53 protein-coding genes (1 of these 53 only partly in view) are annotated in these 57,671 nt (G+C 41.5%); 48 read left to right on the top strand and 5 right to left on the bottom strand.

Annotated features, from left to right (window positions below; all coding sequences use genetic code 11):
• Positions 1-338: 338 nt before the first annotated feature.
• Entirely contained in the window at positions 339-1,367 is a 1,029-nt protein-coding gene (gene queA, locus OC530_RS05315; RefSeq protein WP_173214177.1) for a tRNA preQ1(34) S-adenosylmethionine ribosyltransferase-isomerase QueA, read from the bottom strand.
• 150 nt (positions 1,368-1,517) lie between these two features.
• On the opposite strand from queA, the gene OC530_RS05310 reads away from it, so the two are divergent.
• Positions 1,518-2,225 carry a glucosamine-6-phosphate deaminase gene (locus OC530_RS05310; protein ID WP_000864588.1) on the top strand — a complete coding sequence of 236 codons (708 nt, stop codon included), beginning with the start codon at positions 1,518-1,520 and terminating at the stop codon, positions 2,223-2,225.
• A gap of 138 nt (positions 2,226-2,363) precedes the next feature.
• Positions 2,364-2,540 (top strand): 30S ribosomal protein S21, encoded by a 177-nt coding sequence (gene rpsU / locus OC530_RS05305; RefSeq protein WP_000048054.1) that lies wholly within the window; start codon positions 2,364-2,366, stop codon positions 2,538-2,540.
• A 70-nt stretch (positions 2,541-2,610) separates the two neighbouring features.
• Here rpsU and OC530_RS05300 read toward each other — a convergent pair whose 3' ends face one another.
• Positions 2,611-2,769 carry a hypothetical protein gene (locus OC530_RS05300; protein WP_240149591.1) on the bottom strand — a complete coding sequence of 53 codons (159 nt, stop codon included), beginning with the start codon at positions 2,767-2,769 and terminating at the stop codon, positions 2,611-2,613.
• Between the two features lie 96 nt (positions 2,770-2,865).
• Between OC530_RS05300 and hprK the strand changes: the two genes are divergently transcribed.
• The 20 genes from hprK to OC530_RS05200 all read left to right on the top strand — a co-directional run bounded on the left by hprK (position 2,866) and on the right by OC530_RS05200 (position 28,153).
• The gene (hprK, locus tag OC530_RS05295; protein WP_173214053.1) at positions 2,866-3,801 is read left to right on the top strand and encodes an HPr(Ser) kinase/phosphatase; all 936 of its coding nucleotides are present in this window, start codon (positions 2,866-2,868) and stop codon (positions 3,799-3,801) included.
• On the top strand, positions 3,794-4,582 hold the full coding sequence (gene lgt, locus OC530_RS05290) for a prolipoprotein diacylglyceryl transferase (protein WP_173214056.1): 789 nt from the start codon (positions 3,794-3,796) through the stop codon (positions 4,580-4,582). The genes hprK and lgt overlap by 8 nt, the downstream gene beginning before the upstream one ends.
• Positions 4,583-4,966: a DUF948 domain-containing protein gene (locus OC530_RS05285; protein WP_173214058.1), complete on the top strand. Its 384-nt coding sequence runs from the start codon at positions 4,583-4,585 to the stop codon at positions 4,964-4,966.
• A 14-nt stretch (positions 4,967-4,980) separates the two neighbouring features.
• Positions 4,981-5,370 carry a YtxH domain-containing protein gene (locus OC530_RS05280; protein ID WP_173214060.1) on the top strand — a complete coding sequence of 130 codons (390 nt, stop codon included), beginning with the start codon at positions 4,981-4,983 and terminating at the stop codon, positions 5,368-5,370.
• Between the two features lie 470 nt (positions 5,371-5,840).
• Positions 5,841-15,539, top strand: a complete 9,699-nt coding sequence (locus tag OC530_RS05275) for a Rib/alpha-like domain-containing protein (RefSeq protein ID WP_173228977.1) — start codon at positions 5,841-5,843, stop codon at positions 15,537-15,539.
• Between the two features lie 175 nt (positions 15,540-15,714).
• Entirely contained in the window at positions 15,715-16,845 is a 1,131-nt protein-coding gene (gene hemW, locus OC530_RS05270) for a radical SAM family heme chaperone HemW (RefSeq protein ID WP_112444131.1), read from the top strand.
• 4 nt (positions 16,846-16,849) lie between these two features.
• On the top strand, positions 16,850-17,587 hold the full coding sequence (locus OC530_RS05265) for an acyl-[acyl-carrier-protein] thioesterase (RefSeq protein WP_112444284.1): 738 nt from the start codon (positions 16,850-16,852) through the stop codon (positions 17,585-17,587).
• A 10-nt stretch (positions 17,588-17,597) separates the two neighbouring features.
• Positions 17,598-18,371: a TIGR01457 family HAD-type hydrolase gene (locus OC530_RS05260; protein ID WP_173228979.1), complete on the top strand. Its 774-nt coding sequence runs from the start codon at positions 17,598-17,600 to the stop codon at positions 18,369-18,371.
• Positions 18,361-18,978, top strand: a complete 618-nt coding sequence (locus OC530_RS05255) for a TIGR01906 family membrane protein (protein ID WP_173228981.1) — start codon at positions 18,361-18,363, stop codon at positions 18,976-18,978. Before OC530_RS05260 ends, OC530_RS05255 begins: the two co-directional genes overlap by 11 nt.
• 209 nt (positions 18,979-19,187) lie before the next feature.
• Positions 19,188-19,589, top strand: a complete 402-nt coding sequence (locus tag OC530_RS05250; RefSeq protein WP_000631259.1) for a Spx/MgsR family RNA polymerase-binding regulatory protein — start codon at positions 19,188-19,190, stop codon at positions 19,587-19,589.
• Complete coding sequence (locus OC530_RS05245) at positions 19,589-19,867, top strand: UPF0223 family protein (RefSeq protein ID WP_001041974.1); 279 nt, start codon at positions 19,589-19,591, stop codon at positions 19,865-19,867. Before OC530_RS05250 ends, OC530_RS05245 begins: the two co-directional genes overlap by 1 nt.
• Positions 19,857-20,630: an inositol monophosphatase family protein gene (locus OC530_RS05240; protein WP_173228983.1), complete on the top strand. Its 774-nt coding sequence runs from the start codon at positions 19,857-19,859 to the stop codon at positions 20,628-20,630. The genes OC530_RS05245 and OC530_RS05240 overlap by 11 nt, the downstream gene beginning before the upstream one ends.
• Positions 20,631-21,935 carry an RsmF rRNA methyltransferase first C-terminal domain-containing protein gene (locus OC530_RS05235; protein ID WP_173228985.1) on the top strand — a complete coding sequence of 435 codons (1,305 nt, stop codon included), beginning with the start codon at positions 20,631-20,633 and terminating at the stop codon, positions 21,933-21,935.
• A gap of 325 nt (positions 21,936-22,260) precedes the next feature.
• On the top strand, positions 22,261-23,139 hold the full coding sequence (locus tag OC530_RS05230; protein WP_173228987.1) for a phosphate ABC transporter substrate-binding protein PstS: 879 nt from the start codon (positions 22,261-22,263) through the stop codon (positions 23,137-23,139).
• On the top strand, positions 23,139-24,056 hold the full coding sequence (gene pstC, locus OC530_RS05225; protein WP_001070903.1) for a phosphate ABC transporter permease subunit PstC: 918 nt from the start codon (positions 23,139-23,141) through the stop codon (positions 24,054-24,056). The genes OC530_RS05230 and pstC overlap by 1 nt, the downstream gene beginning before the upstream one ends.
• Positions 24,046-24,930 (top strand): phosphate ABC transporter permease PstA, encoded by an 885-nt coding sequence (gene pstA / locus OC530_RS05220; protein WP_000543046.1) that lies wholly within the window; start codon positions 24,046-24,048, stop codon positions 24,928-24,930. The genes pstC and pstA overlap by 11 nt, the downstream gene beginning before the upstream one ends.
• 10 nt (positions 24,931-24,940) lie before the next feature.
• On the top strand, positions 24,941-25,744 hold the full coding sequence (pstB, locus tag OC530_RS05215; protein ID WP_173228990.1) for a phosphate ABC transporter ATP-binding protein PstB: 804 nt from the start codon (positions 24,941-24,943) through the stop codon (positions 25,742-25,744).
• Between the two features lie 12 nt (positions 25,745-25,756).
• Entirely contained in the window at positions 25,757-26,515 is a 759-nt protein-coding gene (gene pstB / locus OC530_RS05210) for a phosphate ABC transporter ATP-binding protein PstB (RefSeq protein ID WP_173214083.1), read from the top strand.
• A gap of 11 nt (positions 26,516-26,526) precedes the next feature.
• Entirely contained in the window at positions 26,527-27,180 is a 654-nt protein-coding gene (phoU, locus tag OC530_RS05205) for a phosphate signaling complex protein PhoU (RefSeq protein ID WP_000946458.1), read from the top strand.
• Between the two features lie 157 nt (positions 27,181-27,337).
• A complete protein-coding gene (locus tag OC530_RS05200; RefSeq protein ID WP_173214085.1) occupies positions 27,338-28,153 on the top strand; it encodes an ABC transporter substrate-binding protein in 816 nt (271 codons plus the stop codon).
• 172 nt (positions 28,154-28,325) lie between these two features.
• Here the strand turns inward: OC530_RS05200 and OC530_RS05195 are convergent, their stop codons facing one another.
• Entirely contained in the window at positions 28,326-29,597 is a 1,272-nt protein-coding gene (locus OC530_RS05195; protein WP_173214087.1) for a PLP-dependent aminotransferase family protein, read from the bottom strand.
• A 141-nt stretch (positions 29,598-29,738) separates the two neighbouring features.
• On the opposite strand from OC530_RS05195, the gene budA reads away from it, so the two are divergent.
• The 10 genes from budA to alaS all read left to right on the top strand — a co-directional run bounded on the left by budA (position 29,739) and on the right by alaS (position 40,096).
• Positions 29,739-30,470 (top strand): acetolactate decarboxylase, encoded by a 732-nt coding sequence (gene budA / locus OC530_RS05190; protein WP_000360311.1) that lies wholly within the window; start codon positions 29,739-29,741, stop codon positions 30,468-30,470.
• A gap of 9 nt (positions 30,471-30,479) precedes the next feature.
• The gene (locus OC530_RS05185) at positions 30,480-31,232 is read left to right on the top strand and encodes a YhfC family glutamic-type intramembrane protease (protein ID WP_262080186.1); all 753 of its coding nucleotides are present in this window, start codon (positions 30,480-30,482) and stop codon (positions 31,230-31,232) included.
• Between the two features lie 113 nt (positions 31,233-31,345).
• Positions 31,346-32,251 (top strand): UDP-N-acetylmuramate dehydrogenase, encoded by a 906-nt coding sequence (murB, locus tag OC530_RS05180; protein WP_050240975.1) that lies wholly within the window; start codon positions 31,346-31,348, stop codon positions 32,249-32,251.
• 159 nt (positions 32,252-32,410) lie between these two features.
• Positions 32,411-33,568: an ABC transporter ATP-binding protein gene (locus tag OC530_RS05175; protein ID WP_262080183.1), complete on the top strand. Its 1,158-nt coding sequence runs from the start codon at positions 32,411-32,413 to the stop codon at positions 33,566-33,568.
• Positions 33,549-34,355 (top strand): ABC transporter permease, encoded by an 807-nt coding sequence (locus OC530_RS05170; RefSeq protein WP_262080182.1) that lies wholly within the window; start codon positions 33,549-33,551, stop codon positions 34,353-34,355. Before OC530_RS05175 ends, OC530_RS05170 begins: the two co-directional genes overlap by 20 nt.
• Positions 34,352-35,125, top strand: coding sequence for an ABC transporter permease (locus OC530_RS05165; protein ID WP_084929727.1), 774 nt, complete (start codon positions 34,352-34,354; stop codon positions 35,123-35,125). The genes OC530_RS05170 and OC530_RS05165 overlap by 4 nt, the downstream gene beginning before the upstream one ends.
• Positions 35,122-36,192 (top strand): ABC transporter substrate-binding protein, encoded by a 1,071-nt coding sequence (locus tag OC530_RS05160; protein WP_262080179.1) that lies wholly within the window; start codon positions 35,122-35,124, stop codon positions 36,190-36,192. Before OC530_RS05165 ends, OC530_RS05160 begins: the two co-directional genes overlap by 4 nt.
• A 252-nt stretch (positions 36,193-36,444) precedes the next feature.
• Complete coding sequence (locus OC530_RS05155) at positions 36,445-36,696, top strand: hypothetical protein (protein ID WP_054385332.1); 252 nt, start codon at positions 36,445-36,447, stop codon at positions 36,694-36,696.
• Between the two features lie 274 nt (positions 36,697-36,970).
• Positions 36,971-37,456 carry an LURP-one-related/scramblase family protein gene (locus OC530_RS05150; RefSeq protein ID WP_033688504.1) on the top strand — a complete coding sequence of 162 codons (486 nt, stop codon included), beginning with the start codon at positions 36,971-36,973 and terminating at the stop codon, positions 37,454-37,456.
• Positions 37,457-37,477: 21 nt separating this feature from the next.
• Positions 37,478-40,096 carry an alanine--tRNA ligase gene (alaS, locus tag OC530_RS05145; RefSeq protein WP_262080173.1) on the top strand — a complete coding sequence of 873 codons (2,619 nt, stop codon included), beginning with the start codon at positions 37,478-37,480 and terminating at the stop codon, positions 40,094-40,096.
• A gap of 89 nt (positions 40,097-40,185) precedes the next feature.
• Here the strand turns inward: alaS and OC530_RS05140 are convergent, their stop codons facing one another.
• Positions 40,186-41,640: an alpha-amylase gene (locus tag OC530_RS05140; RefSeq protein ID WP_262080171.1), complete on the bottom strand. Its 1,455-nt coding sequence runs from the start codon at positions 41,638-41,640 to the stop codon at positions 40,186-40,188.
• A gap of 179 nt (positions 41,641-41,819) precedes the next feature.
• On the opposite strand from OC530_RS05140, the gene OC530_RS05135 reads away from it, so the two are divergent.
• The 3 genes from OC530_RS05135 (at position 41,820) to OC530_RS10210 (ending at position 44,516) form a co-directional block, all read left to right on the top strand.
• The gene (locus tag OC530_RS05135; protein ID WP_173214098.1) at positions 41,820-42,569 is read left to right on the top strand and encodes an ABC transporter ATP-binding protein; all 750 of its coding nucleotides are present in this window, start codon (positions 41,820-41,822) and stop codon (positions 42,567-42,569) included.
• Entirely contained in the window at positions 42,550-44,184 is a 1,635-nt protein-coding gene (locus OC530_RS05130) for a hypothetical protein (protein ID WP_112444099.1), read from the top strand. Before OC530_RS05135 ends, OC530_RS05130 begins: the two co-directional genes overlap by 20 nt.
• A 71-nt stretch (positions 44,185-44,255) precedes the next feature.
• Positions 44,256-44,516 carry a hypothetical protein gene (locus OC530_RS10210; protein ID WP_316043869.1) on the top strand — a complete coding sequence of 87 codons (261 nt, stop codon included), beginning with the start codon at positions 44,256-44,258 and terminating at the stop codon, positions 44,514-44,516.
• Positions 44,517-44,739: 223 nt separating this feature from the next.
• On the opposite strand, the gene OC530_RS05125 is transcribed toward OC530_RS10210, so the two are convergent.
• Entirely contained in the window at positions 44,740-46,857 is a 2,118-nt protein-coding gene (locus OC530_RS05125) for an LTA synthase family protein (RefSeq protein ID WP_173233425.1), read from the bottom strand.
• Positions 46,858-47,006: 149 nt separating this feature from the next.
• Between OC530_RS05125 and OC530_RS05120 the strand changes: the two genes are divergently transcribed.
• The 13 genes from OC530_RS05120 to psr all read left to right on the top strand — a co-directional run.
• Positions 47,007-48,170 carry a class I SAM-dependent rRNA methyltransferase gene (locus OC530_RS05120; protein ID WP_262080168.1) on the top strand — a complete coding sequence of 388 codons (1,164 nt, stop codon included), beginning with the start codon at positions 47,007-47,009 and terminating at the stop codon, positions 48,168-48,170.
• Positions 48,167-48,844, top strand: coding sequence for a type I 3-dehydroquinate dehydratase (gene aroD, locus OC530_RS05115; protein ID WP_262080166.1), 678 nt, complete (start codon positions 48,167-48,169; stop codon positions 48,842-48,844). Before OC530_RS05120 ends, aroD begins: the two co-directional genes overlap by 4 nt.
• Positions 48,834-49,688, top strand: coding sequence for a shikimate dehydrogenase (locus OC530_RS05110; protein WP_173233366.1), 855 nt, complete (start codon positions 48,834-48,836; stop codon positions 49,686-49,688). Before aroD ends, OC530_RS05110 begins: the two co-directional genes overlap by 11 nt.
• A gap of 18 nt (positions 49,689-49,706) precedes the next feature.
• The gene (gene aroB / locus OC530_RS05105) at positions 49,707-50,774 is read left to right on the top strand and encodes a 3-dehydroquinate synthase (RefSeq protein WP_173233369.1); all 1,068 of its coding nucleotides are present in this window, start codon (positions 49,707-49,709) and stop codon (positions 50,772-50,774) included.
• Positions 50,775-50,783: 9 nt separating this feature from the next.
• Positions 50,784-51,950 carry a chorismate synthase gene (aroC, locus tag OC530_RS05100; protein ID WP_173233371.1) on the top strand — a complete coding sequence of 389 codons (1,167 nt, stop codon included), beginning with the start codon at positions 50,784-50,786 and terminating at the stop codon, positions 51,948-51,950.
• A gap of 9 nt (positions 51,951-51,959) precedes the next feature.
• Complete coding sequence (locus OC530_RS05095) at positions 51,960-53,063, top strand: prephenate dehydrogenase (RefSeq protein WP_112444086.1); 1,104 nt, start codon at positions 51,960-51,962, stop codon at positions 53,061-53,063.
• A gap of 10 nt (positions 53,064-53,073) precedes the next feature.
• Positions 53,074-53,223, top strand: a complete 150-nt coding sequence (locus OC530_RS05090) for a hypothetical protein (RefSeq protein WP_173214114.1) — start codon at positions 53,074-53,076, stop codon at positions 53,221-53,223.
• Positions 53,224-53,367: 144 nt separating this feature from the next.
• A complete protein-coding gene (locus OC530_RS05085; RefSeq protein WP_173214116.1) occupies positions 53,368-53,655 on the top strand; it encodes a hypothetical protein in 288 nt (95 codons plus the stop codon).
• Between the two features lie 53 nt (positions 53,656-53,708).
• Positions 53,709-54,047: a YlbF/YmcA family competence regulator gene (locus OC530_RS05080; protein WP_000065980.1), complete on the top strand. Its 339-nt coding sequence runs from the start codon at positions 53,709-53,711 to the stop codon at positions 54,045-54,047.
• Positions 54,048-54,138: 91 nt separating this feature from the next.
• Positions 54,139-55,422, top strand: coding sequence for a 3-phosphoshikimate 1-carboxyvinyltransferase (gene aroA, locus OC530_RS05075; protein WP_173214118.1), 1,284 nt, complete (start codon positions 54,139-54,141; stop codon positions 55,420-55,422).
• Positions 55,415-55,891: a shikimate kinase gene (locus tag OC530_RS05070; RefSeq protein ID WP_173214120.1), complete on the top strand. Its 477-nt coding sequence runs from the start codon at positions 55,415-55,417 to the stop codon at positions 55,889-55,891. The genes aroA and OC530_RS05070 overlap by 8 nt, the downstream gene beginning before the upstream one ends.
• On the top strand, positions 55,888-56,736 hold the full coding sequence (gene pheA, locus OC530_RS05065; protein ID WP_173214122.1) for a prephenate dehydratase: 849 nt from the start codon (positions 55,888-55,890) through the stop codon (positions 56,734-56,736). Before OC530_RS05070 ends, pheA begins: the two co-directional genes overlap by 4 nt.
• On the top strand, positions 56,733-57,671 hold the 5' portion of the coding sequence (gene psr / locus OC530_RS05060; RefSeq protein ID WP_164226467.1) for a polyisoprenyl-teichoic acid--peptidoglycan teichoic acid transferase Psr. 336 nt of this gene lie beyond the right edge of the window; 939 of the gene's 1,275 nt are visible here — the first part of the coding sequence; it begins with the start codon at positions 56,733-56,735; its stop codon lies beyond the right edge, outside the window. Before pheA ends, psr begins: the two co-directional genes overlap by 4 nt.

Here is a 57,671-nt window from a genome sequence, read left to right as displayed (position 1 = left end):
ACTAAGGAGAGTCAGGGTCAAAGTAGTGAATGATTCTGAAACAACTCATAATAGTCTCTTGAGAGGACAGATAAGAGTAACAAATATGGTGCTACTCATGTGTCTTGCTTTTTGATTTACAAACAGCGAAGAAAATATAGGAAGCTGAAATAAAATATAGATGAAACAATTTGGAGAGTCAATGTAATATATGGCAATATTTTCGAAGCTAGGGGGAAGCATTTTAATTTCAATGTACTAGGCGTCCTCTACAGCTAGCTAGAGTTTCAATTGTAGATGTTCTTTGAAATAATGTCTTAGCGATTTATTGGTATTAGAAGATTTAGAGAAATTCTTGCTCAATAAATAAACATGGCATCGCCAAAACTAAAGAAGCGGTAGTGTTCTTGGATGGCATGATGGTAAGCATCTAAGACTAATTCACGGCCTGCAAAGGCAGAAACTAACATGACCAGAGTTGATTTTGGCAGGTGGAAATTGGTTGAAAAGGCATCTACAACCTTCCATTCGTAGCCAGGTTTGATAAAGATATTGGTCCAGCCAGAATCTGCTTGGATTTGCCAATCAAACTTGGAACCAATAGTCTCCAAGGTGCGGATAGAAGTGGTTCCGACAGCGATGACGCGACCACCATTTTCCTTAACAGAGCGAAGGGTTGCAGCTGCTTCCTCAGAAAGTTGGTAAAATTCTGAGTGCATTTCGTGTTCGTCCAGATTGTCAACTGAAACGGGTCTAAAGGTTCCGAGTCCGACATGAAGAGTCAGATAGACTAGATGAACACCCTTAGCTTGGATTTCTGCCAGCAGCTCTTTGGTGAAGTGAAGACCAGCAGTTGGTGCTGCAGCAGAGCCACTTTCCTTGGCGTAAACAGTTTGATAGCGTTCGCGGTCATCCAGTTTTTCGTGGATATAAGGTGGCAGAGGCATTTCTCCCAGACTTTCCAAAACTTCTAGGAAAATTCCTTGGTATTCGAAGCGGACAATACGGCCCCCATGGGTCAATTCTTCTGTAACGACAGCGCTGAGGCGACCATCACCAAAGCTGACGCGAGTGCCAACCTTGAGGCGCTTGGCAGGTTTAGCCAGAACCTCCCACTCATCTCCAGTAGTATTTTTGAGTAGGAGAAGTTCCACATGACCTCCTGTCTCCTCTTTTTGACCATAGAGGCGAGCGGGGAGAACTCGGGTGTCGTTCATGACAAGGGCATCACCAGGTTCCAGCATATCAATAATAGAGTGGAAGTGTTTATCCTGCATTTCTCCTGTCTCACGGTTGACGATGAGAAGTTTAGAAGCATCCCGTTTTTCAAGGGGTGTTTGGGCAATCAATTCCTCGGGTAAGTGGAAATCAAAATCAGCTGTATTCATATATCTGTTCATTCTTTCTAAGTTCTAATCTTATCCATTATAACATGTTTCAAGTTTGGACGCTCTTTTTTTAGAAATTAAACCGTTTTCACTTGACAAAAATTGGTCTATACCATATAATAAATATAGATAGAAATGGAGGATGAAAAGATGAAAGTTATTAAAGTTGAAAACCAAATCGAAGGTGGAAAAGTTGCTTTTGAGATTTTGAAAGAAAAGTTGGCAAATGGCGCTCAAACTCTAGGACTTGCGACAGGAAGTAGCCCACTTGAATTTTACAAGGAAATTGTTGAAAGTGACCTTGATTTTTCAAATCTAACCAGTGTCAACCTTGATGAGTATGTAGGTCTTGATGGCGACAATCCTCAGTCTTACCGTCACTTCATGCAAGAAAACTTGTTCAACCAAAAACCATTTAAAGAAAGTTTCTTGCCTCGTGGTGTTAAGGATCATGCTGAAGCTGAAGTTGAACGCTACAACCAAATTTTGGCTGACCATCCAGTTGACCTCCAAATCTTGGGAATCGGTCGCAATGGACATATCGGATTTAATGAACCTGGTACTCCATTTGACAGTCAAACGCATCTAGTCGAACTGGACCAGTCTACTATCGAAGCAAACGCACGTTTCTTTGACAAGATTGAAGACGTCCCAACCCAAGCCATTTCAATGGGGATTAAGAATATCTTGGATGCCAAGTCTATCCTTCTCTTTGCTTACGGTGAGTCAAAAGCAGAAGCCATCGCTGGAACAGTATCAGGACCGGTGACTGAGAATCTACCAGCAAGTAGCCTCCAAAATCACCCTGATGTGACCATTATTGCGGATGCTGAAGCGCTCAGCTTACTTGAAAAATAAAAAGCAATGTTCTATTGAACGCTTTCAACTCTTGTATAAATGTAAGAAAAAATCAAAATTAAACCGCATTTTTGCTTGACAATTATTCCTTTTACGTGTAGAATAAAATAGATATTGAACTTGAAGGGAGTGAAAAAAATGTCTAAAACAGTAGTACGTAAGAATGAATCTCTTGACGACGCACTTCGTCGTTTCAAACGTGCGGTTACTAAAGCTGGTACTCTTCAAGAAACACGCAAACGTGAATTCTATGAAAAACCTTCTGTAAAACGTAAACGTAAATCAGAAGCAGCTCGTAAACGTAAAAAATTCTAATTGAAATGAAAGGCTAGAGAAATCTAGTCCTTTTTCTTTTAATACTCTTCGAAAATCTCTTCAAACCACGTCAACGTCGCCTTGCCGTATGTATGTGACTGACTTCGTCAGTTCTATCCACAACCTCAAAGCAGTGCTTTGAGCTGACTTCGTCAGTCTTATCTACAACCTCAAAACAGTGTTTTGAGCAGCCTACGGCTAGTTTCCTAGTTTGCTCTTTGATTTTCATTGAGTATAAATAAATACTCCAAATCCTGCAAAAATCTCAAATATCCTCTTACAATTTGATATAATAGTAAAAAGAACTCGATTGAAGGAGGAAATGATGTCGGTTTTAGTAAAAGAAGTGATTGAAAAGCTTAGACTAGACATTGTCTATGGCGAACCAGAATTGCTTGAAAAGGAAATCAATACAGCGGATATTACGCGACCTGGTCTTGAAATGACAGGCTACTTTGACTACTACACGCCAGAGCGGATTCAGCTCTTGGGGATGAAGGAGTGGTCTTATCTGATTAGCATGCCTTCCAACAGCCGTTATGAAGTTTTGAAAAAAATGTTTCTACCTGAGACACCTGCGGTCATTGTTGCCCGTGGTTTGGTGGTTCCAGAGGAGATGTTAAAGGCAGCCAGAGAATGTAAGATTGCCATTTTAACCAGCCGTACGGCTACTAGTCGTTTGTCTGGAGAGTTATCTAGCTATCTGGATTCTCGTTTGGCAGAACGGACCAGTGTGCATGGAGTCTTGATGGATATCTATGGGATGGGTGTCTTGATTCAGGGAGATAGTGGAATCGGTAAGAGTGAGACAGGTTTAGAGCTTGTCAAACGTGGTCACCGCTTGGTAGCTGATGACCGGGTCGATATCTTTGCCAAGGATGAGATTACTCTTTGGGGTGAACCGGCTGAAATCTTGAGACACCTGATTGAAATTCGTGGGGTTGGGATTATCGATGTTATGAGTCTCTACGGTGCCAGTGCTGTCAAGGATTCTTCACAGGTTCAGCTTGCTGTCTATTTGGAAAATTACGATACGCATAAAACTTTTGATCGTCTTGGCAATAATCCAGAGGAACTCGAAATTTCTGGCGTAGCCATTCCTCGTATCCGTATTCCAGTTAAAACAGGTCGTAATATTTCTGTCGTGATTGAGGCTGCTGCCATGAATTATCGTGCAAAGGAAATGGGCTTTGATACGACTCGTTTGTTCGAAGAACGCTTGACAAATCTCATCGCTCGAAATGAGGTGCAAAATGCTTGATCCAATTGCTATTCAACTAGGACCCCTAGCCATTCGTTGGTATGCCTTGTGTATTGTGACAGGCTTGATTCTTGCGGTTTATTTGACCATGAAAGAAGCGCCTAGAAAGAAGATTATACCAGACGATATTTTAGATTTTATCTTGATAGCCTTTCCTTTGGCTATTTTAGGAGCTCGTCTCTACTATGTCATTTTCCGTTTTGATTATTATAGTCAGAATGTCGGAGAGATTTTTGCCATTTGGAATGGTGGTTTGGCCATTTATGGCGGTTTGATTACAGGGGCTCTTGTCCTCTATATCTTTGCTGATCGTAAACTCATTAACACTTGGGATTTCCTAGATATCGCGGCGCCTAGCGTCATGATTGCCCAAAGTTTGGGTCGCTGGGGTAATTTCTTTAACCAAGAAGCCTATGGTGTAGCAGTAGATAATTTGGATTATCTACCTGGCTTTATCCGTGACCAGATGTATATTGAGGGGAGCTACCGTCAACCGACTTTCCTTTATGAGTCTCTATGGAATCTGCTTGGCTTTGCCTTGATTCTGATATTGAGACGAAAATGGAAGAGCCTCAGACGAGGTCATATCACTGCTTTCTACTTGATTTGGTATGGTTTCGGTCGTATGGTCATCGAAGGCATGCGGACAGATAGTCTCATGTTCTTTGGCCTTCGGGTATCGCAATGGCTATCAGTTGTCCTTATCGGACTGGGTATTTTTATCATTCTATATCAAAATCGAAAGAAGGCCCCTTACTATATTTCAGAGGAGGAAAACTAAATGTTAGAAGTTGCATATATTCTTGTAGCCCTTGCTTTGATTGTATTTTTAGTGTATCTAATCATTACTGTGCAAAAGCTTGGACGTGTTATCGATGAAACAGAAAAGACGATTAAAACATTAACTTCAGATGTAGATGTGACCTTGCATTATACCAATGAGTTGCTGGCTAAGGTCAATGTCTTGGCAGATGATATCAATGTCAAGATGGCAACGATTGATCCACTCTTTAGTGCTGTTGCAGATTTGTCTCTATCTGTTTCAGACCTCAATGACCATGCGCGTGTCTTGAGCAAGAAAGCTTCATCAGCTGGTTCAAAAACACTCAAGACTGGGGCAAGTTTGTCAGCTCTTCGTCTTGCAAGTAAATTTTTCAAAAAATAAAAAGGAGAATCCTTATGGGTAAACTATCCTCAATCCTTTTAGGAACCGTTTCAGGTGCAGCTCTTGCCTTGTTTTTAACAAGTGACAAGGGCAAACAAGTTTGCAGTCAGGCTCAAGATTTTCTGGATGATTTGAGAGAAGATCCAGAGTATGCCAAGGAGCAGGTCTGTGAAAAACTGACAGAAGTTAAGGAGCAAGCTACAGATTTTGTTCTGAAAACCAAAGAACAGGTTGAGTCAGGTGAAATCACTGTGGACAGCATCCTTGCTCAAGCCAAATCATGTGCTCGCCAAGCGACAGAAGCATCAAAAGATCGATTCAATAATCTCAAAGAGCAATGGCAAGAAAAGGCCGAAACTCTTGATGAATCAGAAGAGATTGTGATTGACATAACAGAAGAATAAAAGAAATAGTAACTATTCTAGGTCCTATAAACTCTCTAGTGGATTATACCTCTATAGAGCTTATAGGTTTTTTTATGTGGATAAAACCTTAAATAAAAAGAAATTTAATGATTTTTGAAAATAGATAAGTATAATCTACTTTTTTGTGAACAGAGTTGTTTTTAAAAAAATATCAATATATTCACAATGTTATACTTAAATATACAATATTTTCGAATGTTAAAGAATATAAGGCCAAATATTTGATTAAGTATGTAGAAAATAGTATAATTGAGCTGTGATAGCTGTGATAGCTGTGATAGCTGTGATAGCTGTGATAGCTGTGATAGCTGTGATAGCTGTGATAGCTGTGATAGCTGTGATGTTATTTGCCTATAGCAATCATCATAGTGATTTTTGTAGCTTAACTCTTTTTAAGGAGTTGAAGTTATAAAGATTGCTTTTTTATTATATTTTCCTTAGGAGGAGAAATGGAACACAAATCGAATTCATATAAAGTAAATCGACAGCAAGGTGAAAAGGTACTGCGCTTTTCGATTCGTAAATATAGCTTTGGTGCAGCTTCAGTAGCTGTTGCGGCATTGATGTTTTTGTCTGGGCATCAGGCTGTTCGAGTTGAGGCTGCTCAAGTTTCAGATACTACTGAAGCACCGGTTATCCCAGATAAAGAAGAGGCTCATACTGCTACAATAGTAGATTTGCCTAAAACAGAAGATTCTCTAACTACAGGTAAAGAAGAAAAATCACTAACCACTGCTGAGAATCCGGCTGAGACTTTATCTGAGAAACTACCTGAAACTTCAACTGAGAATGCATCTGAAAACGAGACTACTGCCCTTGATAAAGAGGTAGTTGAAAAACAAACATTAGATAAGACTAAATTACAAGCTAATATTACAAAAGTTCAAGAACTCTTGGATAAGGTCAACAAGGAAAAAGCTCCAGCTTCGACCCTTGCCGCAATCCAGGCAGATTTAGAAGCAGCTAATAGTGTGCTTAATAACAATAGTCTTGAATTGACACAAGCTGAAATTGATGCAATCGCTAAAAAACTTAATGAGAAGATTTTTGTCTTATCTTCGATGCCTAAGATAAATGCGCCTAAGAAGGTTTTAAAAGAAGGTGAAAATACGATTGCCAATACTGGGTCTCGTGATTCACGTAATGGCGAAACCATGGAAGAAGGATCTGATCTTCGCTCAGCACCTATTGATAAAAATACCAAACGTGGTGAGTTAGGAATCGTTGTAGCCAACTCTGGATTTATTACAGGATATGCAACGCCATCTTCAACAATTGAGATTAAAAGAAATGGCACAACTGTATTGACTTCTACACTAGACGATACTGGAGCTTTTAAATTAAATGCCCCAGGTATTGAAGTTGGAGATGTTGTTGAATTAGTGGTTAATGGACAGACTGTTACTACTACTACAGTAAAACAAACAGATACAGTAGCTTTTAATGATAGTTTAGCAGGAATTGCACAAGTTGATGGATATACAGCGGCAGAAGCTGATGTAGAAGTATCAATCGGCGGAAGAAAATACACAACTAGATCACAATCAAATGGATACTTCACAGTCAATGTTGATACGAACTTAATGGTAAACGATGCGGTTGTTACAACTGTTATCAAAAAGAATGGTCAAGAAGTTGGTCGTGGAACAAGTACAGTACGTAACACGAAAGTAACAGACTTCGGGGTTGGTTGGATTAAAAACCCTATGATTAACTATTCACATCGTGACGTGTTCTCTCCAGATACAAAACAATATGCCTTCGTAAGTAAGGGAACTGCTGATCAAGCCTATGACAATATTCGTGTTTACCGTGAAATGCGTATTGAAAATAATGGGGATAAATATTATTACTGGATATTAGATTCAGGGCCAAGACCAAATGGATTGGCTGGTGTTTCTAAAAAAATTTCACTTGCGATTCCACGTACGGTTGGAGATCCTTATGAATTTACGTATACAAAATACCAAGATGGAAAACAGACCTTCCATAAGGATTATGTTAGTGCATCAGCATGGGAGTATGAACACTCTGCTTTTCGTGCTTATGTAAAAGATGGCGTCCGACGTTCAGGGGCGGCTTATACTGAAAATGTAGACGGATGGCTTAAATATATAAACCCAGAGGCTGGTACTAGACTGAATAATTGGAGGTTTAATATTTATCGTAAAAATAGCGGAGATGGTACAGAACCTAACAACGATGCCTTTTCTCGTGTTAGTGATATATTGGGGATTCGTAAAGATGGTCTTGAATACAATCTTGTTCGAGGTGTTATAGAAGACAGAATGAACGTAGTTGCAGGGCAACGTTCAATTATTACTTTCAAGACGAAAATTCTTGAAGGAAAAGAGCTAAATGATAGTATTATGTCGGATTGGGGAGATAAAAACACTAATAACCCTATGCTTGACGAAATAAAAAAACGTCTAGCCAATGACCCATTCCTTGCTTATGGAGGATATACAGAGGGTGGATATAGACGCTATAGAACTGGTGAAAATGCAATTATCGGTGTATTACCGTTGAAACCAGACGAAGCAGCTAAATATAATCTTAAACCAGTATCTAAAGAGCAAACAACTAATAAAGGTGTCGTTCCAGATGCAATTAATAGTATTGCTAATACAAAAGAGTTACCTGCTGGTACAACATACCGTTGGTTTAAAGATCCAGATGTATCAAAAGCTACAGCACCAAATGCACCTGTGTATGGTAAAGTGGAAGTCATTATTCCAGAACGTGGAACATTTATTGTAGATGCACCTATTCATGTTACAGAGGATAAGGCAAAAACACCAGAAGCTCCATCAGCAACAGCAAAAGAAGATGGATCTGTAACAGCTAAACCGCAAGATTCAACGAAAGTAGATAAAATTAAAGTTAGCTACACAGGAGAAGATGGTTCTAATAAGACGGCTGAAGGAAATAAAGGTGGAAATGGAACGTGGACTGTTACGGGTAATCCAGACGTTCAAATCGATGCAAGTACTGGTGCAATCACAATTCCAGCTGATAAAGTCAAAGATAATACAGAAGTAACAGCAGTTACAACAAATGGAAACAGTGATGAATCAGCTCCAGCCAAAGCAACTGCAAAAGCACCAAAACCAGAAAAACCAATCTTAACTGCACCAAATAACGGTAATGTAACAGCAAAACCACAAGATCCAGCCAAAGCAGATAAAATTACGGTTACTTATAAAGACGAAGATGGAACAAATGTAACGGTAGTAGGTAATAAAGGAAATGATGGTACATGGACTGTTGTGAACAATCCAGGTGTAACTATTGATTCTAATACAGGTGAAATTACAATTCCAGCTGATAAGGTAAGAGATAATACCGTAGTAACAGCTATCACAAAAAATGGAAATAGTGTTGACTCAGACCCAGCAACAGAAACAGCAAGAGCACCAAAACCAGAAAAACCAACAGTAACGGCAAATGAGGATGGGTCTGTAACAGCAAAACCACAAGATCCAACCAAAGCAGATAAAATTACGGTTACTTACACAGGAGAAGATGATTCACCAAAAACAGTAGTAGGAACAAAAAATCCATTTAATCAATGGATTTCAGATGATCCAGAAATCAACATCAATGAAGACACAGGTGAAATTACAATCCCTGCTGAAAAAGTAAAAAATGAAACAGTTGTAACAGCTATCACCAAAAATGGAACGAGTGATGATTCAGAACCAGCAAAAGCAACTGCAATAAAACCGGATAATGAACCACCTATTTTAACACTATCTGCTAACAACCTAAAAGTAGTAGAAGGCGAAACTATAACATTTAGAGTAAAAGCAAAAGATGATAAAAATGTTACTTTTGAAGCGACTGAATTTTTAGCTAAATATTTTAAGAGGTACAATGTTGGAACAACAGGAGTAGTGTCGTCTAGATATGTGAAAAATACAGAAAAAGAAAAAGAAATAGAGATTACAATTAATACTATAGCTGAAGATGTTGGTAAACAAAATACAATTATATTTAACGCAACAGATGATGCAGGAAATAAAGCTACACCAGTGATTTTCTCATTTGATGTAACACCACGTGATAGAACAGCACCAACGATTTCAGCTAATGGAGCTACAGTTACAAATCGTGAGGAAATTATACCAATTCCAGTAACAGCTAAAGATAACGATGGTGGAGTTGGAATGCGTGAAGATACTCCAATCGAAGTAAAAGACTTACCAGATGGATTGAAATTTGAAAATAATCAAATCGTAGGAACTCCAACTGGAGCCTCAGGAGTAACAAAAGTAACGATTACAGCTTATGATAAGAATGATAATAAGGCTGAAAAAACAATTGAAATTGTAGTTAAAGGACAAAATGACAAGTATAACCCAGTAGGAATCAATCGAACAGTTCCTAAAAACTCAACACCTAACGCAGAAGATAGTATTGGAAACAAACAAGATTTGCCACAAGGAACAAAATATCATTGGTTAACGCCACCAGATACGAGCCAAGGTGGACAAACTGTCTCGGCAGTTGTTGTGGTAGAGTATCCAGATAAAACAACAGATAACGTTAGTGTAAATATTAGTGTACCTACGAATTTGACAGCAGAAGTTACGAAACCAAATGAAGTTTTGGAGAAACGTGCAGTTGACTCTAAAAAAGTTGTCACACCAAATAAAGAGGGTTCAACGATTGCAACGCCAGATGAAGTGAATGGATTAACAGTTAATGGAGAAGGTAAATTAACAGGAACGCCAAAAGTAGAAAATTGGGGCAAAGACGAAGAAAAACGTGCTATCACAATTCCAGTTAAAGTTACGAATGGAAACGAAGAAATCACAGTAAGCGTACCAGTTACAATTTTACGTGATACGGATGGAGATGGAGAACCAGACACTACAGATCCAGATGATGACGGTGACAAAATTACGGATGAGGAAGAAAAGGCAAAGGGAACAGATCCAAAGATTTTTGATAAACCAGACAAGCCAACCTCATATGGTCTAACAGGAGCAGTAAAACCATCTACTGTTACTGAGAATAAACAAGTGACTGAACCAGGAGTTGTTACACCAAATAAGACAGGATCAACGATTGAAACACCAGCTTCTGTAAATGGATTAACCGTTGATAATAATGGAAGTTTAACAGGAACTCCAAAAGTAGACTCTTGGGGTGAAGGTGAAGAAGAACGTGATATTACTATCCCAGTAAAAGTTAAGAAGGATTCGGAAGAAGCTAATGTAAGTGTACCGGTTAAAATCCAACGCGATACAGACGGAGATGGCAATCCAGATGTGACAGATACAGATGATGATAACGATGGAATTTCAGATGACGATGAAAAGAGAAATGGAACAGATCCAAAAGTAGCAAATGGTCTGACAGGAATCGTTACAGCTCCAGCTAAAGTGAAAGAAAAAACTCCAGTACCGACGACTTTACCAAAAGTTGTAACGCCAAATAAAGAAGGTTCAACAATTACAACAGAAAATCCAGTAAATGAATTGAAAGTGAATGGAGAAGGTAAATTAGAAGGAACACCAACCGTAAATGATTGGGTTGGCGGAGAAGAAGAACGTAATATCACAATTCCTGTTAAAATTACGAGAGAAAAAGAAGGAACTCCAAAAGAGGAAGTTACGGTACATGTTCCAGTGACAATCCAACGTGATACAGATAACGATGGAACTCCGGACGTTGACGATTTAGATGATGATAACGATGGAATTTCAGATGAAGATGAAAAGAATAATGGAACAGATTCAAAAACTGCAGACGGACTAAGTGTGAAAGTTACAAAACCGAATGTAGTGCTGGAGAAAAAAGAAGTTACTCCAAAAGAAGTTGTCACTCCAAATAAAAAAGATGCAACAATTACTACAACTACGCCAGAAGTGAACGGTCTGACAGTTAATGGAGAAGGTAAATTAACAGGAACTCCAACAGTGGACAATTGGGGCGATGATGAAGAAAAAACTATCAACATTCCGGTTACAGTAACGAGAAAGAAAGATGGTAAAGAAAATGTTATAGAAACTGTTGCCGTTAAAGTTCCAGTAACAATCCAACGTGATACAGATGGAGATGGAACACCAGACGTTTTAGATACAGATGATGATAATGATGGAATTCCAGATGAAGTAGAGAAAAGTAATGGAACAAATCCAAAAGTTCCTGATAATCTAACAGCAATAGTTGCTTCACCAACTAAAGTTAAAGAGAAAAAACCAGTAACTCCAACAAAAGTTGTCACACCGAATATGCCAAATTCAGCAATTACGACAGAAAATCCAATGAATGGCTTGAAAGTCAATAATGAAGGTAACTTAGAAGGAACACCGTCAGTAGATAATTGGAAAAAAGACGAAGAAGAACGTCATATCTTAATTCCGGTTAAAGTAAAAAATGGTGATAAAGAAATCATAGTAAAAGTTCCAGTCACAATCCAACGTGATACAGATAATGATGGAATCCCAGATTCAGAAGACACAGATGATGATAACGATGGAATCCCAGACACTGTAGAGGATACAAACGGAACAGATCCAAAAGCTGCAAATGATTTAGAAGTAGCAGTTACAAATCCAGACAAAGTGAAGGAGAAACAACCAGTTACTCCAATAAAAGTTGTAACTCCAAATAAAGAAGGTTCAACGATTGTAACAAACGCCCCAAATGGAACAGTGAACGGACTAAAAGTCAATGATAAAGGCGAACTGGAAGGAATCCCAACAGTAAATGATTGGGATAAAGAGGAAGAAGAACGCCCTATCGACATTCCGGTTAAAGTTACTAAAGTTGTAGAAAAATTCACAGAAAATGGTAAAGAAGAAGTAACGGAAGAAAAAGACGTAACAGTTCGAGTAACAATCCAACGTGACACAGATGGAGACGGAGATCCAGATGTTACAGATACAGATGATGATAACGATGGAATTCCAGATGAAGTTGAAAAAGCAAATGGAACAGATCCGAAAAATGCAAACAACCTAACTGCAAAAGTTTCAGATCCAACTAAAGTTACAGAGAAGAAACCAGTTCCTTCAACATTAGCGAAAGTTGTCACACCGAATAAAGACGGTTCAACAATTACAACAGAAAACCCAGTAAATGGATTAAGTGTTGATAAAGATGGTAAATTAACAGGAACACCGAGCGTAACTAATTGGGGTAGTGATGAAGAACGTAAAATCAACATTCCAGTTAAAGTTAAGAATGGTGATGAGGAAATTCGAGTAGAAGTTCCAGTTATTATTCAACGTGATACAGATGGAGATGGAGATCCAGATGTGACAGATAAAGATGATGATAATGATGGAATTTCAGATGAGGAAGAAAAGAAAAACGGAACAGATCCAAAAGTTGCTACAACACAAACTCCTGTGGAAATAACTATTACACGTGAGAAAAATGGAGACGCAATTGTTACACCGAAAAAACCAGACGGAAAACCGTACCCTAAAGATACGAAGGTAGAAATTCCAGGTGAAAATGGAACAACAATAGTAGTAACGATAGGTGACAAAGGTTTTGGAACAGTACCAAATGATCAACTTCCAAAAGGTGAAGTACCAGGACAAGGTGTCGTAACAGAACCAAACAAACAACCATCAAAACCAGTAGATGTAACAACGCCAGTTCGTAAGACACCAACGGTAGAGTTGACTCAAAACCCAAGCACAGGAGATGTTACAGTAACACCGAAGAAAATAGATGGCTCAAACTATCCTACAGGAACTACTGTAACAATCCCAGGCAAAGATGGAAAAACGATTGATGTAGTAATCGGTGAAAATGGTTCAGGTACAGTTGCAAATGGTGATTTACCAGAAAGAGATGTACCAGGAACAGCTATCATTACAGAACCAAATCAAAAACCATCACAACCAGTGAATATTACAACACCAGCTAAAAAGGTTCCAACACTACAATTAGATCAAGATCCAAAAACTGGAGATGTCACAGTAACACCGAAAAAACCAGATGGAACACCATATCAAGCAGGAACGACTGTGAAAATTCCAGGAGAAAATGGAACACCTATTGTTGTGACAATCGGAAAAGATGGTTTTGGATTAGTTCCGAATGACAAACTTCCAAAAGATGAAGTGCCAGGAAAAGGAATAGTAACAGAGCCAGGAGCTAGACCGTCACAACCAGTGGATGTGATAACGCCTGCTCGTAAGCCGTCAACTATACGTTTGGATCAAGATCCAAAAACTGGAGATGTAACAGTGATTCCTATGAAGCCAGGTGGAGGAACATATCCACCAGGAACTAAGGTCGAAATACCAGGTAAAAATGGTAATCCAATTGTAGTAGAAATCGGACAAGGTGGAACAGGAACAGTTCCAAATAACGACTTACCAGATGGAAATGCACCTGGAACAGGTAAGATTACAGAACCAGGAAAACCAACTACGGAAGCTCAGGTGCTAACGCCAGGTAAAATCAATCCAATCGCTCCTCAAACAGACCAATCAGGTAAGATTGAAATTACAAGAAATCCAAATGGAGATGCAGTAGTTACACCTAAGAAACCAGATGGCTCAACATATCCATCAGGAACTAAGGTTGTGATTCCAGGAGAAAATGGAACATCTATTATTGTAACGATTGGAGATAACGGCTCAGGAACAGTTCCAAATGATAAACTTCCAAAAGAAGCTGTCACAGGAAAAGGAATTGTAACAGAGCCGAATAAGAAACCGTCACAACCAGTAGCTGTAACGACACCTGCTCGTAAGACTCCAACAGTAGAGCTGACACAAGATCCAGCTACAGGAAATGTCACCGTCACACCGAAAAAACCAGATGGAACAACATATCCACCAGGAACTACGGTAGAAATTCCAGGGAAAGATGGCAAGCCAATCGTTGTACCAATCGGAAATGATGGAACAGGAACAGTTCCAAATAATGATTTACCTGATGAAGATACTCCAGGAACAGGTAGGATTAAGGAACCAGGTAAGACAACAGTTGAAGTTAAGGTAGAAACACCGAAAAAAATTGATCCTACTGCGCCAGAAACGGCAGAATTAGGTACAATTGAAATCACAATAAAACCAAATGGAGATGCAGTCGTCACACCGAAGAAGAAAACAGATAAAACAACGTATCCGGAAGGTAGTAGGGTGAAAATTCCAGGAGAAAATGGAACATCTATAGTAGTGACAATTGGAAAAGATGGCTCAGGAACAGTTCCAAATGACCAACTTCCAAAAGAAGCTAAACCAGGAAAAGGAACCGTAACAGAACCAGGTAAGAAACCATCTAATCCGGTGGATGTAACAACCCCAGCTCGTAAGACACCAACAGTAGAGTTGAATCAAGATCCAAATACAGGGGATGTGACGGTAACACCTAAGAAACCAGATGGAACACTATATCCAGAAAATACTAAGGTAGAAATACCAGGTAAGAATGGTAAACCTATCGTCGTAATAATTGGAAAAGACGGAAAAGGAACTATACCTAATAAAGATTTACCAGATGGAATAGAACCAGGAAAAGGAACGATTACTGAACCAGGAAAAGATCCTGTAGAAGTAATTGTAACAACCCCAGCCCGTAAGATACCAACACTAGATGTTTATCAAGATCCAAATACAGGTGACGTTACAGTAACGCCTAAGAAACCAGATGGTTCAACATATCCACCAGGAACGAAGGTAGAAATTCCAGGTAAGAATGGCACACCAATTGTCGTAATAATTGGACAAGACGGAAAAGCTACAATACCAAACAGTGAATTACCAGACGGTAAAGTTCCAGGTACAGGTAAGATTACTGAACCAGGTCAACCAGCTGTAGAAGTTCCAGTAGAAACTCCAGCTAAGGTAACACCAGCAACACCAACAGATACAAATCCAGTTGCACCAGTGACACCTGATACGCCAGTCAAACCTGACACTAATGGAGGTTCTGGTCAAGATACACCTGCGCCTATGCCTGCACCAACAACTCCAATTCCAGATGCAGTTACACCGAATGCAGATCATGAAGATACTACAGATGCTAGTGATAACGGAGCTAAATCAAATGATTCTCAAAATGTATTGCCAAATACAGGAACAGAATCAAATGCGACTCTTGCATCTCTAGGACTTCTTGGTATTCTAAGTGGTCTCGGACTTGCTCTTAGAAAGAAAAAAGAAGACTAAAAATTTAGTCAAATGAACATTCATTCTTTTGTATTGTAAAGACAAACTAGATTGGTTCTGGGAATCGTGTTCGTCATAAAATACAAAGAATGTTTAGATAAAGAAAGCGAACAATGCTAGGATTTTGTTAAAGGGAATTCTAAGTATTGTTCGCTTTTGTGGTATAATAATTACTATGCAGAAAAAACCAACGTCAGCCTATGTGCACATTCCATTTTGTACCCAGATTTGTTATTATTGTGACTTTTCAAAAGTTTTTATCAAGAATCAGCCAGTCGACAGTTATTTAGAGCATCTGTTAGAAGAGTTTCGTTCTTATGATATTCAAAAGTTGAGAACCCTCTATATCGGTGGTGGAACACCGACAGCCCTGTCGGCTACGCAACTAGAGGTGTTATTGAAGGGCTTGACTAAAAACTTGGACCTGTCTGTCTTAGAAGAGTTGACCATTGAGGCAAATCCAGGGGACTTGGATGCGGATAAAATTGCTGTTTTGAAGAACTCGGCTGTCAATCGTGTTTCGCTAGGTGTGCAAACCTTTGACGACAAAATGCTGAAAAAGATTGGGCGCAGTCATTTGGAGAAGGATATTTATGAAAATATCGACCGCCTGAAATTGGCTGGTTTTGACAATATCTCTATCGACTTGATTTATGCGTTGCCTGGTCAGACCATGGAGCAGGTCAAGGAAAATGTGGCTAAAGCCATTGGGTTGGATATTCCCCATATGAGTCTGTATAGCTTGATTTTGGAAAATCACACGGTCTTTATGAATCGTATGCGACGAGGGAAATTACCTCTGCCTAAGGAGGAACTGGAAGCTGAGATGTTTGAGTACATCATCGCAGCGCTGGAGCGAGCTGGTTTTGAGCATTATGAGATTTCCAATTTCTCCAAACCCGGTTTTGAAAGTCGTCACAATCTCATGTACTGGGACAATGCTGAATACTATGGCATCGGTGCTGGAGCATCTGGTTATGTCAATGGAGTGCGCTATAAAAATCATGGTCCCATTCGTCATTATCTCAGTGCAGTTGAGGAAGGTAATGCTCGCATCACAGAAGAGCACCTGAGTCAAAAGGAGCAAATGGAAGAAGAAATGTTCTTGGGGCTCCGCAAGAAATCAGGGGTCTCTATGGCGCGATTTGAAGAAAAATTTGGACGGTCTTTCGATGGACTTTATGGAGAAATTGTCAGAGACTTGGTTCAACAAGGTCTCATGCAAATAGACGGTGATCGCGTGCGCATGACAAAAAGAGGTCTCTTTTTAGGAGACATCGTAGCAGAACGATTTATTTTGGAGTAGGATGATGGGCTTAACTTATCAAATGAAAATGAAAATTCCTTTTGATATGGCTGATATGAACGGTCATATCAAGCTTCCAGATGTGATTTTGCTGTCCCTGCAAGTTTCAGGGATGCAGTCGATTGAACTGGGAGTTAGTGATAAGGCCATTTTGGAAAACTATAATCTGGTCTGGATTATCACAGAATACGATATTGAGGTGGTTCGTTTGCCTCGTTTTGCGGAAGAAATTACCATCGAAACGGAAGCCCTGAGCTACAATCGACTCTTTTGCTACCGTCGCTTTACCATTTATGATGAAGCGGGGCAGGACCTTATCTACATGATGGCGACCTTTGTTCTCATGGATCGAGACAGTCGAAAAGTCCATGCTGTCGAACCTGAGATTGTGGCTCCTTACCAGTCTGATTTTGATAAAAAACTTATCCGCGGGCCAAAGTATGAGTCCTTGGAAGAGCCAATCAGTAAGGATTACCATGTTCGTTTTTACGACTTGGATATGAATGGTCATGTCAATAACAGTAAATACTTGGACTGGATTTTTGAGATCATGGGAGCGGACTTTTTGACCCACTATATTCCCCAAAAAATTAACCTCAAGTATGTCAAGGAAGTTCGACCAGGTGGGGTGATTACATCGGATGTTGAACGGACTGGACTGGAAAGCAAGCATGAGATTACAAGCGACGGTGCGACCAATGCCCAAGCTATCATCGCTTGGCAAGAAATAAAAAAGGATTAGGGAGAAATAGATGAAATATAAAGGCTATTTAATTGATTTAGACGGAACCATTTATAAGGGGAAAGACCGAATTCCAGCAGGAGAGGCTTTTGTCCATGAATTGCAAAAGCGGGACATTCCCTATCTCTTTGTGACCAACAATACAACCCGCACTCCAGAGAGTGTTCAGGAGATGTTGGCTCAGAATTTTAATATCGATACGCCCCTATCGACTGTCTACACAGCTACTTTGGCGACTATCGACTATATGAATGACTTGGGTCTTGAAAAGACGGTCTATGTCATCGGAGAAGCAGGGCTCAAGGAAGCCATCAAGGCGGCTGGTTATGTGGAAGACAAGGATAATCCTGCCTATGTGGTAGTAGGTCTGGACTGGCAAGTCGACTATGAAAAATTTGCGACAGCAACTCTGGCTATCCAAAAGGATGCTCACTTTATCGGAACTAATCCAGACCTCAACATCCCGACAGAACGAGGGCTTTTGCCAGGTGCTGGTTCACTGATTACCCTTCTTGAAGTAGCAACACGAGTGAAGCCTGTTTATATCGGAAAACCAAATGCCATCATTATGGACAAGGCGGTTGAGCACTTAGGCTTGGAACGTGAAGAATTAATCATGGTTGGGGACAATTACCTGACTGATATTCGAGCAGGGATTGACAATGGCATTCCAACGCTCTTAGTGACAACAGGTTTTACTAAGGCAGAAGAAGTAGCAGACCTTCTAATCGCACCGACACATGTGGTTTCTAGTCTTGCGGAGTGGGATTTTGATGAAAACTAAACTGACCTTTTGGAGCTCTATGCTCTTTCTCCTCTCCCTCTCAATCCTTTTGACCATTTATTTGGCTTGGATTTTTTATCCGCTGGAAATTCAGTGGTTGAACTTAATGGATAGGGTCTATTTAAAACCAGAAACCATTCAATACAACTTTCATATCTTGATGGATTACCTGACCGATCCTTTTAGTCAGGTCTTGCAGATGCCAGATTTTCGTTCGTCAGCAGCTGGGCTGCACCATTTTGCGGTGGTCAAGGACCTCTTTCATCTAGTTCAACTAGTTGCTCTAGTGACATTACCAAGTTTCTATGTCTTTGTCAAAGGGATTGTGAAAAAGGGCTTTTTATCTTTATTTAGTAAGGGACTTCTGACTCTAGTAGTTTTGCCTTTGGTGATTGGTCTTGGGGGAGTTTTGATTGGTTTTGACCAATTTTTTACTCTTTTCCATCAAATTCTCTTTGTGGGAGATGATACCTGGCTTTTTGATCCAGCCAAGGATCCAGTTATTCTGATTTTGCCAGAGACCTTTTTCCTTCATGCTTTTCTTCTCTTTTTTGCCCTCTATGAAAGCTTCTTTGGCTATCTGTGTCTAAAAAGTCGTAAGAAGTGAAAAGAAAGATGTTTTTAATTTATATATATAAAAATGTATATCATTTGAAATCATTGTTAAGAGTGAATTAACCAAATCCAATTGTATCAATCGTTCGCGAACAGTCTATTTTTCTTGAAAAAATAGGCTTTTTTTCTAAAAATCTCTAGTCAAGCGCTTTATTTTTTTGTATAATAGAAGTAGCAAAGTATAGATAAGAAGAGAAAAGCATGATTACACTATTTCTATCACCGAGCTGTACATCATGTCGTAAGGCTAAGGCCTGGTTAGAAAAACATAAGGTTCCCTTTGTGGAACACAATATTATGACCAGTCCTTTAACAAGAAAAGAATTGCAACACATCCTTTCCTTGACCGAAAATGGTACTGATGACATCATTTCAACTCGTTCAAAAATTTTTCAAAAACTGAATATTGATGTAGAGAGTATCTCGGTATCGGAATTGCTTCATTTGATTGAGCAGTATCCTAGTCTTTTGCGTCGTCCCATTATTATCGATGCCAAACGCATGCAAATCGGTTTTAATGAAGATGAGATTCGTGCTTTTCTCCCTCGTAGTTACCGTAAGCAAGAACTAAAAGAAGCAAGAATGAGAGCTGGTATTAGTTAATGAACAAACAGTATAGTTACCCACTAGATTTGTCGTGGAGCACTGAAGAACTTGCTTCAGTGCTTTCTTTTTTTAATGATGTTGAAGCTGCCTATGAAGGCAAGGTAGAGGCTAAAAAGTTACTGGACTCTTATAAGGGATTCAAGGCGGTCGTGCCAAGCAAGAGCGAAGAAAAACGTTTGGGACGAGAATTTGAAACAGTTAGTGGCTATTCGCTTTACCGAGCAGTTCAGGCTGCCAAGGAAAAAGGGGAAGGAAAGATTTCTCTTGGAAAGTAAATTTGAATTTGCCAAAGAGCTCGTCAAGAAGGCAGGCCAGTATATACTTGACCATATGCAGGAAGACTTGCAGATTGAGACCAAGTCCTCTCCAACGGATTTGGTGACCAGATTGGACAAGGAAGTTCAGGAACTCTTGGTTGGTGAGATTCTGTCCCGTTATCCTGAGGATAAGATTTGTGCTGAAGAAGGTTGTCTGCGAGCCTCGGTTCAAGAGGGCAAGGTTTGGGTCATTGATCCCATTGATGGTACCAATAATTTTGTGGCTCAGCAGGAAGATTTTGCTGTCATGATGGCTTATTTTGAAAATGGTCAGGGGCAGTTTGGACTGATTTATGATGTTGTCAAAGGGGATTGTTACCATGGTGGTGGAGCCTTTCCAGTTTGTCGAAACGATAAGCTCCTAGCTCCCTTTAAAGCCAAACCACTTGGAGATTTTCTCATTGCGGGAAATAGTGGCATGCTGGAAACCAACGAATGGGGGCTGGCTGATTTGAGTCGAGCAGTACTTGGTGTTCGTGTCTATGGGAGTGCGGCCATTAGTTTTGCCAAGATTTTGTCAGGGCGTTTATTGACCTATGTCACTTATCTGCAACCATGGGATTATGCTGCAGCTAGTATTTTAGGGGAAGGTCTGGGCTATCGGGTGGTGACCCTTTCTGGTAAAGCTCCTGATTTTCAAACCAGACAGCCGGTCATGATGGTGCCTCTTGAGATGCTGGAGGAAATTCAGTCCTATATTTACGAAAGGAAAAGAACTTAAATGCAATTTCCAGAAGGATTTGTTGAAAAATATGAAGAGATACTAGGAGATGAGGCAAGAGATTTTCTTGCCTCTTTTGAGGAGGAAGCGGTTTCGGCTTTTCGGGTCAATCCTTTAAAAGAAGCGCCAGTTTCCTTTCCTGATGACATTCCTCAAACTCCTTGGGGACATTATGGGAAGGTTTCAGGGAAATCGCCTGAGCATGCTACTGGTTTAGTTTATTCGCAAGAACCCGCTGCTCAGATGGTGGCTCAGGTAGCCAAGCCCAGTCCTGGGATGAAGGTCTTGGATTTGGCCGCTGCTCCAGGTGGTAAATCAACTCAGCTAGCAGCCTATCTAGCAGGGGAGGGTCTTCTCGTTTCCAATGAAATTTCAAGCAAACGGGCTAAGATTTTAGTAGAAAACATGGAGAGATTTGGGGCGACAAATGTCGTGGTGACCAATGAATCTGCTGACCGTTTGGCTAAGGTTTTTAAAGGCTATTTTGACCTAATCGTTCTTGATGCCCCGTGCTCTGGTGAAGGAATGTTTCGTAAGCAACCAGATGCTATGGACTATTGGAGATTAGATTATCCGAGTCAATGCGCTAGCTTGCAAAGAGAAATTCTGGCAGATGCAGTAACCATGCTAGCTGAAGGTGGTCGCTTGGTTTATTCAACCTGTACCTGGGCTCCTGAGGAAAACGAAGAGATTGTCAATTGGCTACTGGAGGACTATGATTTTGACTTGTTGCCAGTAGAGCATATCAATGGAATGGTAGCTGGTATTGACCTGCCAGAAACGGCTCGGATGTATCCTCATCAGTTTAAGGGAGAAGGTCAGTTTGTAGCCCATTTGCAATTTAAAGGAGAAAATACAGCACCTAAATGTAAGGCAAGTAAGAGCAATCTCAGCCGTGAACAAGTTGCCTTGTGGCAGGAATTTGCCCAAAAACATTTGCAGGTCAATCTACCGGGTATCTTGCAGACTTTTGGAGACCAGCTTTATCTCTTGCCAGAACTCTTGCCAGATTTAGGAAAACTCAAGATTGCTCGGAATGGTCTGCATTTGGGTACTTTTAAGAAGAAACGCTTTGAACCCAGTTTCGCTCTTGGTCTAGCCTTGAAACCGAGTCAGGTCAAGCAGTCAGTTGAAATTGACCAAGAAGCGTTTGTAAAGTATGTGGCTGGAGAAACCGTTCAGCTGGCGGAAAGTATGCCAAATGGTTGGTACCAAGTTTTGGTTCAAGGCAATGGTTTGGGCTTTGCTAAGGTGACTGGAAATGTTTTGAAAAATTATTTTCCTAAAGGCCTCAGATTCAAGTGAAAATGCTAGTCAAAGTAGCTTGTCTATGTTATAGTGGAAGTATGGATTTTTTTCAAATTGTCTTTCATTTTAAGTCAAAATTGGTGGAAAGGTAACTAAGCAAATTTCTAGTTAAACCAAGCTAATACTCTTCGAAAATCAAATTCAAACCGCGTCAACGTCGCCTTGCCGTACTCAAGTACAGCCTGCGGCTAGTTTCCTAGTTTGCTCTTTGATTTTCATTGAGTATAAGAACTTTAGTTGGCTCCCAATTATCAAAAGAAAAACATAAATAAATAGTTGAAAAAATTCACAGCATTCACCATTATTTTCAAGGAGAAAAACAGTGAAAAAAAGGAAAAAACTCGCTCTATCCCTTGCGGCTCTTTTGCTGGCAGGTTCTTTGGCGGGATGTGCTAGCTGGATTGATCGTGGAGAATCCATGACAGCTGTTGGCTCAACGGCTCTTCAGCCCTTGGTCGAGGCAGCAGCAGATGAATTTGGCTCTCTGCACGTTGGAAAAACAGTCAACGTCCAAGGTGGAGGATCTGGTACAGGTCTGTCTCAGGTTCAATCTGGAGCCGTTGATGTAGGAAATTCAGACGTATTTGCCGAGGAAAAAGACGGTATCAACGCATCCGCTCTAGTAGACCACAAGGTTGCTGTAGCGGGCTTGGCAGTGATTGTAAATAAGGAAGTTGACGTTGAAAATCTGACAACTGAACAACTCCGTAGCATCTTCACAGGTCAAGTGACCAACTGGAAAGAAGTCGGTGGGAAAGACCTAGCCATTTCCATTATCAACCGCGCGGCAAGTTCTGGTTCGCGTGCAACCTTTGATAGTGTTGTTATGGATGGCCAATCTGCTATGCAGAGTCAAGAACAGGATTCAAACGGGATGGTCAAAAACATTGTTTCCCAAACACCAGGAGCCATTTCTTACCTAGCTTTTGCCTATGTGGATGACTCGGTGAAACGCATGAAGTTGAATGGCTATGAGCCGATTTCAGAAAATGTTACGACCAATAACTGGCCTTTGTGGTCTTATGAACACATGTACACCCTAGGCCAACCAAATGAATTGGTGGCAGAATTTCTCAACTTTGTCCTCTCTGATGAAGCGCAAAGCGGAATCGTTAAGGGAATGGGCTATATTTCTGTCAAGGAAATGAAGGTTGAAAAAGACGCTGTTGGAACGGTGACAGCACTAGAAGGGAGTCACTAATGAATCAAGAAGAATTAGCTAAAAAATTACTTTCTCCCTCAAAGAACTCTCGTCTAGAGAAATTAGGAAAAGGCTTGACCTTTGCCTGTCTGTCTTTGATTGTCATCATTGTGGCTATGATTTTGATTTTCGTAGCCCAAAAAGGTTTGTCGACCTTCTTTGTCAATGGGGTCAACATCTTTGATTTCCTCTTTGGACAAACTTGGAATCCTTCAGGTAAACAATTTGGTGCCCTTCCAATGATTTTGGGTTCCTTTATTGTCACAATCCTATCAGCCCTTATCGCAACTCCTTTTGCCATTGGTGCGGCAGTCTTCATGACCGAAGTTTCACCAAAAGGTGCTAGAATCTTGCAGCCAGCCATTGAATTGCTGGTTGGGATTCCTTCAGTCGTATATGGATTTATTGGTTTGCAGGTCGTAGTTCCCTTTGTCCGCAGTGTCTTTGGTGGAACTGGTTTTGGGATCTTGTCAGGGATTTTCGTTCTCTTTGTTATGATTTTACCGACGGTAACCTTTATGACAACCGATAGCTTGCGTGCGGTGCCTCGTCATTACCGCGAAGCTAGTTTGGCTATGGGGGCCACTCGTTGGCAAACCATCTGGCGCGTGACCTTAAAGGCAGCGCGTTCAGGGATTTTCACCGCAGTGGTCTTTGGGATGGCGCGTGCCTTTGGTGAGGCCTTGGCCATTCAGATGGTGGTCGGAAACTCAGCCGTTGTCCCAACTTCATTGACAACACCTGCTGCGACCTTGACCTCTGTATTGACCATGGGTATCGGAAATACCGTTATGGGAACAGTTGACAATAACGTTCTCTGGTCACTGGCCTTAGTCTTGCTCTTGATGAGTTTGGCCTTCAACAGTGTGATTAAATTGATTACGAAAGAAAGAGGAAAGAAAAACTATGCACGCTAAGAAATTAGATAAAATTGCAACAGCTGTCCTCTACTCAATTGCAGGAATTATCGTTGCCATCCTGGCATCCTTGATTCTTTATATCTTGGTTCGTGGTTTGCCCCACATCTCTTGGTCTTTCTTGACTGGCAAATCATCTTCTTACCAAGCAGGCGGAGGGATTGGAATTCAGCTCTATAATTCCTTCTTCCTTCTGGTCATCACCTTGATTATCTCTGTGCCTTTGTCTATGGGAGCTGGGATTTTCCTAGCTGAATATGCCAAAAAAGGTCCTGTGACCAATTTTGTCAGAACCTGTATTGAAATCTTGTCTTCACTACCATCAGTGGTTGTGGGTCTCTTTGGTTACTTGATCTTTGTAGTTCAGTTTGAGTATGGATTTTCAATCATTTCAGGTGCCTTGGCCTTGACAGTCTTTAACCTGCCTCAGATGACACGTAATGTTGAAGATAGCTTGAAACACGTTCACCATACGCAACGTGAAGCTGGTTTAGCCCTTGGGATTTCTCGTTGGGAGACTGTGGTCCATGTGGTCATTCCAGAAGCTCTCCCAGGTATTGTAACGGGTGTCGTCTTGGCCTCTGGTCGTATCTTTGGTGAGGCGGCTGCACTTATCTATACAGCAGGACAATCTGCTCCAGCCCTTGACTGGTCTAACTGGAATATTCTCAGTGTTACTAGCCCAATCTCTATCTTCCGTCAAGCAGAAACCTTGGCTGTCCACATCTGGAAAGTCAATAGTGAAGGTACTATTCCTGATGGAACTATCGTATCAGCAGGTTCTGCGGCCGTGCTCCTCATCTTTATTCTCATCTTTAACTTTGGAGCTCGTAAACTCGGAAGTTACCTACATAAGAAATTAACCGCTGCCTAAAGGAGAAGCCATGTCAAAATATAATTGGGATGAAAAGCATATCATCACCTTTCCTGAAGAGAAAGTGGCCCTCTCTACTAAGGATTTACATGTTTACTACGGTAAAAATGAATCCATCAAGGGCATCGATATGCAATTTGAAAAAAATAAAATTACAGCCTTAATTGGCCCTTCTGGTTCAGGGAAATCAACCTACCTCCGCAGTCTCAACCGTATGAATGATACCATTGATATTGCCAAGGTAACAGGTCAAATCCTTTATCAAGGAATTGATGTTAACCGTCCAGAAATCAACGTTTATGAAATGCGCAAGCATATCGGGATGGTCTTCCAACGACCAAATCCCTTTGCTAAGTCTATCTACCGCAATATCACTTTTGCCCATGAACGTGCAGGGGTTAAGGACAAGCAAGTCTTGGATGAAATTGTAGAAACCTCTCTTCGTCAAGCTGCCCTTTGGGACCAGGTCAAAGATGATTTATACAAGTCGGCCTTGACCCTATCAGGTGGTCAGCAGCAACGTCTCTGTATCGCTCGTGCCATCTCTGTCAAACCAGATATCCTCTTGATGGATGAGCCAGCGTCAGCCTTGGATCCGATTGCGACAGCTCAGCTAGAAGAAACCATGTTGGAATTGAAGAAGGACTTTACCATCATCATCGTGACCCACAGTATGCAGCAGGCTGCGCGTGCTAGTGACTACACAGGATTTTTCTACTTGGGTGACTTGATCGAGTACGATAAGACCTCTAATATTTTCCAAAATGCAAAATTACAGTCAACCAATGACTACGTAACAGGACACTTTGGATAGAAAGGAAACAGTATGACAGAAGCGATTTTACAGGTGTCAGACCTGTCCGTTTACTACAATCAAAAGAAGGCCTTGAATAGTGTTTCCCTATCTTTCCAACCTAAGGAAATTACAGCCTTGATTGGTCCATCTGGATCAGGGAAGTCAACTCTTCTCAAGGCTATCAACCGCATGGGGGATCTCAATCCAGAGGTGACTACAACTGGTTCGGTGGTTTACAACGGCCACAACATTTACAGTCCACGTACCGATACGGTTGAATTGCGTAAGGAAATCGGTATGGTCTTTCAACAACCGAACCCTTTCCCTATGTCTATCTACGAAAATGTTGTTTACGGGCTTCGTATCAATGGAGTTAAGGATAAGCAGGTTCTGGATGAAGCGGTAGAAAAAGCCCTACAACGAGCTTCTATCTGGGATGAGGTCAAGGATCGCCTGCATGATTCAGCTATCGGTCTTTCAGGTGGACAACAGCAACGTGTCTGTGTTGCCCGTGTCTTGGCAACCAGTCCTAAAATCATTCTCTTGGATGAACCGACTTCAGCCTTGGACCCTATCTCGGCTGGTAAGATTGAGGAAACCTTGTATGGTCTAAAAGATAAATACACCATGCTCTTGGTTACGCGTTCCATGCAACAAGCCTCTCGTATCTCTGACAAGATAGGATTTTTCCTTGATGGAGATTTGATTGAGTTTAACGATACCAAGAAGATGTTCCTAAACCCACAACACAAGGAAACAGAAGATTATATTTCAGGAAAATTTGGATAAGGAGATAAATGATGTTACGTTCTCAATTTGAAGAAGATTTAGAGAAATTGCACAACCAGTTCTACGCTATGGGACAAGAAGTGCTATCCCAAATCAATCGTACAGTGCGTGCCTTTGTTACGCACGACCGTGATTTGGCCAAGGAAGTCATCGAAGACGATGCAGAAGTAAACGAATACGAAGTGAAGTTGGAGAAGAAATCATTTGAAATGATTGCCCTTCAACAACCCGTTTCTCAAGATTTGCGTACTGTTTTGACAGTCTTGAAGGCTGTATCTGACTTGGAACGTATGGGGGACCATGCCGTTTCCATTGCCAAGGCGGCAATTCGTATGAAGGGGGAGCAACGCATCCCAGCTGTTGAAGAAGAAATCAAGAGAATGGGTCGCGATGTCAAGAACTTCGTTGAAGCAGCCCTTGAACTCTATCTCAATGGTTCAGTAGACCAGGCCTATGAAGTAGCAGCCATGGATGAAAAAATCAACCATTACTTTGATAGCATTCGTGACTTGGCTACAGAAGAAATCAAGAAAAATCCTGATGCCATTGTTACAGGTCGTGATTACTTCCAAGTGATTGCCTTCTTGGAACGTATTGGAGACTATGCCAAGAATATCTGTGAATGGGTTGTTTACTTTGAAACAGGCAAGATTGTCGAACTATAAAACAGATTCATTCTGTATAAAAAGGAGCTTGAAATCAACTGATAGCTCCTTTTCTTGAATGAAAAAAATATTTTTAAGATAAAAATTCAAAAAACACTTGACAAGTAACTTGGATAGCGTTATAATTATACAAAATTAACAGAGAGGTTGTTTATTTATGAAATCAAAAAAATGGATATTTGTTTTATGTAGTTTTCTTGCAAGTTTCTTCTTAGTAGCTTGCCAGTCGGGTTCTAATGGTTCTCAGTCAGCTGTTGAGGCCATTAAGCAAAAGGGGAAATTAGTTGTGGCGACTAGTCCTGACTATGCACCTTTTGAGTTCCAATCATTGGTTGACGGAAAAAACCAGGTAGTCGGTGCGGACATTGATATGGCCCAAGCTATCGCTGATGAACTTGGGGTTAAGTTGGAAATCTCAAGCATGAGTTTTGACAATGTCTTGACTAGTCTTCAAACAGGTAAGGCTGATCTAGCGGTTGCGGGAATTAGCGCTACTGACGAGAGAAAAGAAGTCTTTGATTTTTCAATCCCTTACTATGAAAACAAGATTAGTTTCTTGGTTCGTAAGGCTGATGTAGAAAAATACAAGGATTTAACTAGCCTTGAAAGTGCTAATATTGCAGCCCAAAAAGGGACTGTTCCAGAAGCTATGGTCAAGGAACAATTGCCAAAAGCTCAATTGACTTCCCTAACTAATATGGGTGAAGCTGTCAATGAGTTACAGGCTGGAAAAGTAGATGCCGTTCATATGGATGAGCCTGTTGCTCTTAGCTATGCTGCTAAAAATACAGACCTAGCTGTCGCAACTGTTAGCTTGAAGATGAAGGACGGCGAAGCCAATGCAGTTGCCCTTAGAAAAAATAGTGCTGATTTGAAAGAAGTGGTGGACAAGGTCATCCAAAAACTCAAGGATGACGGTACCTACCAAAAATATCTTGAAAAGGCAGCAAGCCTAACAGAAATTGAAGAATAATACTCAATGAAAATCAAAGAGCAAACTAGGAAGCTAGCCGCAGGTTGCTCAAAGCACTGCTTTGAGGTTGTAGATAAGACTGACGAAGTCAGTTACATATATCTACGGTAAGGCGACGCTGACGTGGTTTGAAGAGATTTTCGAAGAGTATAAGAAAAAGCAGAGTTGGAAGTCAGTCCAATTCTGCTTTTAAATAGTCTAAAACATTTTCCAGATTGTCTAAGGACACCTTGGCAAATTGATAAGGACAGGTGCTTAAATAGGCCTCTTCAAAGAAATCCAAGCCCAGTTGGCTGTGTTTGAGACTAGCAATTTTAGGATATTGTCTCAGGTCTAGTAATAAACCATCGTGAAGGGGATAATGAGGAAGGGGACAAGGAGTGTTAGCTAGTCTTTCCTCGATTTGCTTCTGGTGAGCTTCCTGATTGGACAAGCGAACCAGACGATTTTTCTCAAATAATTGACTGTCGATATAGAGTGATAAGGCCTTTTGCATGATGAGGTTGCTATCGTAGTCTAGGATATTTTTGTAGGCCACAAAGGCTTCCTTGATAGCATTTGGAAGGATGAGTGCTGTTATCCGCAAGGCTGGAAAGAGGCTGGTTGAGAAGGACTTGATATAAATGACGCGCTCTTCTGTATCCAGATAGTGGAAGGTTTGGCCCTTCTTGGAGTCCAAATCACCCAGATAATCGTCCTCTACGATATAGACACTATACTTGGCAGCTAAGTCAAGAATAGCCCGTTTGTCCTGCTCTGAATAGGAATGGCCTAGAGGATAGTGAAATCGAGGAATGGTATAGAAAAACTTAATTTTTCCTGTCTTGAAGTGTCGCTCCAGCTCCTTCAAGTCAATCCCATCAATGCCTCGTTCAATCGTTTGATGGTCCAGACCTTGAGCAATCAAGAGGCGATTCATTCGATGGTAGGTCGGTTGTTCCACCAAGATTTCCTTGGCTTGGCTAGGAAAGGAAATTTGAGAAAGGATAAAAAGGGCTTGTTGGGTTCCAGAGGTCAGTACCAGTTGGTCAGCCTTGCAGTAGAGGGCTTGGTCAAAGAGGAGTTGGTGAATGGATTGTCTTAAGTCTTCTAATCCTTCTTGGTTGTCATAGTAGTTGAAGAGGTAGTTTTCCCGGCCAATTAAGGTTTCATTGACACAGAGTCGGAAATCGTCATAGGCGCTGGCGTGTTCGTCCGTAACCTCAATTTCTAGGTCCTGGTGTTGCCCTTGTTCTAGGACATAGTAACCACTCTGGGGCTTGGCATAGAGGTATTGTTCGTGCCGTAATTCCAGCAGGGCTCGTTGAATGGTGTCCTTGCTGCAGTGAAAGTCAAGGCTCAGTTGACGAATAGAAGGCAGGCGGCTTCCCGTCGGAAATCGTCCAGACTCGATACTATTTTTCAGATAGGAAACAACCTCTTGGTACTTGCTTTGTTTCTTCATTCCAGACCTCCCTTGATTTTGTTACATTGTACCCTTTTTTTTCCTTCTTGGCAATGTCTAGAGTGTTTCTCTCGTTCACATCTAGGAGCAAATGTGGTATACTTAGGAGTAAGATTTATAGAATAACAGACAAGAAAGTGAATGGATAAGAACGTGCAGGAACCAGTGAAATTATTTCAATACAATACCCTTGGAGCCTTGATGGCTGGCCTTTATGGTGGTACCATGACAGTGGGAGAATTGCTAGAGCATGGTGATCTTGGTTTGGGAACCTTGGATTCCATTGATGGAGAATTGATTGTCTTGGATGGCAAGGCCTATCAGGCTAAAGGATCAGGAGAGCAACCAGAGATTGTGGAAGTGTCACCAGATGCCCTTATTCCTTACGCAGCAGTGGTACCGCATCAGGCAGAGGTCATTTTCCGCCAGCGGTTTGAGATGACAGACAAGGAATTGGAAGAGCGAATCGAGTCTTATTATGACGGGGAAAATCTTTTCCGCTCTATCAAGATTCGGGGGGAATTTTCGCATATGCATGTGCGCATGATTCCCAAGTCGACACCAGATACCAAGTTTGCTGATGTCGCAACCCATCAACCTGAATATAGTCGTGACAATGTGGCGGGAACCATCGTTGGTTTCTGGACGCCTGAGATTTTCCATGGGGTCAGTGTGGCAGGCTATCATCTACACTTCATTTCAGATGACTTGACCTTCGGTGGACATGTCATGGACTTTGTTATCAAGGAAGGCATTATTGAGGTGGGAGCTGTTGACCAATTGGACCAACGTTTCCCAGTCCAAGACCGTCAATATTTGTTTGCTAAGTTCAATGTTGACGAGATGAAAAAAGATATTGAAAAGGCGGAATAGGAGAAGAAAATGACCATTCATATTATCATTACCATGGTGCTGTTGCTGGCTTTCTTGATAGGGAGCATTTGGTATGCCAAAAAGAAATACCAGATTAATCTAGCTGTCTTGGGCTTGGGGGCTGTCGCCTTCTTTGTCTCTTCACAGATTTTGGAAAAACTGGTGCATATCTTGGTTTTGCATCCTCAAAAGGACGGCAGTATTGCCCTTTTGCAAGATTATCCGCTTGTCTATATCCTCTATGGCCTAGCCATGGCAGCATTTTTTGAGGAAACGGCTCGTCTTATTTTCTTCAAATGGTTGGAGAAAAAGAGAAGTTTGGAAAAGGCAGACGCCTTGGCCTATGGACTGGGGCATGGTGGCTTGGAATTAATTTTCCTGGGTCTTGCTAGTTTGTTTAATCTCTACATCGTTCTCTCAGCAGTTCAAACGCAGAATCCACAGGTTATGCAATTACTGTCTGAAAATATGTTGAAGACTATCCAGTCGCTATCGGTCTGGCAGATTTATTTGCTTGGTTTTGAGCGAATCTTGGCGCTAGGTTTTCAATTACTCTTGACAGTTTGGGTTTACCAAGCTGTTCGCCAGAAGAAATGGATTTATCTCCTAGCAGCCTATGGCCTACATGCCTTCTTTGATCTGGCACCATCTCTAGTCCAAGTTGGCTGGCTGACCAATCCAGTCTTGGCGGAAGTTGTCCTAGCACTAGAGCTCGTTCTGGTTGCCTATGGAACAAAGGCAATCTTTTGCAAAAAATCATAAGAAAAAGGGGGGGAACCTCTTTTTTGTTTAAAATAAGCCTAAGATTTTTTTAGGGTCGTCAAATGGTCTTAAAAATGGTATAATGGAATGAATTTTGTAAAAGGAAGAGTGATATGTCTGTAAGAGAAAAAATGCTTGAAATCTTAGAAGGAATTGATATCCGTTTTAAGGAACCCTTGCATAGCTATAGTTATACAAAAGTAGGTGGAGAGGCCGATTATTTGGTCTTTCCACGAAATCGTTTTGAGTTGGCTCGCCTTGTTAAATTTGCCAATCAAGAAAATATTCCTTGGATGGTTCTTGGAAATGCTAGCAACATCATTGTTCGTGATGGTGGGATTCGTGGATTTGTCATCTTGTGTGACAAGCTCAATAATGTTTCCGTTGATGGCTATACCATCGAAGCTGAAGCAGGGGCTAACTTGATTGAAACAACTCGCATTGCCCTCCGTCATAGCTTGACTGGTTTTGAGTTTGCTTGTGGCATTCCAGGGAGCGTCGGTGGAGCTGTTTTCATGAATGCAGGTGCCTATGGTGGCGAGATTGCCCACATCTTGCAGTCTTGTAAGGTCTTGACCAAAGATGGAGAAATCGAGACTCTGTCTGCTAAGGATCTGGCTTTTGGTTACCGCCATTCAGCCATTCAGGAGTCTGGTGCAATTGTCTTGTCAGCTAAATTTGCCCTAGCCCCAGGAACCCATCAGGTTATCAAGCAGGAAATGGACCGCTTGACGCACCTACGTGAACTCAAGCAACCTTTAGAATACCCATCTTGTGGCTCGGTCTTTAAGCGTCCAGTCGGGCATTTTGCAGGTCAATTAATTTCAGAAGCTGGTTTGAAAGGCTATCGTATCGGTGGTGTTGAAGTGTCTGAAAAGCACGCAGGATTTATGATCAATGTCGCAGATGGAACGGCCAAAGACTACGAAGACTTGATTGAGTCTGTGATTGAAAAAGTCAAGGAACACTCTGGCGTTACTCTTGAGAGAGAAGTCCGTATTTTAGGTGAAAGCAAGTAGGAAGCTGTAGTTGAGAAGCTGCTGCTATATCATGGAAAGGGGGTGAAAGCCTATCGTTAGTGCAGAAGAATGTAGGCAGTTTAATCTCCTACACGAGGTAGTGGCGGCCTGACAGAGCCCTGATCTGTTAATCTATGAAAAAGAAGGAATAAATGACAATTGAAAAAACCAATTATTGAATTCAAAAACGTCTCTAAAGTTTTTGAAGACAGCAACACCAAGGTTCTCAAAGACATCAACTTTGAGTTGGAAGAAGGGAAGTTCTATACTCTTCTAGGCGCGTCTGGTTCAGGGAAATCAACTATCCTTAACATCATTGCAGGTTTACTGGATGCGACGACAGGAGATATTTTGCTGGATGGTGTCCGTATCAATGACATCCCAACCAACAAGCGAGACGTCCATACGGTCTTCCAATCCTATGCCTTGTTTCCACATATGAATGTGTTTGAAAATGTTGCCTTTCCACTCCGCTTGCGTAAAATTGACAAGAAAGAAATCGAGAAACGCGTAGCGGAAGTTCTCAAGATGGTTCAGTTGGAAGGTTATGAAAAACGTTCCATTCGTAAACTCTCTGGAGGACAACGTCAGCGTGTGGCTATTGCCCGTGCCATCATCAACCAACCCCGTGTGGTTTTGTTGGACGAGCCTTTGTCAGCGTTGGACTTGAAATTAAGAACAGACATGCAGTATGAGTTGCGTGAACTGCAACAACGATTGGGCATTACCTTTGTTTTTGTCACTCACGATCAGGAAGAAGCACTTGCCATGAGTGACTGGATTTTCGTTATGAATGATGGCGAGATTGTCCAGTCTGGAACAGCTGTGGATATCTACGATGAGCCGATTAACCATTTTGTTGCGACCTTTATCGGTGAGTCAAATATCTTGCCAGGAACCATGATTGAGGACTACTTAGTTGAGTTTAACGGCAAACGCTTCGAAGCGGTCGATGGAGGGATGAAGCCAAATGAACCTGTTGAGGTCGTTATTCGTCCAGAGGACTTGCGGATTACCCTTCCTGAAGAAGGCAAGCTCCAAGTTAAGGTCGATACCCAGCTCTTCCGTGGGGTACATTATGAGATTATTGCCTATGACGAGCTCGGAAATGAATGGATGATTCACTCGACCCGTAAGGCTATCGTTGGTGAGGAAATCGGTCTGGACTTTGAACCAGAAGACATCCACATCATGCGTCTCAACGAAACCGAAGAAGAGTTCGATGCTCGTATCGAAGAATACGTGGAAATCGAAGAGCAAGAAGCAGGTCTGATCAATGCAATCGAGGAGGAAAGAGATGAAGAAAACAAACTCTAAACTCTTTGTAGTGCCCTACATGCTTTGGATTGCCCTGTTTGTATTGGCACCCTTGGTCTTGATTTTCGGTCAATCCTTTTTCAATATTGAAGGACAATTCAGTTTAGAAAACTATAAATCTTACTTTACGTCACAAAACTTGACCTACCTAAAAATGAGTTTCAACTCAGTGCTTTATGCAGGGATTGTGACCTTTGTGACCTTGCTTATCAGCTATCCAACGGCCCTCTTTTTGACCCGTCTCAAGCACCGTCAACTCTGGCTCATGCTGATTATCCTGCCTACCTGGATCAATTTGCTCCTTAAAGCCTATGCCTTTATTGGAATTTTTGGTCAAAATGGCTCTATTAACCAATTCTTGGAATTTATCGGAATCGGTTCACAGCAGTTGCTCTTTACCGATTTCTCCTTTATCTTTGTCGCAAGCTACATCGAGCTTCCATTTATGATATTGCCAATCTTTAATGTCTTGGATGATATGGACAACAATCTCATCAATGCCAGCTATGACCTAGGTGCGACCAAGTGGGAGACTTTCCGTCATGTCATCTTTCCTCTGTCTATGAACGGTGTGAGAAGTGGAGTTCAGTCGGTCTTTATCCCCAGCTTGAGCCTCTTCATGCTAACCCGTTTGATTGGTGGGAATCGCGTTATTACGCTGGGAACGGCTATTGAACAGAATTTCCTAACCAATGACAACTATGGAATGGGTTCAACCATCGGTGTGATTCTCATCCTGACCATGTTCATCACCATGTGGGTGACCAAGGAAAGGAGAGAACGATGAAAAAATTTGCCAACCTTTATCTGGGACTGGTCTTTCTTGTCCTCTACCTGCCGATTTTTTACCTGATTGGGTATGCCTTTAACGCAGGCAACGACATGAACAGGTTTACAGGCTTTAGTTTGAGTCATTTTAAAACCATGTTTGGCGATGGTCGCCTTATGTTGATTGTGACTCAGACCTTTTTCTTGGCCTTTCTGTCAGCCTTGATTGCGACCATTATCGGGACTTTTGGAGCTATTTATATCTACCAGTCTCGTAAGAAATACCAAGAAGCCTTTCTTTCACTCAATAATATCCTCATGGTTGCGCCTGACGTTATGATTGGTGCCAGCTTCTTGATTCTCTTTACCCAACTCAAGTTTTCACTTGGCTTTTTGACCGTTCTATCTAGTCACGTAGCCTTCTCCATTCCTATCGTGGTCTTGATGGTCTTGCCTCGACTCAAGGAAATGAATGGGGATATGATTCATGCGGCCTATGACCTGGGAGCCAGTCAATTTCAGATGTTCAAGGAAATCATGCTTCCTTACCTGACACCGTCTATCATTGCAGGTTATTTCATGGCCTTCACCTATTCGCTAGATGACTTTGCTGTGACCTTCTTCGTAACGGGAAATGGCTTTTCAACTCTGTCAGTCGAGATTTACTCTCGTGCTCGCAAGGGGATTTCCCTAGAAATCAATGCCCTTTCTGCCCTTGTTTTTCTCTTTAGTATTATCCTAGTGGTTGGATATTACTTTATCTCACGTGAGAAGGAGGAGCAAGCATGAAAAAACTCTATTCATTTTTAGCAGGAATTGCAGCCATTATCCTCGTCTTATGGGGAATTGCGACTCATCTCGATAGTAAAATCAATAGCCGAGATAGTCAAAAACTGGTTATCTACAACTGGGGAGACTATATCGATCCAGAACTCTTGGAGCAGTTCACGGAAGAAACAGGAATCCAAGTCCAGTACGAGACCTTTGACTCCAACGAAGCCATGTATACCAAGATCAAGCAGGGTGGAACGACCTACGATATTGCCATTCCTAGTGAATACATGATTAACAAGATGAAGGACGAAGATCTCTTGGTTCCGCTTGACTATTCAAAACTTGAAGGTCTTGAAAATATCGGACCAGAGTTCCTCAACCAGTCCTTTGACCCAGGCAATAAATTCTCCATCCCTTACTTCTGGGGTACCTTAGGAATTGTTTACAATGAAACCATGGTAGATGAAGCGCCTGAGCATTGGGATGACCTTTGGAAGCCAGAGTATAAGAACTCTATCATGCTCTTTGATGGGGCGCGTGAGGTATTGGGACTCGGGCTTAACTCGCTTGGCTACAGCCTTAACTCTAAAAATCCACAGCAATTAGAAGAGACAGTGGATAAGCTCTACAAGCTGACTCCAAATATCAAGGCTATCGTTGCGGACGAGATGAAGGGCTACATGATTCAGAACAACGCTGCTATCGGCGTGACCTTCTCTGGTGAAGCCAGCCAAATGCTAGAAAAAAATGAAAATCTACGCTATGTGGTACCGACAGAGGCCAGCAACCTTTGGTTTGACAATATGGTCATTCCCAAAACAGTCAAAAATCAAGACGCAGCCTATGCCTTTATCAACTTTATGTTGAAACCCGAAAATGCTCTTAAAAATGCGGAGTATGTGGGCTATTCAACACCAAACCTACCAGCTAAGGAATTGCTCCCAGAGGAAACAAAAGAAGACAAGGCCTTCTATCCCGATGTTGAAACCATGAAACACCTAGAAGTTTATGAGAAATTTGACCATAAATGGACAGGAAAATATAGCGACCTCTTCCTACAATTTAAAATGTATCGGAAGTAGGAGTAGAATGTACGAAAACGAATCAGTCAAGCTGGTTCGTTTTTTTATAGAAGTCAGTTTTTACAGCCCTATATTTTCTATTTTATACTCAATGAAAATCAAAGAGCAAACTAGTAAACTAGTCGCAGGCTGTACTTGAGTACGACAAGGTGACGTTGACGTGGTTTGAAGAGATTTTCGAAGAGTATTAGTTGCTTATTTGTTTGCCTAGTAGTATACTAAGCTTAACATTACAGAAAGCGGTAACAAATAATGAAAATGTCTACTTTTTTCAAAAAAAGTTTCTGGCCAACCTTTTTGACTGTTCAGCAAACATATATACTATTTTATCTAAAGGATGGTTTGGATCGACAATACCTAACAACTGAGTCTATATATTTGGTGATAGGAAACTTTATATTTGCAAATATTTGCGTAGCTATATTTAGCAATTCGAAAACTTGGGATAAAAGTTGGGATAAAAAGAAAAATGGCAGTAAGAAAAAATATATCCTGAAAAAGTAATCTGAGATGTGGGGAATGGGGTTTCTTAAATGGGAATCATTTCCAGTTGACGCAAGCTTAAAAAAACGTTATAATAAGGAAGTTGAGAATTGATTTTCAGTTGTCTTAGTCCAGAGAAATGGCGGTGCTGCGAGCCATCTAAGCTAGAAAGTCATGCTACTCAATCATACAATTGCATAAGAATAAGAGAATGACAAGTTCATTGAATGAAGGTGGTACCGCGGTTTTTCGCCCTTCGTGATATGAGCTTGTCTTTTGATTTTTGGAGGTGTTGATGAAAACATTTCTTGTCAAACAAAAGTTTCGTCTTGGAGGCGAACGCTTCGCTATCAAGGATGACAGGGGAGAAATCGCCTATCAGGTGGAGGGATCATTTTTTAAGATTCCCAAAACTTTTACCATCTATGATGCTAATGGTGAACAGGTTAGTCAGATCAGTAAAGAAATCTTGACCTTGCTTCCTCGTTTTGAGATTCAGCTTCGGGATGGCTCGAGTTTTGTCATTCGTAAGAAGTTGACCTTCTGGCGAGATAAGTATGAGTTTGATAATCTAGGTCTTCGTATCGAGGGCAATATCTGGGATTTGAATTTCAAATTGCTGGATGATCGCGATCAGTTGATTGCAGAAATTAAAAAGGAACTCTTCCATCTGACCTCTACCTATAACGTAACAGTCCTTGAGGACGCTTATGCAGACCTAGTCATTTCTCTCTGTGTCGCGATTGACTATGTGGAAATGCTGGAAAGCCAATCACATTAAACAAGTAAATAAGGAGACAATATGAAACAACTATCTAGTGCACAAGTACGCCAAATGTGGCTTGACTTCTGGGCGACCAAAGGTCACTCTGTAGAACCATCAGTAAGTTTGGTTCCTGTAAATGACCCAACTCTTTTGTGGATTAACTCTGGGGTAGCAACTCTTAAGAAATACTTTGATGGGACTATTATCCCAGAAAATCCACGTATTACCAATGCGCAAAAGGCTATCCGTACCAACGACATCGAAAACGTAGGGAAGACTGCACGTCACCATACCATGTTTGAAATGTTGGGGAACTTCTCTATCGGTGATTACTTCCGTGACGAAGCGATCACTTGGGCTTATGAGCTTTTGACAAGCCCTGAGTGGTTTGACTTCCCAGCTGAAAAACTTTACATGACTTACTATCCAGCTGATAAAGATTCATACAACCGCTGGATTGAAGTGGGAGTGGATCCAAGTCACTTGATTCCAATTGAGGACAACTTCTGGGAAATCGGTGCGGGACCTTCTGGACCAGATACAGAAATCTTCTTTGACCGTGGGGAAGCCTTTGACCCAGAAAATATCGGTCTTCGCCTGCTTGCAGAAGATATTGAAAACGACCGTTATATCGAAATCTGGAACATCGTTTTATCACAATTTAACGCAGACCCTGCTGTTCCTCGTAGCGAATACAAGGAATTGCCACACAAGAACATTGATACGGGAGCTGGTTTGGAGCGTTTGGTGGCCGTTATCCAAGGGGCTAAGACCAACTTTGAAACAGACCTCTTCATGCCAATCATTCGTGAAGTAGAGAAATTGTCTGGTAAGGTCTATGACCAAGATGGCGACAACATGAACTTCAAGGTCATCGCAGACCACATTCGTTCTTTGTCATTTGCCATCGGTGATGGTGCCCTTCCAGGAAATGAAGGTCGTGGTTATGTCCTTCGTCGTCTCCTTCGTCGTGCGTCTATGCATGGTCAAAAATTGGGTATCAACGAGCCTTTCCTTTACAAACTCGTTCCAACCGTTGGAAAAATCATGGAAAGCTACTACCCAGAAGTGCTTGAAAAACGTGACTTTATCGAAAAAATCGTTAAGAGCGAGGAAGAGTCATTTGCCCGTACCCTTCACTCAGGTCAACACTTTGCCCAAGGAATCGTAGCAGACTTGAAAGAAAAAGGTCAATCTGTCATTGCTGGTTCAGATGTCTTCAAACTCTATGATACTTATGGGTTCCCAGTTGAATTGACTGAAGAAATCGCTGAAGAAGCTGGTATGACTGTAGACCGTGAAGGTTTTGAAGCAGCCATGAAAGAACAGCAAGAACGCGCGCGTGCGTCAGCTGTCAAGGGTGGTTCAATGGGTATGCAAAATGAAACCCTCCAAAACATCACTGTAGAAAGTGTCTTCAACTACAATGCTAGCCAATTGTCTTCTAAATTGGTAGCTATCGTGGCTGACAATGCAGAAGTAGAAGCTGTATCTGAAGGAACTGCCTCTCTTATCTTTGCGGAAACTCCATTCTACGCTGAGATGGGTGGACAGGTGGCTGACCACGGACAAATCTTGGATGAGTCAGGTAAGGTCGTGGCTACTGTGACTAATGTTCAAAAAGCACCAAACGGACAAGCTCTTCACACTGTTGAAGTCCTTGCACTGCTTGCCTTGAACCAAGAATATACCTTGGCAATTGATACAAATCGTCGTCACCGTGTTATGAAAAACCACACTGCGACTCACTTGCTTCACGCTGCTCTTCACAATATCCTTGGAAATCATGCGACACAAGCAGGATCTCTTAACGAAGTTGAATTCCTTCGCTTTGACTTTACCCACTTCCAAGCAGTAACTGCAGAAGAATTGCGTGCTATTGAACAGCAAGTCAATGAAAAAATCTGGGAAGCACTTGAAGTGAAGACAGTTGAAACAGATATTGACACTGCCAAGGAAATGGGAGCGATGGCCCTCTTTGGTGAGAAATACGGCAAGGAAGTCCGTGTTGTTACAATCGGTGACTACTCTATCGAGCTTTGTGGTGGTACCCACGTTGGCAACACTTCTGAAATTGGTCTCTTCAAGATAGTCAAAGAAGAAGGTATCGGATCAGGAACTCGCCGTATTTTAGCAGTGACTAGTAAGGAAGCCTTTGAAGCCTATCGTGAACAAGAAGACGCACTTAAAGCTGTCGCAGCAACCTTGAAAGCACCTCAAGTCAAGGAAGTACCTCATAAAGTAGAAGGACTTCAAGAACAACTTCGTCAATTGCAAAAAGAAAATGCTGAGTTGAAAGAAAAAGCCGCAGCTGCAGCTGCAGGCGACATCTTCAAGGATGTTAAGGAAGTCAACGGTCACCGTTACATTGCTAGTCAAGTGTCTGTATCAGATGCCGGTGCTCTTCGTACTTTTGCGGATAACTGGAAACAAAAAGACTACTCTGATCTTCTTGTCCTAGTTGCCGCTATCGGTGACAAAGTCAATGTCCTTGTAGCAAGCAAGACAAAAGACCTTCATGCAGGAAACCTTGTCAAAGAATTAGCACCAATCGTCGATGGACGTGGTGGTGGTAAACCAGACATGGCCATGGCAGGGGGAAGCAACCAAGCTAAGATCCAAGAATTGTTGGATGCAGTAGCAGGTAAATTGTAATCAAGTAAAGATCTATCCATTTGGGTAGGTCTTTTTGTGAATGCAAAAAAGCCAAATCCGTTTGGACCTGGCTTGATTATTATGCACTATTAGATTGTATTAGCTGCCCAGACACTTACCGAAGCAGCTGAGACAGGGAATTGTCCATAACCTTCCTCATCAATTGTAATTTGACCTTGGTGGTTTTCAAGTAAATCTACAAAGGTTTGGTTAGCCCATTCTTGGCCGACAAACATTGACTTGCTGTTTTCTTGGTCATTTGAGATAAGGACTGCGATTGGGGATTGATTTTCAGCGCCTGAACGGACCCAACCGATACAGTTAGCATCATCAAAGTAGTCATTTTGTTCTCCATAGGCCAAATCTTTTCGGATGGCTAGGAGGCGGTCAAGGACCTCTTTGAAATCTTGTTGAGCATATTGCCCTGAAATCCCATAGTAGTCGCCGTAAAAGACACATGGAAGGCCATTTTGGCGTAACAGAATGAGGGCATAGGCTGCTGGTTTAAACCATTCTTCAACGGTAGACTCAAGAGCCTGACCTCGTTGTGTATCGTGGTTGTCGACAAAAGTCACAGCCTTGTCAGGCTTGAGTTCAACCAGGCTATCTGTGAAAATACCACGAAGGTCATAGTTGGAACCTGCTCGGCTAGCATCAAAGAGATTCTGGTGGAGACGAACATCGACAAGGTCAAAGCGTTCTTCCGTTTTTTCAAGATAGTCCAGATTGGCTTCCTTGTCTGGATTCCAAAATTCACCAAAAACATAGAAATCCTCACCGTATTTTTCCTTCATATCGCGGATAAAATTGCTCATGAAGAAAGAGTCAATGTGCTTAACGGCATCCAAACGGAAACCAGCAATACCAGTCGTCTCCATGAACCAGTCAGTCCAGTCATAGATATTTTTGATAACTTCAGGATGCTTAAAGTCTAGGTCGGCATACATGAGGTAGTCGTAGTTACCATTTTCGTTATCGACCAATTCCTCATTTGCCCAGCCCTTGTTGTCCCCTTGGATGAGATAAATCCCAGACTTACGGCGTTTTGCATCATAGTCAGTACCTGTGAAGTGGTACCAGTGCCAGTGGAAGTCATTGTAGGTATCGTGGCGACCATCGAAGGTAAAGCTAGTCCAGCCATTGATGGTGAAAGGTTCTCCAAGTTCGACTGTACGGTCTACAGGATCCACTTCGATGACCTGAAAGGCTTCCATGTGATCAGCCGCCGCCTTGTGATTGAGCACCACATCGGCCATAGGTTGAATTCCCTGTGCTTTTAGGGCTTGAATGGCTTGAAGATAGTCTTCTTTGAAACCATACTTGGTACGGACTGTCCCTTTTTGGTTGAACTCTCCTAGGTCGAATAAGTCATAGACCCCATAGCCTACATCTTTTTCATTGGTAGCCTTGAAAGCTGGTGGCATCCAGACATGGCTGATACCGAGATTAGCTAGGTGTGGAGCATCTTCAGCCAGACGCGTCCAGTGCTGACCGTCGTGGGGCAGATACCATTCAAAGTATTGCATGAGTGTTTGATTTTGCATGATGTTTCCTCTTACTTGTCAATCTTGTTCTTTATTCTATCATAAAGTATCTCTTGGCGCAAACGTTTGCGTAAGAATAGAAGGAAACTATTGTATCTACTTAAAATAAAGTGTTGATTTTTTTGTATCAAAGTGCTAGTATAATAGTATGTAATATAGATAAAGATAGGAGTCATCCCATGATTGAATTTCAAAATGTTAGTAAGTTGTATGGTGATAAAGAGGCTTTGAGCAATCTCAATTTGCAGATTGAAAATGGGGAGATTATGGGCTTGATTGGCCATAACGGTGCTGGAAAATCGACTACCATAAAATCCCTAGTCAGTATCATTTCGCCCAGCAGTGGTCGTATTTTGGTAGATGGTCAGGATTTATCGGAAAATCGCTTGGCTATTAAACGAAAGATTGGCTACGTTGCAGACTCGCCTGACTTATTTTTACGCTTAACGGCCAATGAATTTTGGGAATTGATTGCCTCATCCTATGATTTGAGCAGCTCTGACTTGGAGGCTAGTCTAGCTAGGCTATTGAACGTTTTTGATTTTGCTGAAAACTGCTATCAGGTTATTGAAACCCTTTCTCACGGAATGCGTCAGAAAGTCTTTGTCATCGGAGCACTCTTGTCCGATCCCGATATTTGGGTCTTGGACGAACCCTTGACAGGTTTGGATCCCCAGGCTGCCTTTGATTTGAAGCAAATGATGAAGGAGCATGCGCAAAAAGGCAAGACAGTCTTGTTTTCAACCCATGTCCTAGAGGTGGCAGAGCAAGTCTGTGATCGGATTGCCATTTTGAAAAAGGGGCATTTGATTTATTGTGGTAGCGTAGAGGACTTGAGAAAAGACCACCCAAACCAGTCTTTAGAAAGTATCTATCTTAGCCTTGCTGGTAGAAAAGAGGAGGTTTCAGATGCGTCTCAAGGTCATTAAAAAATTAGTTGATATCAATATCCTCTATTCATCTCAAGAAGCTAATCTGGCTAACCTACGAAAGAAGCAAGCTAAGAATCCTGAGAAAAAAGTAAATGTTTCCGCTAGAGTCCTAAGTTCTTACATTTTTTCTAGTCTCTTGATGCTTTTCATGTTTATAAATATAGCCTTTCGTTTTCCTTTTGAGGAAATACCAAGTTTTTTTAGTAGCATGGTTGCTATTTTACTGGTGCTTGCCTTTTCAACTTCTTTCACTGCATTTTACAATGTCTTTTATGAGAGTAAGGACTTGGCATCGTATAGGCCCTATGCCTTTAAAGAATCAGAGATTATAATTGCTAAAGGACTGTCTGTTCTCTTGCCAGCTCTAGCTGGAATTGTACCAATCCTAGCTTATTTTCTAGTCCTCTATATTAGGCTAGCTCCTTCTCTTTGGCTGGGCTTGCCTTTGATGCTGCTGTCCTTGGCCTTATTATTTGTCTCTGTTACTTTAGTGATGGTAGTGGCAGTACATTTCTTGGCTCAGACTAGGGTCTTCAGAAAGTATCAGTCTATTTTTTCGAATGTGATGATTGGGATAGGAGTTCTCATACCTTTAATATTTGTCCTCTTTCTACAGTCGACTTTTGGAAGTATTGTTGACAAAGTTAGAGACATTCCATTTCTCCTTTATCCTCTTCATATCTTTTACAAAATAGCAGTGGAGCCTTTTTCGACAGAAGCCATACTGGGTCTGCTCGCTTGGATAACTCTAACTGTCTTCTTACTTTACCTGACCAAAAAGAAGGTTCTTCCTCATTTTTATGACGTGATTCTGCTTAACAGTGAGGAGAAGGTCAAGAAAGAACGTCGCAGTAAGGAGAGAATTTCAACTACTAAAAAAGGATTTTTCCGTATGGTTTTACGCTACCACCTCACCCTCTTGGGACAGGGGACTGGCGTGATTACAGTGCTTTTTACAAGTGCTTTCCTTCCTTATCTCATGATGATTGGTCTGATTTCCAAAATCCGAGATTCTCAGATAGTTCCAGACATTCATCCTCCATACTGGTTACCCTTGTTTTTTGTAGGAGTGTTTATAGCAGTTGTCAATAACAATATCACCAGCCTGCATTCAATTGCCTTGTCCTTGGAGAGAGAAAATGTTGATTTTCTTAAGAGTTTACCCTTTGACTTTGCTCGTTATGTGAAAGTGAAATTTTGGATTATATTTGCTGTCCAGTCCTTTTTACCAGTCCTGACTTTACTTGGTCTTTCTCTATATCTAGGCTTGCCCATCCTTTCGATGATTTACCTTATTGTGGCCTGGATCTTTGCAAGTGTCATCCTTTCTTGCCACCATTACCTTAAGGACGTTAAAAATCTGTCAACCAATTGGAGTAACATTACGGACCTGGTGAACCGTTCAAATCGTATAGTAGCAATAGTTTTACTCTTAATTTATAGTGTTATCTTAATGGCCCTTGTAATAGGGAGCTTATTCTTGGTTCGGTCTCTCTCCCCTATCCTTGCCATTAGCTTGGGAGTAGGAGCTCTTATCCTCTTGCTTGGTCTTGCTATTTTTGGCTATCATTACTACCTGTCACGCATATTGGCAGAAATAGAAAAAAGATGAGATAGTTGGTCGCTTGCTTGATAAATTTAATTCGACAAACGCTTTTATAGTTTGTTAGAATGTAGTTGTAAATGATTAAGATTGGTAATCAAAAATATATAGGGAGGAATGTTTTGAATAAGAAATATAATCTAGTTCTATTATTGTTGTTTATAGTTTATTTATTGGGATATTTTTCAATTTCAAAAACGTTCATTCCTATAATGTGTGTGATCCAAGTATTTTTGATAGAACATATATTTAAAGTTCGAAATAGAATGATGCAAATAGGTGAAATTTTAATTATTGTTGCTTCTATAATATTATTTATTGATAGTATATTTAGTTTGTAACAAAAGGCTTTTCTATAAAATCAAATTTTCCAGATACCTGCTGAAGCTGATTTATATCCTAATATTTCTTCTACTATCTTCGTCACTAAACTTGACAGACATATATTGCAGGTACAACCTCTCTACCTACAATCTTACAGGTTAGTTTCTTAGTTTGTTATTTGATTTTCATTGAATTTTATTTTATAAAAAGAAATGCTCCTCCACGATGGAAGAGCATCTTTTATTGTGATTTTGATTCGGTTTCGGCCGACTCGGGATGGAGTTCTTGGTAACTTGGTGCCTTGAAAAGGTCAGTACTGGTCTTACCTTGTCGTTGGCTAAAGAGACTGTTTGATTGACTACCTTTTTCCTGCTCAATCTTTTGAAGAATTGGTAAAGAATTGAGGTAAGAAATACTTTCAGTATCAACTTTTCCAAGATGATCTTTTTGGTAAAAACGTATCAAATCGCCAGTTTGAATCTGGTCGCTGATTTTCAGCTGTTGACTGGCTGCCTGTCGAACGCTTTCCAGTTCGGTCTGAGCTTGTTCATCAAGATTGCTGATTTCAAGACCGCTTTCAGTATAGTAGGTTCGTCCGTCGTAGTTGGTATATTTTGGTGTGACGAAGGAATTGGCAGTTCGAAAGGCAACGATTTCTTGGTGGTCTGGTGATAGGAGGTCTTGGCCGACTTGAAGGAAGGAATTGGACTCAATACCAAGGAGGTGTTCGAGAGTTGGTAAGATATCGATTTGTCCACCGTAGGTATTGATGATTTGTCCTTTTTCATAGCCAGGCATGACCACCATAAAAGGCACTCGTTGCAACATGGCATTGTCGTAATTCGACCAGTTCTCAGAAGTCTTGCCAATCAAGGGTGCCAGCTCAGGATTGCGGGAGTTGGAAATCCCATAATGGTCTCCGTAGATGACGATGATGGATTTTTCATAGAGGCCACTTTCTTTGAGATAGTCAAAGAAGGCCTTGATAGCACTGTCCAGATAGTTAGCTGTTTGGAAGTAGCCATTGATGGTTTCATCTTTGGTTTTAGCCAAGGGGAAACCAAGCTCATCGCCTGTCAGATTGCTAGCATAGGGATAGTGATTGGACACCGTGATATACTTAGCATAAAAAGGTTGCTGTAAATGCTCCAGATACTGAATAGAATCTTTCATCATGATTTTATCATTTAAACCATATTGGAAAGAGTTGCTACTGTCTTGCTTGGTGAAGTAGGAAGCATCAAAGAAGTATTGGTAGCCCCATTGCTTGTAGGTCGTATTTCGGTTCCAGAAGGTCCCGATATTGCCGTGAAAGACAGCACTTGATTGGTAGCCGTTTTTTGATAGGATAAAAGGCGCAGCTTGCTGGGTATTGGTACCTCCATAGTTGACCATGAAGGAACCTTGGTCAAGTCCAAACAAACCAGTTTCCAGCATGGTTTCCGCATCTGAGGTCTTCCCAGCCTTGACTTGGTTAAAGATATTCGAAAAGGCTAGGGTTGATTGCGAATGGTAGAGGGAGTTGAGGAAGGGAGTGACTTCATGCTCAGTTCCATCTATGTTGAGTTTATAGTCAAGCAGGAACTGCTGGAAGCTCTCCAAGTGGAGATAAATCACATTTTTCCCTTTGGCTAAGCCGAAATAGTCTGGATTGGGCTTAGCCGAATGTTCTTGAATATAATCTGTAATAGGTTGAAGGTCGGTCTCAGAGGCCTTAGCACGTTCTTTGTTGGCGCTATAGGATTGATTGGCACTATAACCTAAAAAGGCGGGCAAACTAAGGGCACGAACAATATAATAATTAGAAAATCCTCGCGACAGGAGATCGGGACGCTCAATTTCAGCCAAGAAAAGATTAGCAGAAAAGAGCAGGGCTGAGAGTGCAGTGATAGCAACACTTGAGCGGAATTTGAAAGGTCTCCTATCCAGCTGGATGAATTTTTTATAGAAAAGGAAAGCCAGCAATGGGAAATCCATAAAATAGATGAAATCCCAAAAGCGCAGTAACTCTAGTTCTGCAGTACCAACAGACACCTTGCTGACCACCTTCATGGTATTAGCCGTGATAAAGTCGCTAAATTCTCGATAGTAAAAGACATTGGAATAAAGCCAAATGAATAAAAGGCTATAAATAGCTATACTCAGGCCATAAAAAATCTTGGTTGAGCGAGCATAGAGGGCTAGAGCCAGCAGGAGTAGCCCCAAAGGAAGGGGATTGAAAAAGGCGATAAAGGCAAGGTAATTTCCCTGCAACTTGCCCACTTGAATATCTAAATTAAAGTCAACGGCATAGGCTAATAAGGTTTTGAGCCAATAGAGGATTAAAAGGGTTAGGACAAAACCCAGTCTGGTACCCATGGCTTTTTGGATTTTGTTAAAATTGCTTTTCACACATTTACTTCCTAATTTTTTATTAGTATTAGTATACCATTTTTTAAAAGAAGAGTAAAAAAGCAAGGGTAGTTTCTTTTTTGAGAATTGGCTAAAAGTTTGATATAATGTTAGTTATGAATAGAATAAGAGTCAGCAAAAGGCTTGAAAAGAAGCTCGCTAAGGGGCTAGTTTTACTAGAAGCCAGTGATCTTGAGAATGTCAATCTCAAGGATCAGGAAGTAGAAGTCCATAGTCAAGATGGAACCTTTCTTGGTACTGTCTACCTTTCCCAGCAAAACAAGGGCTTGGGCTGGTTTGTTAGTAAGGACAAGGTGGCCTTCAATCAAGCTTTCTTTGAAACGCTGTTTAGACAAGCTAAAGAAAAGAGAAGCGCCTACTATCAAGATGAATTGACAACTGCCTTTCGTCTCTTCAACCAAGAGGGAGATGGCTTTGGCGGTCTGACAGTGGACCTTTATGGCGACTATGCCGTCTTTTCTTGGTATAACTCTTATGTTTATCAGATTCGTCAGACAATCTCAGAAGCTTTTAGACAGGTTTTTCCTGAGGTTTTAGGAGCCTATGAGAAGATTCGCTTTAAGGGTTTGGACTATGAATCTGCCCATGTTTATGGTCAAGAAGCACCTGACTTTTTCACTGTTTTGGAAAATGGTGTTCTGTATCAAGTCTTTATGAACGATGGCTTGATGACAGGGATTTTCCTAGACCAGCATGAAGTTCGCGGTAGTTTAGTGGATGGATTGTCTATGGGTAAATCCTTGCTCAATATGTTTTCCTACACAGCAGCCTTTTCAGTAGCTGCAGCTATGGGAGGAGCTAGCCAGACAACTTCTGTTGACCTAGCTAAACGTTCACGAGAATTGTCTCAAGCGCATTTTCAGGCAAATGGAATCAGCACAGACGACCATCGTTTTATAGTCATGGATGTCTTTGAATATTTCAAATATGCCAAACGAAAAGGCTTGACCTACGATGTCATTGTCCTAGATCCGCCTAGCTTTGCTCGGAACAAAAAACAAACGTTCTCTGTGGCCAAGGATTATCACAAGTTGATCTCTCAGAGTCTTGAGATTTTAAATCCGGGCGGTATTATTATTGCCAGTACCAATGCTGCCAATGTTTCCCGTCAGAAATTTACAGAACAAATTGATAAAGGCTTTGCAGGAAGAAGTTATCAGATTTTAAATAAATATGGTCTTCCAGCAGATTTCGCCTATAATAAAAAAGATGAAAGTAGTAATTACCTCAAGGTGATTAGTATGAAGGTTAGTAAATGAAATTGATCGTTTCAGTAATGCCAAGAAGTTTAGAGGAGGCCCAGGCTCTGGATGCCACGAGGTATCTGGATGCCGACATCATTGAATGGCGTGCCGACTATCTGCCTAAGGAAGCGATTTTGCAGGTGGCTCCAGCTATTTTTGAAAAATTCGCAGGTCGTGAGTTGGTTTTCACGCTGAGAACTCGTTCTGAAGGGGGAGAAATCGACCTTTCTCCAGAAGAATATATCCATCTAATCAAGGAAGTGGCGCAACTCTATCAACCAGACTATATTGATTTTGAATACTATACCTACAAGGATGTTTTTGAGGAAATGCTGGACTTCCCAAATCTCGTTTTGAGTTACCATAATTTCCAAGAAACACCTGAGAACATGATGGAAATCTTGTCAGAGTTGACGAGCTTAAATCCAAAACTTGTTAAAGTTGCGGCTATGGCTCACACGGAGCAGGATGTCTTAGACTTGATGAACTATACACGAGGCTTTAAAACCCTCAATCCTGAACAGGAGTATGTAACTATTTCTATGGGCAAGGTGGGCAAGGTCTCTCGTATCACTGCGGATGTGACAGGTTCTAGCTGGTCCTTTGCTAGTCTGGATGAGGCTAGTGCCCCTGGTCAGATTTCTCTAGCTAACATGAAAAAAATCAGGGAGATTTTGGATGAAGCTTGATGGCTATACACGTTTAGCTGCAGTTGTTGCCAATCCTATTAAGCACTCTATTTCTCCCTTCATCCACAATAGGGCCTTTGAGGCGACAGCTACCAATGGTGCTTACGTGGCTTGGGAGATTGAAGCGGCTGACTTGGAAGTCACAGTGGCCAATATTCGTCGCTACCAGATGTTTGGCATCAACCTGTCCATGCCCTATAAGGAGCAGGTGATTTCTTATTTAGATGAATTGAGCGATGAAGCGCGCTTGATTGGTGCGGTTAATACGGTTGTCAATGAGAATGGCAATTTAATTGGATATAATACAGATGGCAAGGGATTTTTTAAGAGCTTGCCTTCTTTTACAATTACAGGTAAGAAGATGACCCTGCTGGGTGCAGGTGGTGCGGCCAAGTCTATCTTGGCACAAGCTATTTTGGACGGCGTCAGTCAGATTTCGGTCTTTGTTCGTTCAGTTTCTATGGAAAAAACAAGACCTTACCTAGACAAGTTACAGGAGCAAACAGGCTTTAAAGTGGACTTGTACGCTTTAGAAGATGTTCCTAAACTGCAAGCAAGGATTGCTGAGTCGGATTTACTGGTCAATGCCACCAGTGTGGGCATGGATGGTCAATCATCCCCAGTTCCTGAAAGCATCAATTTGCCAGAAACTATCTTGGTGGCAGATATTATTTATCAACCCTTTGAAACGCCATTTTTAAAATGGGCCAGAAGTCAGGGCAAACCAGCGGTTAATGGTCTGGGAATGTTGCTCTATCAAGCTGCAGAAGCTTTTCAACTGTGGACAGGCAAGGAAATGCCAACAGAAGAGATTTGGCAGTCTTTAACAGAAAAATACCAATAAAGAAAAGGAGATTCTCCTATGAAAATCAGAATCGATATTCCTCATCATCCTTATGATATTCAGATTGAAAAAGGTTGTCTGGCTCAGGCTGGTCAATGGTTGCGAGAACTCTGGCAACCACAAAAGGTAGTCATTGTGACAGATAACCATGTAGCTTCTCTTTATGCAGAGAAGGTCAAGCTCAGCCTAGAAGATGCTGGTTTTCAGGTAGCTGTTTTTGACTTTTTAGAAGGGGAAGAAAGAAAGAATTTAACCACTGTTCAGAAAGTCTATGAATTCCTAGTTAAGCAGGGGTTGACTCGTAGCGATGGAATCGTGGCTCTCGGTGGTGGTGTCGTTGGGGACTTGGCTGGTTTTGTAGCCTCTACCTATATGCGGGGCATTCATTTTGTTCAGATACCGACTAGCTTAACAGCCCAGGTGGATTCTTCTATTGGTGGAAAGACGGGTGTTAACACTCCATTTGCCAAGAATATGGTAGGAACTTTTGCCCAACCAGATGGGGTTTTGATTGACCCACTTGTTCTTGAAACGCTTGGAAAAAGAGAGTTGATTGAAGGGATGGGTGAGGTTATCAAGTATGGCTTGATTGAGGATCCAGAACTGTGGGCTCTCTTGACGGAGCTGGATGGTACTGTAGAGAGCATTCTGGAACATGCGGAGACTTTGATTGAACATTCTTGTCAGGTCAAGCGCAAGATGGTGGTTGAGGATGAGTTGGACAATGGTGTTCGCCTTTACCTCAATTTTGGCCACACTATTGGCCATGCCATCGAAGCGACTGCCGGTTATGGCAAGGTCATGCATGGAGAGGCTGTAGCTATGGGAATGGTACAGATTTCCAAGGTAGCTGAGGGAAAAGGCCTTATGCCAGAAGGGATAACCCAGTCTATTACAGCTATGTGTCAGAAATTTGGACTACCTGTTGACTATGAAAACTGGGATGTTGACAAGCTTTATCAGGCTTTGACTCATGATAAGAAAGCGCGTGGCAATACCTTGAAATTGGTCTTGGTACCAGAGCTTGGTTCAGCGACTATTCACCCAGTTTCTCTGGAAGAGATGAAAGACTACTTGGTAAAATAAGGAGAGTGTATGAGATATTTAACTGCAGGAGAATCACACGGTCCCCGTCTGACAGCTATTATTGAGGGAATTCCAGCTGGACTACCTTTGACAGCAGAGGATATCAATGAGGACCTTAAACGCCGTCAGGGTGGTTACGGTCGTGGTGGCCGTATGAAGATTGAGAGCGACCAAGTTGTCTTTACTTCAGGCGTTCGTCATGGGAAGACGACAGGGGCTCCCATTACCATGGATGTCATCAATAAGGACCACCAAAAATGGCTGGACATTATGTCTGCGGAGGACATTGAAGACCGTCTTAAAAGCAAACGAAAAATCACCCATCCTCGCCCAGGTCATGCTGATTTGGTTGGGGGCATCAAGTACCGTTTTGATGATTTGCGTAATTCCTTGGAGCGTTCATCAGCTCGTGAAACCACCATGCGAGTGGCAGTCGGAGCAGTAGCTAAACGCCTCTTGGCTGAGCTGGATATGGAGATTGCCAACCATGTCGTAGTCTTTGGTGGCAAGGAAATCGATGTACCTGAAAATCTGACAGTCACTGAGATTAAGGAAAGAGCTGCCCAGTCTGACGTTTCTATTGTCAACCAAGAAAGAGAACAGGAAATCAAGGATTATATTGACCAAATCAAACGTGACGGTGATACCATCGGTGGGGTTGTGGAGACAGTCGTTGGAGGTGTTCCAGTTGGTCTTGGTTCCTATGTCCAATGGGACAGAAAATTGGATGCACGATTAGCCCAAGCTGTTGTCTCTATAAATGCCTTTAAAGGGGTAGAATTTGGTCTTGGATTTGAGGCTGGTTATTGTAAAGGAAGCCAGGTCATGGATGAAATTCTCTGGTCTAAAGAAGACGGCTATACTCGCCGTACAAACAATCTAGGTGGCTTTGAAGGCGGTATGACTAATGGGCAACCGATTGTTGTTCGTGGCGTCATGAAGCCCATTCCTACTCTCTACAAACCACTCATGAGTGTGGATATCGAAACCCATGAACCCTACAAGGCAACTGTGGAGAGAAGTGATCCGACTGCTCTTCCAGCTGCAGGTGTAGTTATGGAAGCTGTTGTGGCAACGGTTTTAGCACAAGAAATCCTCGAAAAATTCTCATCAGACAATCTAGAGGAATTAAAAGAAGCAGTGGTCAAGCACCGAGACTATACAAAGAACTATTAAGGAGTTTCTATGGCAAAAACAGTCTATATCGCGGGCCTTGGATTGATTGGTGCCTCGATGGCCCTTGGTATCAAACGCGATCATCCAGATTATGAAATTTTAGGTTATAATCGCAGTCAAGCTTCGAGAGATATTGCCTTGAAAGAAGGCATGATTGACCGTGCAACGGATGATTTTGCTAGTTTTGCTCCTTTGGCAGATATCATCATTCTCAGCTTGCCAATCAAGCAAACCATTGCTTTCATTAAGGAGTTGGCCAACTTGGACTTAAAAGAAGGCGTGATTATCTCAGATGCTGGTTCGACCAAGTCAGCCATTGTAGATGCGGCGGAGAACTATTTAGCTGGTAAGCCTGTTCGCTTTGTCGGGGCCCATCCCATGGCTGGTAGTCACAAGACAGGGGCTGCTTCTGCGGATGTCAATCTTTTTGAAAATGCCTATTATATCTTTACACCTTCGAGGCTGACAAGTCCTGACACACTTGAGGAAATGAAGGACTTACTTTCAGGTCTTCATGCTCGTTTTATCGAGATTGATGCCAAGGAGCACGATCGAGTCACTTCTCAGATTAGCCATTTTCCTCATATTCTGGCTTCTAGTCTCATGGAACAGACCGTGGTCTATGCTCAAGAACATGAGATGGCAAGGCGTTTTGCTGCCGGTGGTTTTCGAGATATGACCCGAATTGCGGAAAGCGAGCCAGGTATGTGGACCTCCATTCTCTTGTCCAATCGTGAAACAATTTTAGATAGAATTGGGGATTTCAAGGAGCGTTTGGACGAGATTGGACAAGCTATCAGTAAGGGTGATGAAAACCAAATCTGGAACTTTTTCAACCAAGCGCGTGAGCAACGTCAGGCCATGGAAATTCATAAGCGTGGTGGTGTGGATAGTTCTTACGACCTCTATGTCGACGTTCCCGATGAAGAAGATGTCATCTTGAGGATTTTGGAACTACTACGTGGAACTTCCTTGGTCAATATTCATATCAACGAGGAAAACCGTGAGGATATTCACGGGATTCTACAAATTTCATTTAAAAATGCTCAAGACTTGGAAAGAGCTGAGCATCTAATAACAGAAAATACCGACTACACAGTCGTTGTCAAATAAGGAGAAAAATATGCCTAAAATAGAGCCTAGATTCATATTTGGTATTATCTTTATTTCTTTTATCTTACTTAGAGCTTACGCTGTTAAAAAAGATGTGAAAACTACTTCAGAAGCTAGTGTTGAGACAAAAAATGAACCATCCAACAAGGAAATAAGTTAAGAGAAAACCAATTCAAAGTATGTAGACGATAGAATTATTAATGAGTTTATCAATAGCTATAATCAAAATTCTAATAGCCCATTGGAAAATATCAAAAAAGGAAATATAAAAATAAAATATTTCGCATCAAGCTACGGATACTACTTGGAACTTTTACATGCAAATGATACTGCTAAAATCAACGTAACAATAAATCAGACAAATGAAAATAGTGAATCTGGTGTTGCAGGAATGAAAGAAGTATTTCATGATATTGTTAAATCGATTGAATCATCCTTATCTGATGATGAGATAGAGAACTATTTTGATAATCTTATGTCAAATGAAATAAAAACAGGTTCTAATTTAGGAACTTTGAAGATCGAGTATATACCAGATAAGGAATTAAGGAATGGACATTCAAGAGGTCATATAAAAGTGATTGCACAATAATAAAGACCACAGAGTGACTAGTAATTTTAAAAGAAATGAATAAGGAGAACATCATGTCAAATATTTACGATAGTGCAAACGAACTCAGTCGCGGCCTACGCGAATTACCAGAATACAAGGCTGTCAAAGCGGCTAAAGATGCGATTTCAGCAGATGCTGAGGCAAGCAAAATCTTTACAGAATATGTTGCTTTCCAAGAGGAAATTCAAAGATTAGCGCAGACAGGTCAAATGCCAGATGCATCCTTCCAAGCGAAAATGGAAGGCTTTGGTAAACAGATTCAAGGAAATAGCCTCTTGTCAGAATTCTTTACTAAGCAACAACAATTGGCAATTTACCTTTCTGACATTGAAAAAATTGTTTTTGAACCAGTTTCAGAATTGCTAAAATAAGAAAATAACTATCATAAAGTCAGGAATTTTTAAGGAATTTCTGACTTTTTATGATAAAATAAGTAAAAGTATTGCAAGTATGAGGTCCAGTATGAAACTAAAAACAAACATTCGCCACTTACATGGCAGTATCCGCGTTCCAGGTGATAAGTCTATCAGCCACCGTTCCATTATCTTTGGAAGTTTGGCTGAGGGTGAGACCAAGGTTTATGATATTCTGCGAGGTGAAGACGTTCTTTCGACCGTGCAGGTTTTTCGTGACCTTGGTGTTGATATTGAGGATAAAGATGGGGTTATTACCATTCAAGGTGTCGGTATGGACGGCCTAAAAGCTCCGCAAAATGCTCTTGATATGGGAAATTCTGGAACCTCGATTCGTCTGATTTCAGGTGTTCTTGCTTGTGCAGACTTTGAAGTAGAAATGTTCGGAGACGACAGTCTATCCAAACGTCCTATGGACCGTGTGACGATTCCACTGAAAAAAATGGGTGTTAACATTTCTGGGCAAGCTGAGCGAGACCTGCCTCCCCTTCACTTAAAAGGGACGAAAAACCTAAGACCTATTCAGTATGAGTTGCCAATTGCCTCTGCCCAAGTTAAGTCAGCCTTGATGTTTGCAGCTTTACAAGCTAAGGGGGAGTCAGTTATTATCGAAAAAGAATGCACCCGTAATCATACTGAAGATATGTTGCAACAATTTGGTGGTCATTTAAGTGTGGACGGCAAGAAAATCACAGTCCAAGGGCCACAAAAATTGACAGGACAAAAGGTGGTTGTTCCAGGAGATATTTCCAGTGCAGCCTTTTGGTTGGTCGCAGGTTTGATTGTTCCAAACTCTCGTCTAGTGCTGCAGAATGTGGGGATCAACGAAACGCGCACCGGTATTATTGATGTCATTCGCGCCATGGGTGGAAAATTGGAAATAACTGAAATCAATCCAGTCGCTAAATCTGCTACTTTGACTGTTGAGTCTTCTGATTTAAAAGGAACAGAGATTGGTGGCGCTTTGATTCCACGTTTGATTGATGAATTGCCTATTATTTCCCTACTTGCGACCCAAGCCCAAGGTGTTACAGTTATCAAGGATGCTGAGGAGCTCAAGGTCAAGGAAACAGACCGCATTCAGGTTGTGGCAGACGCCTTAAATAGCATGGGAGCAGATATTACTCCTACAGCAGATGGAATGATTATCAAAGGAAAATCAGCCCTTCACGGTGCTAGAGTCAATACGTTTGGAGACCATCGTATCGGAATGATGACAGCCATTGCAGCCCTTTTGGTTGCAGATGGAGAGGTGGAGCTTGACCGTGCAGAAGCCATCAATACCAGTTATCCTAGCTTCTTTGATGATTTGGAGAGCTTGATTCATGGCTAAGGTATTACTAGGATTTATGGGGGCTGGCAAATCGACTATTGCAAGAGGCTTGGATCCTAATTACCTTGATATGGATGCCCTGATTGAGAAGCGCCTAGGTATGTCCATTGCGAATTTTTTTGCTGAAAAGGGAGAATCAGCCTTTCGTCGGATAGAATCAGAAGTTCTAGCTGAGTTACTACAAACAGATCAAGTTGTGTCAACTGGTGGGGGAGTGGTTATTTCTCAGCGAAATCGTGACTTACTCAAGACTAATACAGATAACATCTACCTGAAAGCCGATTTTGAAACCCTCTACCATCGTATCGCAGCTGATAAGGACAATCAGCGCCCGCTTTTTCTAAATAATAGTAAGGAAGAACTAGCAACAATTTTCCAAGAAAGACAGGCTTGGTATGAGGAAGTGGCTAGTCGGGTTTTGGATGTGACCAAGTTAAGCCCAGAGGAAATTATAGAGGAACTGAGATGAAAATTGCTTATCTAGGTCCCAAGGGATCATTTTCACACCACGTTGTGCAGACAGCTTTTCCTCATGAGGAATTGCAGGCCTTTGCCAATATTACAGATGTCATCAAGGCTTATGAGCAAGGATTAGTGGACTATTCTGTGGTGCCAGTTGAAAATTCTATTGAGGGTAGTGTTCATGAAACCTTGGACTACCTTTTTCATCAGGCTCGCATTCAAGCAGTTGCAGAAATCGTTCAGCCTATTCATCAGCAGTTGATGGTGGTTCCAGGCCATACTAAGATTGAAAAGATTTTTTCACATCCACAGGCCTTGGCTCAAGGAAAGAAATTCATCGATGAACAGTATCCAGAGGCTCAAATAGAGGTGACTGCTAGTACAGCTTATGCGGCCCGCTTTATTTCCGAACATCCAGATCAGCCCTTTGCAGCAATTGCACCTAGAAGTTCTGCTGAAGAATATGGCTTAGAACTGATTGCCGAGGATATTCAGGAAATGGAAGCCAATTTCACACGCTTCTGGGTTCTGGGAGCTGAAAAGCCTAGTATTCCCTTGCAAGCACAAACTGAGAAAATGAGTTTGGCCCTGACCTTACCTGACAACCTTCCAGGTGCACTCTACAAGGCTCTTTCGACCTTTGCTTGGCGAGGAATTGACCTGACAAAAATTGAAAGTCGTCCACTCAAGACAGCGCTAGGCGAATACTTTTTCATTATCGATGTGGACTATACTGATAAGGACTTGGTTCACTTTGCCCAAAAAGAACTAGAAGCCATCGGAATCCAGTATAAAGTTCTGGGTGCCTATCCTATTTATCCAATATCAGACCATGGAAAGGAGAGAAGATGAGTAAAGAAAATCCTCTCAGTCATCATGAAAAATTACGTTATGATTATTTGCTAAAAAATATTCACTATCTCAATGAGAGAGAAAAAAATGAGTTTGCCTATTTGCAAGAAAAGCTAACTATTGCTAGGGTAAATAGTAGTTCCAGCTTGGAACAAGAAAGAGAAGAGCAGGTTGACTTACCAAGCTATGCGAACCGGAGTCGCTCACAATACAAATCACAAGCACTCTCTGCTCCTCCCAAAAAGAAAAGACGGAAGCTCCGTCTTAAACGCATTTTTATGGTGATTTTTTCACTTTTGGTCTGTGTGGCTTTGGCCATGGTATTCATGTTTTTACGTGGTTACCAAGATGCTAGTGCAAAGAAAACTGCTGATGCCAAGGCAGCACAGGTTCAAGTCTTTAATGGTCAAGATACCAGAGATGGTGTTAATATTTTGATTATGGGGACGGATGGTCGAATCGGCCAAAATAGTGCTGAGACGCGGACTGATTCTATTATGGTATTAAATGTCGGAGGTTCAGATAAGAAAATTAAGCTAGTCAGTTTCATGCGTGACAATTTGGTTTATATAGACGGTTACAGCCAAGTCATTAACGGTAGAAAACAGACGGATAACAAGTTAAACGTAGCCTATGAACTAGGGGAACAAGAAGGACAAAAAGGGGCAGAAATGGTTCGTCAAGTCTTGAAAGATAATTTTGACTTGGACATTAAGTACTATGCCTTGGTCGATTTTCAGGCCTTTGCCACAGCGATTGACACCCTTTTCCCTGATGGGGTGACAATTGATGCCCAATTTTCAACATTAAATGGGCGTCCACTAACAGAAGCTACAGTCGGAGATGATTTACACGCTACTGAGACTGAGTCTCCAACCCAAACCATCAAAGTCGGAAAACAGCAGATGAACGGCTCGACCCTGCTCAATTATGCA

This window comes from Streptococcus sp. Marseille-Q5619 (assembly GCF_946901205.1).
In the GTDB taxonomy this organism is placed as follows: domain Bacteria; phylum Bacillota; class Bacilli; order Lactobacillales; family Streptococcaceae; genus Streptococcus.
Note: the sequence above shows the minus strand (reverse complement) of the source record. Positions and strands in the feature narration are given on the sequence as shown.

Coding starts and splice junctions, on each gene's coding strand:
- pheA (WP_173214122.1), top strand. CDS start 55,888: ATGAAAATTGCTTATCTAGGTCCCAAGGGATCATTTTCACACCACGTT.
- OC530_RS05235 (WP_173228985.1), top strand. CDS start 20,631: ATGCAATTTCCAGAAGGATTTGTTGAAAAATATGAAGAGATACTAGGA.
- OC530_RS05300 (WP_240149591.1), bottom strand. CDS start 2,769: ATGAAAATCAAAGAGCAAACTAGGAAACTAGCCGTAGGCTGCTCAAAA.
- OC530_RS05070 (WP_173214120.1), top strand. CDS start 55,415: ATGGCTAAGGTATTACTAGGATTTATGGGGGCTGGCAAATCGACTATT.
- OC530_RS05155 (WP_054385332.1), top strand. CDS start 36,445: ATGAAAATGTCTACTTTTTTCAAAAAAAGTTTCTGGCCAACCTTTTTG.
- OC530_RS05165 (WP_084929727.1), top strand. CDS start 34,352: ATGAAAAAATTTGCCAACCTTTATCTGGGACTGGTCTTTCTTGTCCTC.
- OC530_RS05135 (WP_173214098.1), top strand. CDS start 41,820: ATGATTGAATTTCAAAATGTTAGTAAGTTGTATGGTGATAAAGAGGCT.
- pstA (WP_000543046.1), top strand. CDS start 24,046: ATGCACGCTAAGAAATTAGATAAAATTGCAACAGCTGTCCTCTACTCA.
- rpsU (WP_000048054.1), top strand. CDS start 2,364: ATGTCTAAAACAGTAGTACGTAAGAATGAATCTCTTGACGACGCACTT.
- pstC (WP_001070903.1), top strand. CDS start 23,139: ATGAATCAAGAAGAATTAGCTAAAAAATTACTTTCTCCCTCAAAGAAC.
- hemW (WP_112444131.1), top strand. CDS start 15,715: ATGCAGAAAAAACCAACGTCAGCCTATGTGCACATTCCATTTTGTACC.
- OC530_RS05285 (WP_173214058.1), top strand. CDS start 4,583: ATGTTAGAAGTTGCATATATTCTTGTAGCCCTTGCTTTGATTGTATTT.
- OC530_RS05110 (WP_173233366.1), top strand. CDS start 48,834: ATGAAGCTTGATGGCTATACACGTTTAGCTGCAGTTGTTGCCAATCCT.
- OC530_RS05160 (WP_262080179.1), top strand. CDS start 35,122: ATGAAAAAACTCTATTCATTTTTAGCAGGAATTGCAGCCATTATCCTC.
- lgt (WP_173214056.1), top strand. CDS start 3,794: ATGCTTGATCCAATTGCTATTCAACTAGGACCCCTAGCCATTCGTTGG.
- OC530_RS05150 (WP_033688504.1), top strand. CDS start 36,971: ATGAAAACATTTCTTGTCAAACAAAAGTTTCGTCTTGGAGGCGAACGC.
- OC530_RS10210 (WP_316043869.1), top strand. CDS start 44,256: ATGATTAAGATTGGTAATCAAAAATATATAGGGAGGAATGTTTTGAAT.
- OC530_RS05245 (WP_001041974.1), top strand. CDS start 19,589: ATGAACAAACAGTATAGTTACCCACTAGATTTGTCGTGGAGCACTGAA.
- OC530_RS05275 (WP_173228977.1), top strand. CDS start 5,841: ATGGAACACAAATCGAATTCATATAAAGTAAATCGACAGCAAGGTGAA.
- OC530_RS05080 (WP_000065980.1), top strand. CDS start 53,709: ATGTCAAATATTTACGATAGTGCAAACGAACTCAGTCGCGGCCTACGC.
- hprK (WP_173214053.1), top strand. CDS start 2,866: ATGTCGGTTTTAGTAAAAGAAGTGATTGAAAAGCTTAGACTAGACATT.
- OC530_RS05095 (WP_112444086.1), top strand. CDS start 51,960: ATGGCAAAAACAGTCTATATCGCGGGCCTTGGATTGATTGGTGCCTCG.
- OC530_RS05260 (WP_173228979.1), top strand. CDS start 17,598: ATGAAATATAAAGGCTATTTAATTGATTTAGACGGAACCATTTATAAG.
- alaS (WP_262080173.1), top strand. CDS start 37,478: ATGAAACAACTATCTAGTGCACAAGTACGCCAAATGTGGCTTGACTTC.
- OC530_RS05185 (WP_262080186.1), top strand. CDS start 30,480: ATGACCATTCATATTATCATTACCATGGTGCTGTTGCTGGCTTTCTTG.
- pstB (WP_173214083.1), top strand. CDS start 25,757: ATGACAGAAGCGATTTTACAGGTGTCAGACCTGTCCGTTTACTACAAT.
- OC530_RS05255 (WP_173228981.1), top strand. CDS start 18,361: ATGAAAACTAAACTGACCTTTTGGAGCTCTATGCTCTTTCTCCTCTCC.
- pstB (WP_173228990.1), top strand. CDS start 24,941: ATGTCAAAATATAATTGGGATGAAAAGCATATCATCACCTTTCCTGAA.
- OC530_RS05310 (WP_000864588.1), top strand. CDS start 1,518: ATGAAAGTTATTAAAGTTGAAAACCAAATCGAAGGTGGAAAAGTTGCT.
- OC530_RS05170 (WP_262080182.1), top strand. CDS start 33,549: ATGAAGAAAACAAACTCTAAACTCTTTGTAGTGCCCTACATGCTTTGG.
- aroA (WP_173214118.1), top strand. CDS start 54,139: ATGAAACTAAAAACAAACATTCGCCACTTACATGGCAGTATCCGCGTT.
- OC530_RS05130 (WP_112444099.1), top strand. CDS start 42,550: ATGCGTCTCAAGGTCATTAAAAAATTAGTTGATATCAATATCCTCTAT.
- OC530_RS05280 (WP_173214060.1), top strand. CDS start 4,981: ATGGGTAAACTATCCTCAATCCTTTTAGGAACCGTTTCAGGTGCAGCT.
- budA (WP_000360311.1), top strand. CDS start 29,739: ATGGATAAGAACGTGCAGGAACCAGTGAAATTATTTCAATACAATACC.
- OC530_RS05125 (WP_173233425.1), bottom strand. CDS start 46,857: ATGGGTACCAGACTGGGTTTTGTCCTAACCCTTTTAATCCTCTATTGG.
- OC530_RS05090 (WP_173214114.1), top strand. CDS start 53,074: ATGCCTAAAATAGAGCCTAGATTCATATTTGGTATTATCTTTATTTCT.
- OC530_RS05120 (WP_262080168.1), top strand. CDS start 47,007: ATGAATAGAATAAGAGTCAGCAAAAGGCTTGAAAAGAAGCTCGCTAAG.
- aroC (WP_173233371.1), top strand. CDS start 50,784: ATGAGATATTTAACTGCAGGAGAATCACACGGTCCCCGTCTGACAGCT.
- murB (WP_050240975.1), top strand. CDS start 31,346: ATGTCTGTAAGAGAAAAAATGCTTGAAATCTTAGAAGGAATTGATATC.
- OC530_RS05200 (WP_173214085.1), top strand. CDS start 27,338: ATGAAATCAAAAAAATGGATATTTGTTTTATGTAGTTTTCTTGCAAGT.
- OC530_RS05265 (WP_112444284.1), top strand. CDS start 16,850: ATGGGCTTAACTTATCAAATGAAAATGAAAATTCCTTTTGATATGGCT.
- queA (WP_173214177.1), bottom strand. CDS start 1,367: ATGAATACAGCTGATTTTGATTTCCACTTACCCGAGGAATTGATTGCC.
- OC530_RS05140 (WP_262080171.1), bottom strand. CDS start 41,640: ATGCAAAATCAAACACTCATGCAATACTTTGAATGGTATCTGCCCCAC.
- aroD (WP_262080166.1), top strand. CDS start 48,167: ATGAAATTGATCGTTTCAGTAATGCCAAGAAGTTTAGAGGAGGCCCAG.
- OC530_RS05195 (WP_173214087.1), bottom strand. CDS start 29,597: ATGAAGAAACAAAGCAAGTACCAAGAGGTTGTTTCCTATCTGAAAAAT.
- phoU (WP_000946458.1), top strand. CDS start 26,527: ATGTTACGTTCTCAATTTGAAGAAGATTTAGAGAAATTGCACAACCAG.
- aroB (WP_173233369.1), top strand. CDS start 49,707: ATGAAAATCAGAATCGATATTCCTCATCATCCTTATGATATTCAGATT.
- OC530_RS05250 (WP_000631259.1), top strand. CDS start 19,188: ATGATTACACTATTTCTATCACCGAGCTGTACATCATGTCGTAAGGCT.